Below are 57,671 nucleotides of genomic sequence, written 5' to 3'. Positions count from 1 at the left end.
CGCCGCTTCGATCGGGCCGTTGCGGAGCCGCCGCCCGGCCAGGCTCCCGCGTCACCGGCTCCTACGGCAGCGGCACCGGAGCCTCAGGAAACCGGCCCTCTTCCAGTCGAGGTCCATGAACCCGAGCCCACGCCGATGCAGATGGCTCGAGACGTGCTGCTTCCAGTGCTGGAACCGCTCGCCACCATGGGCATCGTTTTCGTGGTTCTCGTCTTCATCCTCATGCAGCGGGAGGATCTGCGCGACCGGATGATCCGCCTGTTCGGGGCGAGTGATCTCCATCGCACGACCGTGGCCATGGACGATGCGGCCCGCCGGCTCAGCCGGTACTTTTTGACCCAGCTCGCCCTGAACACCTCCTTCGGCGTCGTTGCGGCCCTCGGCCTGTGGGCGATCGGCGTGCCGAGCCCGGTCCTGTGGGGCGTTTTCGCGGCACTGATGCGCTTCGTGCCCTATATCGGCTCGTTCCTCGCGGCCCTGCCTCCGATCCTCCTGGCCGCCGCGGTCGATCCCGGCTGGTCCATGGCGCTCATGGCCTTGGCCCTGTTCCTGATCGGGGAACCCCTCATGGGCCATGTGATCGAACCCATCGTCTACGGGCAGAGCACAGGCCTCTCGCCCTTCTCGGTCGTGATCTCGGCGATCTTCTGGACGTGGCTCTGGGGCCCCGTGGGCCTCCTCATCGCTACGCCCCTGACCCTCTGCCTCGTGGTGCTGGGCCGGCATGTGGAGCGTCTGGAGTTCCTCGACGTCCTTTTGGGCGACAGGCCAGCCTTGACACCCGCGGAGAACCTGTACCAGCGCATGCTGGCGGGCGATCCGGATGAGGCTTTGGACTCGGCGGAGCTTCTGCTGAAGGAGCGCTCACTGACGTCCTATTACGACGAGGTCGCGCTGCGAGGGCTACAACTCGCCGCCAACGATGCGACCCGTGGCGTCCTCACCCAGCGCCAGCTCGATCAGGTCAAGGACGTGATCCGGGCCCTCGTGCAGGATCTCGCTCCCCACGACGATGTGGATCCTCATCCGCACGAGACCAAGGACGATCCGGTCGCGGCGCCCGCCAGCGAGAAGCCTGCCAACAAGGAGCCGGCGGTTGTGCCTCCGATCCCGCCTGAGGGCAACATCCCCGATGCCTGGCGAGCCGATGGCGCCATCCTGTGCGTTGCCGGCCGCGGGCCGCTCGATGAAGCGGCCTCCGAGATGCTCTCGCAACTCCTGAACAAGCATGGGCTCGGCACCCGTGTCATCCCGCATTCGGCCGTGTCGCGCCGGGAGATCTTCAATCTCGACATGACAAACGTGCAGATGGTTTGCATCAGCTATCTGGAGATCAGCGGCACGCCGGCCCATCTGCGCTATCTTCTGCGGCGTCTGAAGCAGAAGGCGAAAGCCCCGACCCTGGTCGGTCTCTGGCCGGCAGAGGATGCCGTGCTGAAAAGCGAGACGATGCGCGCCACGCTCGGCGCAAACTACTACGTCTCGTCTCTGAGGGATGCGGTGGTGCAATGCCTGAAGGCGGCGAGTGGCGAGGAAAAGGTCCTGGAACCGGCCAACACACCCGCCGTCGAAGAGACAACGGCAGCCAGGCGGCTGCCGTTGCCGGCATGAGCGCTCTCAGGCGGCCCGCTTGCGTGCCAGCCGCGCTTTGATGCTCGCAGGATCCGCGCGCGGCGTGGCCGCGAAGAGCGTCCTGGTGTAGTCGTGCTTCGGATCGGAGAACACCTCGTCGCGCGTGCCGTATTCGACGGCCTCGCCGAAATACATCACCATCACCTCGTCGGCGATGTAGCGGACCACCGAAAGGTCGTGGCTGATGAAGACGTAGGTGAGGTTGAACTCGTCCTGGAGATCGGCCAGCAGGTTCAGTACCTGAGCCTGGACCGAAAGGTCGAGCGCCGAAACCGGCTCGTCGAGAACGAGCAGGCTCGGATTGAGCATCAGGGCTCGGGCAATCGCGATGCGCTGGCGCTGACCGCCGGAGAACATATGCGGGTAGCGGTTGTAATGCTCTTCGCCGAGGCCGACCTTCTTCAGCATGGCCATGGCGCGATCGCGGCGCTCGTCCGCCGGAACGTTGCCGTGGATCACCAGTGGCGCGCCCAGCACATCGCCAATCTTCTGGCGGGGGTTGAGCGAGCCATAGGGGTTCTGGAACACGATCTGCACTTCGCGCCGAAGGTCCTTCGTGAGATCTCCCTTCGCAATATCGACCTTTTTCCCCTGAATGAAGAGATCGCCGGAGGTTGCCGGGTCGATCAGGGTGAGAATGCGCGCGAGCGTGGATTTCCCGCACCCGCTCTCGCCAACGATGGCAAGGGTTTTGCCCTTGTCCACCGTGAAGCTCACGCCCTTGACGGCGTGAACGGTCCTTCCTTTGGAGAAGAGGCCGCCGGCGACATGATAGTCCCGGACAATATTTCGAGCTTCGAGAACAACACTCATGATACGGCCGCTCCGGCGATCTCGCTTCCGTCCTTGAAATAATCGGCAATGGTCGGCAGGCGGTCGCCCGTCGCATTGTCGGGCAGCGCGGCCAGGAGGGCCTTCGTGTAGTTGCTGCGCGGGTTCTCGAACAGCGACAGCACGTCCGCCTCTTCCATCTTGCGGCCCTTGTACTGGACCACGACACGGTCGGCCGTCTCCGCGACCACACCCATGTTATGGGTGATCATGATCATGCCCATGCCGTGCTCGGCCTGAAGCTTCACGAGAAGGTCGAGGATCTGCTTCTGAATCGTGACGTCGAGCGCCGTGGTCGGCTCGTCGGCGATCAGCAGCTTCGGATTGCACGCGATCGCCATCGCGATCATCACACGCTGGCACTGGCCACCCGACATCTGATGCGGGAACGAGTTCAGCCGCTCGGCAGGATTGGGAATACCGACCGCAGTCAGCAACTCGATGGCCCGCGCGCGCCGCTGCGACCGTCCGAGACCGAGGTGGAAACGCAGGACCTCCTCGATCTGGAAGCCGACCGTATAACATGGATTGAGACTTGCGACCGGCTCCTGGAAGATCATCGCAATGTCCTTGCCGACGATCTTGCGGCGCTCGGAATCCGACATCCGCAGAAGATCGCGGCCGTTGAACGTCATCTTGTCGGCGGTCACCTTGGCCGTCCACGGCAGGAGACCCATGACGGCGAGCATCGACACGGATTTGCCCGAGCCGGATTCTCCGACGATGGCCAGAACCTCGCGCTCGTCGACCTTGAGCGAGACGCCGTCGACCGCCCGGAACATGCCGGCTGAGGTCTGGAACTCAACGACGAGGTTCTCGATTTCGAGAAGTGCCATGGTCAGGACCTCTTCAGTTTCGGATCGAGGGCGTCGCGAAGGCCGTCGCCCAGAAGATTGAAGGCAAGCACCGTGATCAGGATGGCCAGGCCAGGGAAGGTCACGACCCACCAGGCTCGGAGCACGAATTCGCGGGCATCCGCCAGCATGGTGCCCCATTCCGGAGACGGGGGCTGCGCGCCGAGGCCGAGGAACCCGAGCGCCGCTGCGTCCAGAATGGCGGTCGAGATTCCGAGCGACGCCTGCACGATCAGCGGAGCGGTGCAGTTCGGCAGCACCTCCTTGAACATCAGGCGCAACGTTCCCGCCCCGCTCACGCGGGCGGCCGTCACATAGTCCTTGGAGGTCTCGGTGATCACCGCTGCGCGGGCCAAGCGCACGTAATGCGGCAGGATCACAAGGGCTACCGCCAGCATGGCGTTCATCAGGCCCGGGCCCAGAACCGCCACGATCACGATGGCGAGCAGGAGGCTCGGCAGGGTAAGGACGATGTCCATCAGGCGCATGATGAAAATTTCGGTCAGGCCCCGGAAGAACCCGGCGACGAGGCCGAGCACGGTGCCCAACACGATGGAGATCGTCACCACCACGATGCCGATGAGAAGCGACAGCCGCGCGCCGTAGATCATGCGCGAGAGGATGTCCCGTCCGATCGGGTCCGTCCCGAGGGGATAGGCCAGCGAGCCACCCTCCTGCCAGAACGGAGGCTTCAGGGCGATGGAGGTGTCAGTGACATAGGGCGAGTGAGGCGCGAGCACGTCGGCGAGCAGCGCCACGAGCACGACCGCGACGATCACGACGAGGCCGGCAACGGCTCCATGATTGGCGCTGAAGTAGCTCCAGAACTCGCGGAGGGGGTGGGGAGGGGTGGCCGTGGGAGCGGCGACGGCCGGAGCTTCCATGGTTTCAGTGGTCATCGCGTATGCCTGATGCGAGGATTGATAAGCCCGTAGGCAAGATCGACGAGAAGATTCACGCTCATGACGACAACGCCCAGCAGAAGGGCACCGCCCTGCAGCACCGGATAATCGCGCCGGAAGATGGCATCGATGAGCCATTTGCCGACACCGGGCCAGGAAAAGATGGTTTCGGTCAGGATGGCGCCGGTGAACAGCACGCCTACCTGCAGGCCGATCACCGTCACGACCGGGATCAGGGCGTTGCGCAGGGCATGCAGAGCCACGATCCGGAGCCGCGGGAGGCCCTTGGCCTTGGCGGTGCGGATGTAGTCCTCACCGAGCACTTCCAGCATGGCCGAGCGGGTCATGCGGGCGATCACCGCCAGGGGCACGGTGCCGAGAACGATGGTGGGCAGGATCAGGTGGTTCACCGCCGACCAGAAGGCCTCCGGCTCATCGGACAGCAGCGTGTCGATCAGCAGGAAGCCCGTGATCGGCTCGATGTAATAGAGGACGTCGATCCGGCCCGAGACGGGTGTCAGATCGAACTGCACCGAGAACACGAGGATGAGGATGAGGCCCCACCAGAAGATTGGCATGGAGTAGCCGGTCAGCGATATGCCCATCACGCCGTGATCGAAGATAGAATTTCGTCGGATGGCCGCAATGATGCCTGCCGGAAGACCGAACACGAGAGCGAAGATGATGGCGCAGAGCGCCAGTTCGACCGTCGCCGGGAACAGCGACGAAAACTCGTTGATGACGGGCTCCTGCGTGATCATCGACTTGCCGAGATCGCCCTGCAGAACGCGCGTGAGGTAGATCCCATACTGAACGATGATCGGCTTGTCGAAGCCGTATTCCTTACGGAGCTGTTCGTGGCGGGCGGGGTCGATGCCGCGCTCGCCGGCGAGTGTTTCGATTGGATCGCCCGGCACCAGGCGGATCAGGAAGAAGGCCAGCAGCGTGATCCCGATGAAGGTCGGAATGATCAGGCTGACGCGGGTCAAAATGAATCTGAGCATCGTCTGAACATAAAAAGGCGGAGCGGCTCGAAAAGCCGCTCCGCCATAGGGTTGAAGGGATTAGCTTACTTGCCCTTGAGGTCCACGCCGTAGAAGGTGTGGCGGCCAAACGGCGAGAGCTTGAAATCCACGACTTCCTTGCGGACCGGCTTCAGCTGAACGGCGTGAGCGATCGTGAACCACGGAGCCTGCTCCTTGAAGACCTTCTGAGCTTCTTCATAGAGCTTGGTGCGCTCGGCCTGGTTCGTCACGACCTTCGCCTTCGTGACGAGATCGTCGAACGGCTTGTAGCACCACTTGGCGATGTTCGAACCCGAAGCGCTCTGCGCCGAGGCGCAGCCGAGCAGGGTGTGCAGGAAGTTGTCCGGATCACCGTTGTCGCCGGTCCAGCCGAGCTGAGCCATCTGATGCTCGCCGGCCTGGGCCCGCTTGCGGTACTCGCCCCATTCGAAGCTCTTGATCTCAGCCTTCACGCCGATCTTGGCGAGGTCGGCCTGCATGAGCTCGGCGATGCGGCGCGCATTCGGATTGTAGGGGCGCTGAACCGGCATGGCCCAGAGGTCGGTCTCGAGACCGTTGGGGTATCCGGCCTCGGCCAGGAGCTTCTTGGCCGCTTCAGGGTTGTACTCGTCGTCCTTGATCGACTTGTTGTACGACCACATGGAGGGCGGGATCGGGTTCGTGGCGGGAACTCCCGAGCCGAGGAACACGGCGTCGACGATCGCCTTCTTGTTCATGGCCATATTGAAGGCCTTGCGGACACGAACGTCGTCGAAGGGCTTCTTCGTGGTCTGGTAAGCGAGGTAGCCGATGTTGAGGCCAGCCTGCTCCATGACCGTGACGTTCGGATCCTTCTTCATGGCCTCGAGGTCAGCCGGGTTCGGATACGGCATGACGTGGCATTCGCCCTTCTGGAGCTTCGCCCAGCGGACGGAGGCATCCGGGGTGATGGCGAACACGAGATCGTCGAGCTTCGCCTTGCCGCCCCAATATTCCGGGAAGGCCTTGAAGCGGACGATGGCGTCCTTCTGGTACTGAACCAGGTAGAACGGGCCCGAGCCGATCGGCTCTTGGTCGATCTTCTCCGGAGTGCCGGCCTTCATCATCGCATCGGCGTATTCCTTCGACTGGACGCCGGCCCACTGCATGGCCAGGTTCGACAGGAAGGGGGCCTCGGGCCGGTTGAGCGTGATGCGGACGGTGTAGTCGTCCATCTTCTCCACCGACTTCAGCAGCGACGGCATGCCCATGTCGGTGAAGTAGGAATGGTTCGGGCTCGTCACCTTGAAGTAAGGATTGTCTTCCTTCCACTGACGCTCGATCATGAACACGATGTCGTCGGCGTTCAGGTTGCGGGTCGGCTTGAAGTTCTTGTTGGAGTGGAACTTGGCGTTCTTGCGCAGGTGGAAGGTGTAGACCGTGCCGTCAGCCGAAATGTCCCACTTCTCGGCGAGGCCCGGGACCACCTGGGTGCCGCCGCGCTCGAAATCCACGATGTTGTCGTAGATGTGCTCGTTCACGTCGAAGGACGTACCGGTAGTGTTGATGCCGGGATAGAAGTTTTCCGGGCTGCCCTCGGAGCAGTAGACGAGGGTTTTGGCGGCCAGCGGAGCGGCGGCCAGGAAGGCCGGAACGCAGATGGCTGCGAAAAGGGCTGATTTTTTCATTACCTAGTCCTCTGAGACGGCTCTACTCGTGGCCGTTCTGTGACGGAGTTAAGGTGCGAAGCCCCGATAATGTCAATCTGTCCATGCAACAATGGATAACTTTTAAAGAAAATTAACCATTTTCGATCTCGAAGGCAGCCAAAATCGGGGGCGAAGCGTCAACTTTCCGCGATTTCGGGCCGTTTTCGGCCAAATTTGCTCAAGAGCGACTGTGCACAACCCGCCCCGGATGCCTCTCTCAGGCGGAGAGGCTTTGATCCTGCCCGCGGCGGGCCGCTTCGGTCACCTTGATTGCCAAGTCGGCGCGGCTGAAGGGCTTGTGGAGCATCAGATAGCTCTCCGGAAGCCGTTTGGGATCAGCATACCCGGTCACGAGCAGGATCCCCAGATTGGGCCGAATCTCGCGAGCCTGATCTGCCAAGTCGGTTCCCGTCATGCCGGGCATTGCAAAATCAGCGATGAGGAGGTCGAGGTGATTGTCCGCCTTCAGGATGTCGAGGGCCGATGATCCGTCCGCAGCTTCAACAACCCTATGTCCCATTTCGGTCAAATAGGCAGCGGTCACGGTTCTCACTTCCGCATCGTCATCGACGAGCAGGATGCGCACCCTAGGGGAGGCCGCCGCAACGGCTTCTTTGACTTGGCCCCCCTTCTCAGGCTCGACGACCGCCCGGGACAGGTATAGCTCGACCGTCGTCCCTTCTCCGACCTTGCTTCGGATCGTGACCGTGCCGCCGGATTGCTGGGCCAGCCCATAGACCATCGGGAGGCCGAGACCTGTTCCTTTGCCGACCTCCTTGGTGGTGAAGAACGGCTCGAGCACCCTGGTCAGCACCTCCGGCGGAATGCCGCTGCCGGTGTCCGTGACGGAGATCACCACGTACTCACCTCCGCTCAATTCGGGGATCCGGCCCTCGTCCATCGTCTCGTTGCGGGTCGAGAGCGTGAGAATCCCGTTCTCGGCCATGGCATCACGAGCATTGATGCACAGGTTGAGAATCGCGAGTTCGAGCTGATCCGGATCGACCGTGGCCGCCCAGAGACCATCGTGAAGACGCCGCTCGATCCGGATGACGCCGCCGAGCGTTCGCGTCAGAAGGTCATCCATGCCGGTGATGACCTGGTTCACGTCCACGGTCTGCAGCCGCAGGTCGCGCTGGCGGCTGAAGCTGAGCAGCCGCTGGGTCAGGGAGGCGCCGCGTTCCGCCGCATAGGTGGCGTTCTGCAGCAGCCGGGTCAACCGGGGGTCGTCGGGTGCACGGCGCGAGGCGAGATCCAGACTTCCGAGGACGGCCATCAGGAGGTTGTTGAAATCGTGTGCGACGCCGCCGGCAAGCGTGCCCAGGGCCTGCATCTTGTCCGCCTGCCGCAGACGCATCTCCATCAGCTTACGCTCGGTGACGTCGCGCTCGATGGTGGCGAGATTGGAAACACTTCCCGCCTCGTTGAGGATCGGGATGTGATTGATCAGGAACCATTGCGTCGTACCGTCGGGAGCAATCCGCTCCTCGAACACTTCATCGGGAGCTCGTGCCGCGATCGCTCGCCGCTCCGCCTCCTCGATCATCGTGGCTCGCTCCGGTGCCACGTAGTCCCGCTCCTTACGCCCCAGGCAATCCTCCGAATGGCAGCCGAGGCTTCGTGCCTTGCTGGCGTTGAGGCGGACAAAACGCCCGTCCAGATCTTTGAACGAGATGAGGTCGCCCGTGCTTTCCATCAGCCCGCGCAGGAGTGCGCGCTCCGTATCGAGCTTACGGGCCAGCACGCGCCGCTGGTAGGCCGCAGCGACCATGTTCGAGAGGGCGGCTGGATCCCAGGGCTTTGGAACATAGGCCATGATCCGGCCTTTGTTCACCGCACCGATGACCGCTTTGAGATCCGCATAGCCGGTGAGAAGGATCGCATCGGCATCGGTCTCATGGCGGGCCTTGGCAAGGAACTCGTCACCCTGCATCTCGGGCATGCGCTGATCCGAGATGATGATGGCGATGTCGGGCTCGTGACGGATGATGTCGAGCGCTTGGACCGGCGATGAGGCCGTCAGAACCCGATAGTCGTTCTCGAATAGATCTTCGAGCGCGATCAGGATGTCCGGCTCGTCGTCGACGACCAGGATCGTACCATTGGTTGCAGTCATCTCGCTCGACAAGGTCATCAAACAGTATGCCTCGGGATCGTGATCGTGAAGCGGGCGCCTCCCGGAGAGCCTGAATCCACGGCAATCGACCCTTTGTGGGCCTGAACGACGCTATAAGCGATAGCCAGGCCGAGTCCAGTTCCAGACCCAACGGGCTTAGTGGTGAAGAACGGTTCGAAGATGCGCTCCCGCAATTCCCCCGGAATGCCCGGCCCCGAATCGCTGATCTTGATGGTATAGGTTGTCTCGTTGCTCTCAGTTTCAATGTCTATGCCGCCGGTTCCCTTGATCGCATCGGCGGCATTGCCGACGATGTTCATGACGACCTGGTTCAGAAGAGCTGGTGAGCAGTACAGGTCGGGGACGGCGTTGTAATGGCGGCGTACGTCGATCCGGGTGCCAAGCTTGTGGCCCAGGAGAGCCAGGACGGTCTCAATGGACTCCGGAACATTGACGATCTGGAAGTCACCCTCGTCCAGACGGGAAAATCGTCTTAAGTTGAGCACGAGTTCCTGGATGCGGGCAAGGCCGAGCTTCATTGCGGCGACCCGATCGCGCGACTTCTGCACCTGCCGCTCGAGTCCTGCCTCTGGAGGGAGTCTCGCGGCGATTTCGGCAAGTAGCCTCTCCACGGTTCCCTGATGCGCCTGAATGAAGGCAAGCGGATTGTTGATCTCATGGGCGATACCCGCCACCAGTTCCCCGAGGGAAGCCATCTTGGCCGCCTGAACCAGCTGTGCCTGGGTGCCTTTCAGGAGATCGTTGGCTTCAGCAAGCTCATTGTTGGCTTTGGCCAACGCTTCCGCCGAGGCGGCCTCCGCCCGCGCCTTTGCGAGAGCCAGTTCGCGCTCGCGCAGTTCCGCCTCGATCCGCCAATTCTCGTCCTGCATCAGTTTGCGCCGGACGAGGGCACGGATGCGCACGCGCATCACATCGGCTTCCACCGTAGAGGGAACAATGTCATCCACGCCAGCCGCAAAAGCACGCGCAAGCAGATCCCCGCCCTCTTCATTGCCCAAACCGACAACGGCAAAGCTTGGCGCATCCGTGCCCGGCAACGACCCGAGACCGCGATAGAGGTTGAGCTGGCGGCACAATTCGATTCCATCGAAGCCTGGGCTCAGCAGATCGACCAGAATACAGTCCCACGTGGCATCCGGCGCGCGAACCAGCCGGAGGGCATCGACCGGCTCCGCGGCCGGGGTCACGGCATAGCCTTCATGGGCCAGCATGTTCTGGAGGTAGGTCCGGTGTGTCAGGCTGTCGTCGATGATCAGGATGCAAGCCCGGCGGAAGGTGCCGAAGCTCGGCGATTCCCGCTCGTCCCTGGAGTCGCCCAAGGGAGACGAACGCCGGCGCAGCAAAGCCTTGATCCGCAGGATGATCAGTTCCTGCTCGGCGGATTTCGAGATGTATGCATCCGCCCCGCTTTCCAGGCCCTGGCGCTCGACGCCCCGTTCCCGCGCTTCGGTCAGCATGATCACAGGGATCGCACGCGTGCGCACGTTGAGGCGCATCTGGCGGGTCAACTCGTCTCCGTTCATGCCGGGCAGATGGTAATCGGCGATGACGAGGTCGGGCAGCTTCTCGTTCAGACTATCGAGGGCTGCTTCGGCCGTGGAACGCCAGGAGACGCTGAAGCCGTTCGTCTCGAGCATGTGACGCAACTGCAGGGCCTGAGTTTCGGAATCTTCCACCAGGAGGATGGAGGCGGCCTGCGCAAGGGATCCCGTGCTCATTCACCGTCTCCTCGCGCGAGCCTTAGGATCCGGGGGGCAATCAGGTCGAGAGGCAGGCTCACATTGACGCCGCCCATCCGGGCCGCAGCGGCCGGCATGCCATAGACTACGGCGGTGCTCTCATCCTCCGCCAGCCCAAAGCCCCCCGCCTGACGCAACTCGACGAGGCCCTGCGCGCCGTCTTCCCCCATACCGGTGAGAATGACCCCGAGCCCTCGTCGTCCTGCCGATCGCGCCATCGACTGGAACAGCATGGTGGCGGACGGCCGCTGATTGCTTAGAGGTGGCTCGCCGCTCACCCTCAGGGTGCCGGCAGGTGACAACAGCAGATGCCGGTCGCCGGGGGCCACATAAACATGGCCGGCCGTCGGGATCTCCTGGTCCTGCGCCAAGCGGACTTTCAAAGGCATCAGCCCGTTCAGCCACGAGGCGAAGCCCTCCATGAACGGAGCCCCCATATGCTGGACGAGGAGGATCGGCAGTGGAAAGTCTTCAGGGAAAGCACTCAGGACCTTGGCAAGAGCGGGCGGACCGCCTGTGGAGGCGGCGATCCCCATGATGCTCGGGCGCATCGCACTCCATTCGGGATCGCGTCCGGAAGCCGAAGCGGTGCTCCTCTCCCGCCAGGGTGCGAACGAGCGCTGCCGCACCACAGGCACCTGGCTCATGATATAGAGCTGAGTGCAGATGGTGCTGGCGATGCCTGCGTAGCCGTCACTCGAGAGGCCGACAGGCTTCTCCACCACCGTGAGTGCGCCGGCCCGGAGCGCATTCATGGAGATCTTGAGAGAGGAATCCTCGATGCTGTCGGCGATGACGACGATCGGCGTCGGGTGCTCCGACATAATCCGACGCGTCGCCTCCAACCCATCCATCCCCGGAAGGCGGATATCCATCGATACAACGTCAGGCTGCACGCGACCGATTTCCCGCAGCGCCTCCTCGGCGGAGCCGACGGCCGCGGCGACCACGAGGCGAGGATCGCTGGCGATGATATGGACGAGCAGCTGCCGGACGACGAGAGAATCCTCGACGACCATTACCCGGATCCGCGAAGGAGACGCCATACTCATCGCCTGACACTCACAATACCTGCCCGATCGTCGCCAAGAGCTCGCGCTGATCGAACTTCTGCTTGGTAATATAGGCGCTCGCGCCCAGATCGAGACCCCTGCGGACATCTTCGGGGTCCGCGCGCGACGTCATGAGGATCACGGGAAGGGTCGACAGCCGCGGGTCGTTCTTGATCGCCTGCAGCAGACTGAAGCCGTCCATGCGGGGCATCTCCACATCGGCGATCACGAGATCGACCATGGCCTCACCCGAGCGCAGCACGTGAAGGGCATCGATTCCGTCAACGCTGAGGAGAACCTCATAACCCTGGGCTTCCAGGATACTCTTCTCGAGGGTGCGCGTCGTGATGGAATCGTCGACCACGAGAATTGACCTTGCTCGGCGCTCCTCCTCGGGAGCCCGATGGGCGAGTCCCAAACCGCCCGCTGCAAGCCTGCTCTCGTTCCGTATCCAGTGCTCGACCAACTTGTCCGGACTCAGGACGAGAGCCGGCAGCTCATTGTCGAGAAACGTGGTGCCTGAGACCAGTTCGGTCAGCCCGATCGCTTGGACATCGCTAACCAGCATCGTACGGACATCATGGAATGCATTGACGGCGAGCGCGCAAGAGCGCGAACCATGGCGGACGAGCACGGCCTTCACGTGTCCTGCCTCGGAGGGGAGGGGGGCATTCGGAGATCCTGTCAGGGCTGCCAGGGTGACGACTGGAACGACAACGTCCTGCCCCCCGATCTCGATCCGCGCCGTGGGGCGGCCTTCCACGCTTTCTAGCGCATTGGCAGGCAGCCGCAGGAGGCGCTCCACCGCATGGGAGGGCAGGCCGAACATCCGCTCCTCGGCTTCCAACAGGAGAAGCGGCTGGCGCGCCGCCGTGAGGGGAACGTTCAGCAGAACCTCCGTTCCATGTGGGTAGCGCGGCCGGAGGAGAACGGAACCCTGCAGCTTTCGGACAGCCTCAGCGACGACGGAGAGGCCGATCCCCCGGCCCGACAGCCGATCGACTTCGTCCGCAGTCGAGAAGCCAGGCGTGAAGACAAGGGAGAGCAACTGGTCGATCATGGGCGGTGGATGGCCCAGATCGCGGCGCTGAAGCAGCCCTCGATCGACGGCGACCCGCTCGATCCGACGGAGATCCGGGCCGCGCCCGTCGTCACGAATGCTGATGGCAAGCCGTCCGCCACGGGAGGCGAGTTCAAGGGTCACCTCGGCCCGCTCGGGCTTGCCTTTGGCTCTTCGCTCATCCGGCGGCTCGGCCCCGTGGCTCACCGCATTGCGCAAGAGGTGCATCACGGGATCCTTGAGGGCCTGAAGCACCTGCCGGTCCACTTGGACGTCGAGGCCGATGCTGCGCACGTTCACATCCCGGCCGGCTTTGCGCGCGATCTCGCGCACCATGTGGCCGAATCCGCCGAAAACCGTTTCCGCCGAGACCAGGGAAACACGGTCGATATTGTCGCGGACCTGACGGGCGGCCTGCTCGACCGACCAGCTGGACTGCCGTCTGTCGCGTGACAGGGCAGACACCCTGCGAAACAATGCTTTCAGACCTTGATCGAAATCGCGCAAGCGCGGGAGGAAGGATGGTCCGCCGCGGCTCTGCTGCGTTGGAGATGCCAGGGCATTCACCTGTGCGTGTAGGTGATCCCAGCTCCTCCTCAGGCCGCGGATCTCCAACTCGATCTGCCGCAACGCGTCATCGATTCCCGCATCGGCTTGAAGCTCTGCCAAAAGCTGGTGCATGGAATCGGAGAGTTCCTCCATCTGTTCAGCAGAAACGCGAAGATAAGACCCTGAGCCGGCATCGGCGGCGTCTGTCGTGGGAGCTCTCGGTTCGGATGCGAGCGATGCCGGGTTTGGCGCCGGAGTCGACACCGCCTGTGTGGGTTCCGGCTTCAGGACGTTCGCAACGAGATCTTCGATGAGATCAAGGCTTTGCCGCACCGTCGCGACGGTCGGTTCGTCCAGGGATTGTTGCCCGTCGAGCACGTGGGAAAAGAGCGCTTCGAGTTGGTGTGCGACCTCCTCCACGGACGGCAGGTCGACGGCGCGGGCGGCGCCTTTGAGGCTGTGCGCCCGCCGGAAGACGTCCGTCAGGTCGATTTCCCCGCCGCCCATGTGGTCGAGGGCCGTTCGGATCGCCTGAAGATGCTCGCGGTGCTCCGCTTCGAAGGCTGCCAGCAGCTGCTTGCGGATATCCGTCACGATAGGGGGCTCTCCATCGCTCAGCCGCTTACAGACGATAGCGCTCGGCGAGGCCGAGCAGCTGCTGCGCAAGGCTGGACAAGTTGGCGGCTGCCGTATCGAGCTGGCGCGTGCCGGCGGCGGTCTGCTGGCTGGCTTGACGGATGTTCTGGAGAGCGCCCATCACCTGCTCGATGCCGAGTTGCTGCTGGTTCGTCGAGGCGATGATCTGCTGGAAGGTCTGGACGCTCTCCTGGATCTGGCCGGAGATCCCGGTGATGGTTTGCTGTGTGATGTCCGTCCGCTCCTTGCCGGCGGCAACGCGCTTGACCGCTTCCTCCGTGAGCATGACGGACGAATTGATGCCGCGCTGAATGTCACCCAGGATCGAGCGCACCTGCAGGGTCGCATCCTTGGCCTGATCGGCAAGAGTCTTCATCTCAGACGCGACCACTGCGAAGCTGCGCCCGTTCTCGCCCGCTGCAGCGGCTTCGATGGCTGCATTGAGGGCGAGAAGATGCGTACGCTCGGAAATGTCGTTGACCGACGCGATGATCTCGCCGACGGCCTGCGTCTTCTCGCTCAAGGCGACGATGTTTTCCGCAACCGCCTCCGCCTGCTCGCGGATGGCATCCATTGCACGTGCGGTTTCCTCCACGGCCTGCAATCCTGAGATGCTGGTCTGCGCAGCAGCCTGCGCGGATGCGATGACTTCCTGCGCACGCTTGCCGATCTGGGTACCCGAATGCGTGATCTCGTCTACGGTCGCAGCGGTTTCCTGAACGGCTGCCAACTGCTCTTCGACCGACGCAGCCTGCTCCTGGGTCGAGGCACGGATCTCCGCAGCTGCCGCGTTCAGGTTCTCTGTCGCCTCGCGGCTCTGCTGGGCAAGCTGACGTAGGCCCTCGACCATGGTATTGAGGGTTGCGCCGAGATGGCCGATCTCGTCCTTGCCCGTCACTGCCATCTGGCCCCCCAATTCGCCCCGCCCAACCCGCTCGACGAAGTTCATGAAGACGCCGAGCGGTCCCGTGATGGACGAGCGCAGTGCGTAGGTAATGAGGATGCTCAGAAGCGCAGCGCCCGCCACGGCCAGGATGATCGACATCCGGCTCTGCTCATAAACCTCAGCGATCCGCCTCTGTCCGATCGTGATCGCTTCGCCCAGGACGCTACGGGCTTGAACCAGGTTTCTGTTCCAGGACTCGCGGCTGGCGTTCAGAGCGTTCTGTGTCGCCGCCACCCCTGCCAGATCGTTGCTCTGCTCTGCTGCGAACTGCCTTTCCGTCGATGAGCGGAGCTGGCGCAGGTCTCCACTGGCACGGTTGAGGATCTCGGTGATGCGACGCCAGGCTTCCGCTCTCTGGGAGGTGATCGAACGCGCGGCGAAATCGTTCACGGTTGTAAGCGCCTGCGCCATCGAGGCTTCGGCTGCGGCGGCCTGCTGCTCCCAGGAGCGCGCCAGATCGTCCCCGGCTGCCTGCTGCTGCCCGAGGGAGCGCAGGTAGAAGCGGGAGAGGATTTCCTCCCGTAGTCCACGCATGTTGTTCTGCAGATCGCCAAGATCTTCAATCTGACGCATCAAGGCGAGATCGCGTGTCACGATCGTCTCAGTCGACTGTCGGACGTCGTCGAGCTGATTGATGGCATAGATGCCGAGGCCGATCATCAGCGCGACGATGACGGCGAAGCCGAGAAGAATGCGATTGGCGATCGAGATCGTCACGTTAGACTCCAGGAACAGAAGCTGCAGGCAGGAAGGGGCGCAAGAGGCCCTCGACATCGAGAAGGGAGAGTGTTTCCTCGCGATCCGCATCCTCGGACTGGACCTTGCCATACCCGGTGACGGCGTCGTTGTGGAAGCTTGCAGCCTCCTCTCCCATTAGCGGAAGAACGTCCGCGACGGCGTAGGCCCGCTCGACCCGGAGGGCGACTTGCGGGTGTTCACGACGCAGCAGGACGAAATGATGGTTCTCGTAATCCGGAGAGGTGGGTTCGAGGCCCAGGGCTAGGCCAAGATCGATCACGCTCACAAGCCTGCCGCTCCGCCCGAACAAGCCAACCAGAGCCGGCGGTCCATCGGGAACGGGCATGCAGCTTTGAGGCGGCAGAACCTCCGCGATGGCATCGATCGGAAGACCGAAACGCTCCCGGCTTGCGCCGCATATCAGGGCGCGGGGTAAAGCTTCCGCCGGACTGTCCGCTGCATCCCTTCGACCCGCGAGACGTTCCGTCCGCTCGTCGAAGATCTGCTGCGTGCGCTCTTCAACGGTTCGAATCCGGGCCCGTTCAATCTGCCTCAGCTTGCGACGCACCGATCTCGCCATGCTTATCTCCGGGACTTGGGCGGCTTTGCCGCTTCGAGATGGATGCGGACCAGATTGCCTAAGTCCCGAGCTGTGAGGCCATCCGCCTCCTCGAGCGGCCGGTCATCGGGCATCGCTGCCGCAATGCGGGCGGCATTGGTCAGAGCACGCCGGGCGGGATCGGATCGCCCCTCCGCAAGCAGCAGCAGTCCGAGATGGTAGTGAGCCATGGCAAAGCTTTTAGCGAGGTAGATGCATTTAAGGAAGCTCTTCTCGGCAGCATCGGGTCGCCTCAGCGCCTGCAGGACGAGACCCTGATAGAAGTGGAGGACAGCGTTCAGGGGCTGAGAGGCAATGGCTTGCCGGCACAGAGCATCGGCGGTTGCGAAAGCGCCGCCGTTCGCGCGGGCTCTGATCTCGTCCAGCAGGGCTTCCGGGGCTGGGCCCGTGGAGGTTGCAAGGTGTCTCGACGTCGTAGGGGTAGGGCGTGGCGGGGGCTGCCGTTTCGCGTGTTCGGCGGGCTTCGGAGCCGGGAGGAGCGGCACCCAATCCTTCAGAACTTGCCCGGACGGAGCAGGAGGTGGCGGAGGCGTGTCGCCTGAGCGGAGCCGGTAGGCCACTGTCCCTGGCAGATTCAGGGTCTGCATCATGGCCGAGAACGTCGGATTCGGCTCCGCGTGGCCCAGCAGCATCCAACCCTCCTCGGAGAGGCGGTCGCGTAGGGCTTCGACGATCCGGATCACGGTATCCGGATGAAAGTAGATTAGGACATTGCGGCAGAGGATCAGGTCGAAATCAGTCAGTTCCAGGGACGAGGTGCCGTCGAGCAGGCTCAGGAGATTATGCTTTTCGAACCGGACCAGGGAGCGGAATTCAGGCCGCACCTGCCACAGGTCCTTTCCGGCGTCCAGGAAGTAGCGTTTCCGCTCGGGAGCTGGCATCGACCGAAGCGCCCATTTTCCGAACTTCGCCTGCTTGGCAAGGTTGAGGAAGCTGTCATTGATGTCCGTGCCGATGATGCTGACACGCCAATTCACGAGGTTCTCGCCGAGAATCTCGTTGACCAGAATGGCTAGAGAATAGGGTTCCGCCCCGGTCGAGCAGCCTGCACTCCAGATCCTCAGCCGTCGCGTAGCGGCTTTCCTCCCGATGATCTCGGGCAGGATCGTCTCGCGCAGTGCCACAAACTGCTCCGCGTAGCGGAAGAAGAAGGTTTCACCGATGGTGATCTCGGTTTCCAGCTTGGCCCATTCGGCAGAGCCGGAGATGGCGTCGGCCAGGAGACTGAGATACTGACCTGAATTGCGAAGGCCCGTGGCGCGCAGGCGCTTGCGGACGCGCTCCCAGAGCAGTTCGTCCTTGTCTTGGTAATAGAAATGCCCCGTGCGCTCGATGATGCGGCTTTTCAATTCAGGAAAGCCGGCATCGATCGGCGGGACGGCGGAAGCGCGTACGGCCATCAGGCCGGAACCACCCATTGACCGAGCCGGTTCTGGGCCTGGCGTCCGAGCTCTGCCAGAACCTGCTGCTCCTCGGCGAGGAGGATGCGATCAACCGAGAGCAGATGGACGAGATGCCCATCCCACGTAACCTCTGCCTCCACGCAGCCGTTGAGGGACCCCTCTTCCCGGATGGGTGAGACCTGAGACGTATCCACGCTGGCCACATCGAGAACCCTGTCCACGAGGAGCGCAGCTCCCCCTGATGCGCCGAGCCGGTCGATCAGGACCAGATGGCGATAGAGATCCGCCTCGGGGCCATTTTCGCTGGGCTGAAGTCCGAACAGAACGTCAAGGCGGAGTACAGGAACCGCGTGACCGCCCAGGTTGAAGAATCCTGCTACGGGGCGCGGCAGGACCGGCGGGCGCCACAGGTGCGGCAGCGGCAGGAACTCGCGTGCAGCGGTCCGGTGCAGGGCACATGCGATGCCACATACGTCGAACAGGATGATCTGCAGGTTCGCCATGGATTCGGATCGATGAGGGAGGGCGGAGAGGGCAGGAGCCCATTCGACCGTTAGATAGGCGTAAACCTCGGCTAGACAACCGCCTGCGCCCGACCCGCTAATAGCGCATCTGGCCGGTCACTTCGGCGATGGCATTCAGTCCGGCGGCGGCTTCCTCGGAATAGCCGGTTTGCTGAACGGCACGGAAAACCTTTTCCGCGTCGACGTAGCGACCGAGCTTGAGGTAGGACCAGCCTCGAATGAGCAGAAGATCGTTCTGCTCCGGAACGATCCGGGCCCGCTCGCTCAGGGTGAGGAGAGTTTCCACATAACGTCCGTCGCGGTAGGCCGCTAACGCTCGCTGCGTCAGGATCGAGGCGCCCAGTTCCGCGCGGCGCTCCCGCGTCTGCGGTGCTTCGGCGGCAGCGATGGCCGCTTCGGACGTCAGGTTCTTGCGCAGGTATGCGAGGGACTTGCCGTAGGCAGCCTCCTGGCGGGTGCGGCTGCTGCCGGTGGTGAGGGCTTGATCGAAGGCAGCCACGGCTTCCATGGGTCGGTTGATCTCCATGAGGCACCAGCCGCGGGTGAGGGCAGTGTCGCCTGTCAGCCCGCCGGGATTGCGCGTCATGGCGCAGTTGCGCCCGAGGGCAGAGCGGGCCTGGGTCTGCCTGCGGCGGACATTGACTTCGGTGCGGGAGAAGGTCTGCTCGGTCTCGACCCGGTCGGCGGTCACCTGACGGGACTCCGGTCGAGGCTGAACCGGCGGCGCGGCAGTCTCGACCGGCTGTGCCATAGGAATCTGCGCAACAACGGCAGGCTGCTGTCCGGAGGGCGTGCTGACCCCGTTCGCAAGGTCCGCGATCCGCTGCGAGCGGCTCCGCCATTGAGCGACGACAGCGTTGAAGCCCGCCCGGTCGTTCACACGCTGGGTCGTGAGAGCCAATCCATAGGCGGAAGGCTCGTCGTCGGCCTTCCAGGACAGGGCTGTCCGGAACCAGTCGCGCGCCGTGCGGATCTGCTGGGTGTTGTAGGAGTACCAGCCCAGGGCCTGTGCCGCGTCGGGGAAGCGCTGAGCCGTGACAACCGGGACGATTCGTGCAAGCACTTGCGGTTCGAGGCGTGGCGGCGGGTCCTGGCTGAGGAGCGCCGTGGCCACGTCGAGATAGATCTTCATGTTCTCGGGTGCACGCTCCCGCCATTCATAGGCGAAGGCTTCCGCATCCGTGATCCGCTCAAGGGCCCGCAGCGTCATGGCGTAGCCTTCTGCTGCCTTGGTTCCCCCGTTCCGGTCAAGGGCCGTCTTGAACAGTTCGAGGGCACGGGCGGGATTGCCATGGTGGTAGTTGTACCATCCGAGGATCAGCACGGGGCCGGCATCGCTCGAGTTCTGGATCAGGCGCTCCATCACGCCGAGATCCTCGGCCGAGGCGGTTGCCTTGCTGTCGAGGGAAGCCCGCTCGACACGGCGACGGGCCAGTTCGTCGCGGATGGAGCTGAAATCGTCCGGTGACTCGCCCGTCTTGCGCTCGAACTGGAGCAGAGCGGCCACCTGTGTCTCGGAAAGCAGGGTCAAGGCCTTCTGCAGGGTTGCCAGGCGTTCGCCCGGATTGGCGCAATTCTGCAGGAGATAAGTGTAGACGTCCCTCGTCCTGTTCACTTGGTCGGTTCGTGCGAAAGCTTCAGCCACCCGCCAGAGCACGTCTACGTTGACGCAGGTGAGAAGACTGGGCGCTTCCGTGGCAACTTGCAGAACCGTGCGCCACTGGCCCGTGTCCGACGCATTGGTCAGGCGGCGCCGCGCCTCGACCGTCTCGAGGGCGGCGATCAGTTCCTCCGGGGGCTTCCAGTTCGAGTCAGTAGTCTGACGCTCTGCGATTGCAGCGCGGACCTCGGCGATTCGGTCTTCGCGATAGAGGTTCCACAGTCGCTCGATGAGCGGGTCGGGTGCCGCGGCGCCGGGATTCCCCGAGAGCTGCGACAGGTCACTCGGGGGTGACCAGTTGGGGTAGAGCGCGCGCAACCGTGCAATTTCCGCGTTCACGCGGCGGGTATCGCCCTGCGATGCGAAATAGCGCAAGGCGGACTCATCGACCTGCGGCTGAGACCCGTTTGCGGGAGGCGACGGCGGCGCTGCGGCGGGCGGCTGATTGCCGTCCGACCCCGTCTGCTGCGCGATTGCCGCGAAGCCCAGGATCGCGACCGCAATCGTTATGGCGCTGCCGACTAGACGCATTGCGGGTATTTTTCACCAAGCAGGGATTTGGCCAACAGATACAGGGTCGACGGATAATAGAGGCTCGGCTCGAAGGTCTTCAGCGAATCGGGAACAGGTGTTCCGTCCAGCGCACAGGCGAGGGCTGCAGGCAGAATGGCGTAACCCTGATCGGTCAGCCGCTCCCGGATCTGTCCGGTCACTACATTGACCACGGCAACCCCTTCGTTCTCCGCAGACCAGCGCTGCTTGAGAGCCCTCAGCCACTCCATGTCAGTCATCCCTGCTCTCAACAGGTAAAGCGGTATCCTTAACGAGTTGTAACCGAACTCGGGAGGAAAACCATCCGCCGGCTGGGGCTGAAGTCCGTTCTGGAGCGAAATCCAGTCGGTTGGGAGCCTGATGCGGCCCGAGGTCGCCTGCTGCAGCAGCATGACCCCGTCCCTCCAGACGCGGTTCCACTCGTATTCGGGTGCGAGGGCCGCAAGGACAGGAAAGGCTTCGAAAACCCAGTAGGAGAGGTTCACGACGGGGCCATCGGGACGGTCGCCAGGGCCGAAGCCTTGAACGCCCGGCAGGAGGACCAGGGATCGCCCGCTCCGGCTGAACGTGCTCTTGCCGATCGCCTTGGCGAGCTTCTGCGCGGCTGTCGTGTAGCGGGGCTCCTGCCAGGCGGATCCGGCCTTGGCCAACGCGTAGGCGATGAGCAGATCGCCGTCGGAGGCGTTGTTGCGATCGGTGACTCGCGGCTTGCCCGCAGGATCCCATTTCCATGCGGCCAGGTTGTCGTCCCGGATGAGAAGTTCGGTGAATGTGAAGTTCCAGATTTGCTCGAAGGAGCGTCGGTCGGCGGCCGCCAGGGCAAGCAGCAGCCCGTATCCCTGGCCCTCGCTGTGACTGATATTGCCGTTGGCCGTATCGATGACCCTTCCGGTATCGTCCACGAACCGCGAGCGATAAGCCTCCCAGTCCGCCGGGGAGATGCTCCCCATGACGTTCAATGGCTGAACTGCAACGCTCTGGGACGAAGCCATCGACACCATCAGAAAGGAAAGGGCGGTAACAAGGCAAGGCAGGAGCAGAGCGAGCGAAGGCAGCCTGTTCCTCATGAGCGGCGCCCCAGACGGTTCAGAAGCAGGGAGGTCGCGATGCCCAGGAACGTACAGCAAGCCAGCAAAAGAAGAGCGTAGGGGAGGATGTTGGCGGACATCCAGTTCGCCGCTACGAGACGCAGATTCGTCAGTGAGGGTGGCAGCGTCTGCACGAAACGGTAGTCCTTGATCGGCTCGACCTGCAGCTTCATCTCCCGAGGTTCGAGAGCCACGGCCCGGCCTGCGACCTGGGACCAGACCGTCGGATTGGCCAAGCGGGCCGTTTCGGCCGCAAGGCCCTTATCTGTCCGGGCCGTCACGAGGGTCCAGACCCCGGATGCTTCGGTGCGGCTTTGCGCAATGAGCAGAGACGCGCGCTGCGGCGGTTCATAGGGGGCCTCGCTGCGCTCATCCAGCGCCAAGGAGCCGAGGGAGAGGCTGAAGGTCCTCTCCAGCCAGTCCTGCACCGTACCGATTGTCTGCTGAATGACGCCGCGCCGTTGGAACGTTTCCGACCAGCGCTTTCGGACTTCGTCGGTTGAGGCCGCAGCGATACGGTCCGGAGAAGCCTGGGAGGCGGGAAGGCTGAAATCTGGACTGGCCGTCTGCTGACCGGCCTTCTCGCCGACCGCCGGCGTTGATGGCCAGATCATGCGCAGATGTTCCGACACCTTCACGCGGTTGAGCAGACCTGCCGGGATCTGATCGACGGCGCCGATGAAGAGCACGGATTCGTCGTCCGCCGATGCAGCGTTGGAGAACTGCGCGCGCACCGGCGCGCCGGCGCTGCGCGCCATGCGGGCAAGCAGGGTGCCGGCTGCGGAATAGTTCGGAGGGTCGAGCCGGGCTAAAACCACCGTCGTCGGAAGGTCGTCGTCCGGAAAGTGACCTGCGCTCATGACGGCGAGGTCCGGCAGCCGCCCAATCCGCCCATAGGTCGGAAACTCGAGCGTGGTCGTATCGAACAGGACGAAGCGGTTCGCCTCGGAGAGGGTTTCTCCCGGGGCGCAACGCTCGTCCGCGTCCGTCAGCAGGATAGCCTCGATGGTGATGTGGTTGAGCCCCGACTTGAAGTTCCTGAGAGGCACTCTGATCTTGTGCCGCCGGACGATGTCTCCTTGCGAGGTGATCGTCATCTGCGTGCTGATCATGCCGTTGACGAACACGTTGACATGGCTGCCCGGACGCACGGCTGACGTATACGCCGCATCGAGGTTCAGGATAGCCTCGCCATATTCCGTGGCGTAGAAATCGGATGGCAGGTTGATGGAAAAGCCGGTCTTCAACCGCCGTCCTGAGAATTCCTGCGTCGGCACACCCAGATCCGCGAAGCGGAAGGATTGCGCACCGAAGGCGGTCGGAACCTCCGGCCATTGCCACGAGGCGGTGTCGATCATGCCGCGTTCGGTCCGCGTGGCATTGATGCCTTTCGTGCCAACGATGCCGATGGCGGTGTCCAGATCCTGCCAAGTCGGCCCGGACACGACCAGGGTCGAGCCCAGGGAGCCTGTCTCCTGCATCATCATGGTCAGGGGCTGGATCATGGCGGCATCCGGCACGCCTGAAATCAGGCCGCGCAACTCGCTGGCCAAGCCCATGGCGACCTTGATCGTGCCGATGGGGGACGGACCGGGATCGGCTTCCACCACCTGGATCACAGGATGGGCATAACGTCCGCGCAGGGCGACGAGCTGTACGAGGCGCAGCAGCCGGTCGCGGACCTCCGGGCGGTAGATCTTGGGGGCGACCACGCGAATTGTCGTCACGCCTGTGTTGTCGACGCCGACGGCCGGCAGGTCGTCCAAGCCGCGCAGCGTCTTGGTCGCGCCGTCCGCGAAGACGAGCTTCGTGGAGGCCGAGTCCACGTCCGTCCAGAGCTCGTAGGTGGCCTCGATCGTGCAGTCCGTCCTGTGGCGCTGGAAGGCTTCCATCCGGATGATGTTCTGCCCGGCCCGCAGGAGACCGGGTCGGATCGAGGCCGTCATGTGCTTGACGTCGGTGGGCGACGAGATCGGCGTGTCGACGACCGATTCGCCGTTGATGGCGATTCTCAAGCGCGAGCCTTCGGGCATCGCCACGACGGCATTCTTGTAGCCGAGCGCGATGCTGGCGCCACTCGAGGCTTCATCCTGGGTGAGATGGAAGGTCCAGGATCGAGCATCCGTCTCACCCTCGAGGCGAATCGTCTCGAACGGAAGCACGGGACGTTCAATGCGGGCTGGATTGCGGACCGCTGCCGTTCCTGTTGCAGGTAGTGCGGCGGGTCTGGCGGGAGATGTTCCGGCCTGGGGCGGGGGAGACGCGGGAGCCGGACGTTGCGGGCTTACAGCGAACGGTGCTGCATTGCCGGATTGCGGCGCAGGCGCTGCTGTGGGAGGGGGCGAGGGCGACACGCCGGGCTGGCGCATCTCGAAGGGTGCCGCGGATGGGGCTTGCAGCCCGGGATCCTGCTGCGGCCCGGGCCGGATTGACGACGGTGCGCTCGGTCCACCGGGCGACATGCCGAAGGGGGCCTGGGCGACAACGTTCTGCGCGACCATGGCCTGAGCGGCCAGCAGAGGGAAGATCAAGACCCGACGCACGATAGACCTCTACTTGACGGCTGGAGCCACGGACGGCGCCGGAGGGTTGGAGGCGCCGATCCTCTGCAGGCCGAAGAAATAGGAGAGGCCTCGCCCTGTCTGATAGAACGCGACCATGAAGAACCAGAGCGTGCCGCGGAGGACACCGATATCATGGTGCCGGTTCTTCTGGAATTTGCTCCATTGATCGGCATTGGCGAAAACCAGATCGGCGATCATCCGACGATGTTCGGGCTTCTCGATCATGAAGCGGCAGCCGAGCAGCAGGCCCTTGTCGTCCATGCCGACCTTGCGGATTTCCATCGGCAGATGCTGGATCGGAAGGCTGGAGAAAGGCTGGAACTCGAGCGTGCCCGACGTGCCCTTCTTCAGCTTCGGCTCGGCGGAAGGCGGGACGTGAACCCTTGCGCCGCCGACGGAAACATCTTTCAGGACCGCATCGATGATCTCATCACCCATAATGAAGCGGCAGGGGCGTTCGACCCGGACCCGGTGGCTCTGGCGCCGTGTGGCCCGCTCCGACACCACGCCGAGGGCGCAGCCTGCGATGACGAGGTTGAGAACGTTCCAAGCGCCCGTCACCAGGGTGAGGTCGGCCTTGTAGGGCTCCGCCCAGACGCGGATGCCGGTGGCGATGACGCCCAGGATCAGGATGCCGAAAATGATGAAGTAGGGCGTTCCCAATTCCGAAACGCGGCTTTCCTCCATCGATTCGTTCTTCGCCGTGACCTTGAAGGTGGGTTTGCTGGGATTGGCGATCACCGACAGGACGGCCGGCAGAAGATAGATCGTCTGGATGTATTCATAAAGGTCCGAGATCCACGGCCAACGATAGCGACCGTAGAGATAGTTCTGCATCATGAAGTTCACCATCATGTAGGTGAAGGTGTAGGCGAGGAACTCGCCTCCGGATGCAGTGAAGATTTCGAGCGAAAAGAATAGATAGCAGAGCGGCGAGACGAGGAAGCAGAACCGCGAGAACGGAAACAGCCAGAACATGCTGCTCGACATGTAGCACAGGCGCTGCGAGATCTTCAGCCCGCGCTTGAAAGGCGGGAACTTGTAACGCAGGATCTGCATCATGCCCTGTGCCCAGCGCGAGCGTTGGCCGATGAAGCTGGCGAAACTGTCGGGCTGCAGACCCGCAATCAGCGGCTTGTCCACATAGACGCTCGTCCAGCCGCGGGAATGGAGCTCCAGGGCCGTCTCGCAATCCTCGGTGATGCTCACGCCGCTGAAGCCGTTGGTCTCCTGGAGAGCCTCGCGCCGAAGCACGGCGGCCGAGCCGCAGAAGAAGGCCGCATCCCACTTGTCGAGGCCGCGCTGGATCACCCCGTAGAACATCTCGTTCTCGGATGGCATCGTCTGGAAGGTGCCCAGGTTGCGCTCGAGCGGATCGGGATTGATGAAGAAGTGTGGGGTCTGAACCAGAAACAGGTTCTTGTCCGTGGTAAAATATCCGACCGTTTCCGTCAGGAAGCTGCGCGCGGGGGCATGATCGGCATCGAACACGGCCACCAGATCGCCGGTCGAGTGCTCCAGGCCATTATTGAGATTTCCGGCCTTGGCATGCAGGTTGCGTGCCCGCGTCAGGTATTTCACGTCCATGACGGCACAAAGAGCCTGCAATTCGGCCCGCCGCTCGCGAGCCTGCTGGGCCGCGGCGGCATTGCTCGAATTGCACTTTTCGTCCGTGCCGCCGTCATCCAGAAGCCAGACCGTAACCTTGTCCGAAGGGTACGTCATGGCTTTCGCGGCCGCCAGGGTCGTGGACAGGAGATCGGCGCCTTCATTGTAGCTCGGGACGAAGACGTCGACGGTCGGCAGGTTCTCCGGGTCGATCTGCGGCGCCTTGCGCGATTTAAGGGGGCTCGACACCACGAAAAGGCTCAGGAACAGCATCATGACGCTGTACATCTCGGCGAGATACAGCAGGAAGCCCGGGATGAAGCTCGCGACTTCCGTGATCGGCGGGATCGTGCTGGTGGTGCGCCAGAAAACGTAGCGCAGGACGATCGCCGTACCGAGAGCCAGTGCGATCAGGCGCCAGATGCCTTGGGCGCGGAAGAACTTGAGGATGATCATGCAAGCCACGACGGTGAGGCCCGCAACGAGATGTGCCTGGAGGCTGATGGGGAGAGCTACGATCGAGACGATCAATACCGCCGCCACAGCCCACAAGGCCACGATAAGACCTGCCCGCATCGTCTGGATTCTCAGCTAAGATGTTCGCGTGGGAGATTGCACGCTTAAGCCAAGACTAAAGTCGGGTCTATTAATATATCGCCAGTGTTCCTTAGGCCTAATGTCACAGCGGTAAATATAGTGTTATCCCACGCAATAACGTTATATGCATGCTCGTGTCACTGGGCGGGCGGTGGCGGGACGACCGGGAACCCGGCCGGCGGCGCCGCTTCCAAGGGAGCGGGGATTGGCGTGGCAGGCGCGACCGTATCCTTGTCGATAGCCCGCCTTGGCACGCCTGCAGGAGCGGACCGGCGGTTCTCTCCAGATTCGATCCGCCGGCGGACAACCGTCGTGCTTTCTCCGCCATCATTGAGGCCCAGGGGGTACATGGGTGCATCCCGTCCCCCGAAACTTGCCGGTGGCGAGGGCGGAGCTCCATATGGACTCCACGATTCCTGGCGGTAATAGGCTGCGATCGAGTAGCCGTAGAAGACCCGCAGTAGTTGATCGATGCTGGCATCTGCATCGCACAGACGCAACCGCACCGAGACAGCACCACCTGGCACGAAGATCGCCGGTTCGCCGGGCTCAATCCGCTGCCAAGCATAAAGGCACAGGTCGCCGGTGGCGGAACGTCCCGTGGCGAAGCCGAAGGGCCCAAACCTGTTCTGAACGTAGACCAGCGAGGTTTCCATCTCGACACCCGGGATCCGCTCTTCCATCTCTCTCTGAATGCGATCCGGCGTTAGGGTAGCGAGGGACAGGGTATCGGGAATTTCCATGCTACCGGAGGTATTGTTCAGCAGGCTGACATAGAAGGCGTTCTGCCCCGTCGTCCGTGAGGCTGTCGAGAGGGCGATCTCCTGCGAGAGACCATTCTGATATTGCTGCTGCAAGACAGCAACGACAGAAGGACCGCCAGGTGGCGGAACGACGACTGCGCGGGTTGCCGGAACCTCTGCCATGAGGCTTGCAAATCCCAGATCCGACCGGCCCGCGCAAGCGGCAACCATCATCAGAGCGGCACCAGCTGCAAGGAAATCTCTGAGCTTACGAAGCTTGACTGCGTTTCGACCGATGGAACCCGACCGTGATGCGGATCGCGAAACACTCAGATTCGTCTGATGCGAAGGGATCGAGGCGGTCATGAAGAACTTTGATAACTCTGGTGCCGGCCGCCCACAGGGACAGGTCGTTGCGGATCAGCTCATCCCACTGGATGGTTAATCAGCTATGACCATTCATGGTTAACGAACCGTAAGCATTATGGTCGAGCGGACTATAATCCGGCCGTCGATGACGACTGTCTTGAACCCACGCCTTGGAAGGCTTACAAGCTGCACGCCTCCGGTTCTCACGGCCCGAGGCGCTCTCGGGTCCCCTTTGCCCGCATTGCCTGACCCGTTCCTGCCGTGGGCGGGCCGTTTTCTCTATCCCGGCTCTCCGGTCGGGGCCTAGGAAAGCCGTTTTCCATGAAATCCGCCTTTTTGCGCAATGCGCTCGTCCTCGGCATGCTCTCGGCCGTCGGGCCCTTCGCTATCGACATGTACCTGCCGTCCTTTCCGGCCATCGCCCGAGAATTCCAGGTTGACGTCAGTGCCGTGCAGATGAGCCTGATGAGCTTCTTCCTGGCGGTCGCAGTCTGTCAGATCGCCTATGGGCCGCTCTCCGACCGGTTCGGCCGCAAGCCGCCGCTCTATTTCGGACTGGGGCTCTTCGTCCTGGCAGGTATCGGGTGCAGTTTCGCGCCGAATGTCGAGACGCTCATCGCGTTCCGATTCCTCCAGGGCGTCGGCTCCTGCGCCGCCATGGTGATCCCACGGGCGATCATTCGTGATCTGCATACCGGGCACGAGGCAGCCCGCCTGATGGCAACGACCATGCTCGTCTTCAGCGTCTCGCCCATTCTGGCGCCCCTCGCCGGCAGCACTCTGACGGCATTCTTCAGCTGGCGGGCCATCTTCTGGGCCATTGCGACCATCGGCCTCGCGGGTCTCGCCGTCGTCGTTTTCCTTCTGCCTGAAACTCACCGGTCGAATGCTGGGGGGAATGGCATCGCGCAGGCCTTCGCCACCTATAGAAGTCTTCTTAAGGACCGCCGTTTTCTGGGACTTGCCTTCATCGGCGGCTTCAGCCAAGCGAGCTTTTTTGCTTATCTTGCCGGATCATCGGTGATCTTCATCGAGCATTTCGGTCTGACGCCCTCGGCGTACAGCCTGGTCTTCGCCTCGAATGCCATCGCGTTCATCGGCAGTGCGCAATTCAACAGCTTCTTCATGAGGCGTTTCGGAGCCGAGCGGGTCGTGAGAACCGCCATCTCGGCCTTTGCTGCCTTGGTGATCCTGCTGTTCGTGCTCACGGTCCTCGGTGTCGACAACGCCTATATTCTATGGGGGCTGCTCTTCGTCTCCTTCGGCTGTCTCGGCTATGTCATTCCCTCGACCGCCGTGCTGGCGCTTGAGGAGCATGGCCCCGTAGCCGGCACCGCTTCGGCGCTCATGGGTACCCTGCAGCTCAGCACGGGTGCCGTGATCATCGTGCTGGTCAGCACCTTCTACAACGGCACGCCTCTCTCGATGGTCAGTGCCATCGTGGTCTGCGGAATAGTGGCTTTCACCTTGAGCTTCCGCACCATGAAGCCGAAGCGGGTCTATCCCTGACGGATCCTCTCCAGGATCCAGTCGCGGAAGGAGCGCAGGAGCGGCGTCTCTGCCTTATGCTCCGGATAGACGAGATAATACGCGCCGCCGCTGGCGAGAGTATGAGGAAACAGGATCTCGAGGCGTCCTGAGGCGAGTTCGTCCGCGATCAGGAAATGCGGAATGAGGGCGGCGCCTAAGCCCGCCGCCGCGGCCTGGGCCACCATGGCGAATTGCTCGAAGCGGGGGCCGCGCAGAGGATTACCGACCTTAGTGTCAACGCTGGCGAACCACTCCGCCCATGCGGTCGGGCGGGTGCTTTGCTGGAGCAAGGTGGCACGGGTGAGATCCTGAGGCGACAGCAGGCTTTCCCGCTGTCGGTAGGCCGGACTGCAGACGGGCACGACCTCCTCGGTCCTGAGAAGTTCGCAGACCGCGCCAGGCCAGTGCGGTTCGCCGAAGTGGATTGCCGCATCGAAGGGTTCGGCGGCGAAGTCGAAGGGAACGAGGCGCACGCCGAAATTGACCGTTGCGCCGGGGTGCCGGGCGAAGAAGTCGGGGATGCGCGGGATGAGCCAGCGCGTGCCGAAGGTCGGCAGGGTGGCCAGGTTCAAAACGCCGCTCGTCCCGGAAAGCGCAATCGCCTGATGGGTGGCATTGGAGAGTTCCGACAGGGTGCTGCGCACTTGGGAGGCATACATGCGCCCAACATCGGTGAGCACGACCCGCTGCCGGGAGCGGCTGAACAGCGAGACCCCAAGGGACTCCTCCAGCTGCTGGATCTGACGCGATACGGCGCTCTGGGTCAGGTTCAGCTCCTCGGCGGCTCTCGATACGCTGCCGTGGCGGGCCGTGGCCTCAAAGGCCAGGAGATTGCCCACATTGGGCAGAAAGCCGCGACGAAACAAACCTTCATTCCGTTTCAGAATAACCTGCTGCGAAGATGTCGATTTACATTTCCCCTGTCCAGCGCGATTTTGCCGCTCAAATTCACAGCCTTGACGGCTGACCGCAAACGCTCTGGGAAGGATGATCGTTATGGCCGGTGCTCAGGACTACGCGAAGCTCAAGTGGGACGACCCGCTCCTCCTCGACGATCTCTTGACGGATGACGAGCGCATGATCCGCGATACGGCTCGCGCCTATGCCCAGGAGAAGCTCCTGCCGCGGGTGATCGAGGCCTATCGTGAGGAGAAGACCGATCGCTCGATCTTCAACGAAATGGGCGCATTAGGGCTTCTCGGTGTGACCCTGCCCGAGGATTACGGCTGCGCAGGCGCCTCCTACGTGGCCTACGGCCTCGTCGCACGCGAGGTCGAGCGGGTTGATTCCGGCTATCGCTCGATGATGAGCGTGCAGTCCTCCCTCGTCATGTACCCGATCTATGCGTATGGCTCCGAGGAGCAGCGCCGGCGATACCTGCCGAAGCTCGCTTCCGGCGAGTTCGTGGGCTGCTTCGGCCTCACGGAACCGGATGCGGGATCCGATCCGGCCGGCATGAAGACCCGCGCGGTCAGAACCGATGGCGGCTACCGGCTGAGCGGTTCGAAGACGTGGATCTCCAACTCTCCGATCGCGGATGTCTTCGTGGTCTGGGCTAAGTCGGAGGCTCACGACAACCAGATCCGCGGCTTCGTTCTGGAGAAGGGCATGAAGGGCCTCTCCGCGCCGAAGATCGGCGGCAAGCTCTCCCTGCGTGCCTCCATCACCGGCGAGATCGTCATGGACGGCGTCGAGGTGGGCGAAGATGCGCTGCTGCCCAATGTGTCGGGTCTGAAAGGCCCGTTCGGCTGCCTCAACAGGGCCCGATACGGCATTTCCTGGGGTTCCCTGGGCGCTGCGGAGGATTGCTGGCACCGGGCGCGCCAATATACCCTCGACCGCAAGCAGTTCGACCGGCCGCTCGCCGCAACCCAGCTCGTGCAGAAGAAGCTGGCCGACATGATGACCGAGATCACGCTCGGCCTGCACGCCTCGCTTCGTGTCGGCCGCCTCTTCGACGAGGGCCGCGTCGCGCCGGAGATGATCTCGCTGGTCAAGCGCAACAATTGCGGCAAGGCTCTGGAGATCGCCCGTCAGGCCCGCGACATGCACGGCGGAAATGGTATCCAGGAGGAATATCATGTCATGCGCCATGCGCAGAACCTGGAGACCGTGAACACCTACGAGGGCACGCATGACGTGCACGCCCTGATTCTGGGCCGCGCGCAGACGGGCCTGCAGGCGTTCTTCTGAGAGAGGGCTGGTAGCGCATGTCAGTTCGGATCACCTTGGCGGGATCGACCGGCTGGGTCGGCAAGGCCCTCGTGGCGGCGATCGCCGCCTCCGACGATCTCGTGCTTGCGGGAGCGGTCAGCCGCAGCGCGGCAGGCCAGGATGCTGGCGAAGCTGTCGGGCTTGCCCGCCTCGGGGTGCCGGTCAGCGCCACGCTGGAGGAGGCCCTGGAGGCCCCGTCCGACGTGGTGATCGACTACACCAAGCCCGGCGCGGTCAAGGCCCATGCCCTGACGGCGCTTGCTCAGGGGCGGCATGTGGTCGTCGGCACGTCCGGGCTCTCCGCCGAGGATTACGCCGAGATCGACCGTCGGGCGCTCGAGGCCGAGCGCGGGGTGCTCGCCGCCGGCAACTTCTCGATCACGGCAACGCTGCTCCGCCGCTTCGCCCTGGAAGCGGCCCGCTACGTCCCGGACGTGGAGGTCATCGACTACGCCTCCGCCAAGAAGCCCGATACGCCCTCGGGGACCGCCCGGGAGCTGGCGGAGCTCCTGAGCGAGGTGCGCCTGCCGGCCACGTCGAAGCCGATCGAGGACCTGACCGGGGTTAAGGAAACCCGCGGGGGCTCCCTGGGCGGGAAGGAGCCGGTCCAGGTCCATTCGCTGCGCATGCCGTCCTTCGTGCTCTCCTGCGAGGCCGTGTTCGGGGCGGACAACGAGCGGCTGGTGATCCGCCACGATGCGGGCGCCTCGGCGGCTCCCTATGTGGCCGGCACCCTGCTGGCGGCCCGTCGCGTTCTGTCCTTCATCGGCTTGAAGCGCGGCCTCGACGCCGTGATGGACTGACTGTCATGAAACCGCTCGAAGGCCTCAAAGTCCTCGAACTCGCACGCATTCTCGCGGGCCCCTGGGTCGGCCAGCTTCTGGCCGATCTCGGCGCGGACGTGGTCAAGGTGGAGCGTCCGGGTGCCGGCGACGATACCCGCGGATGGGGCCCGCCCTTCGTCGAAGGGGCAGACGGGGGCGATCTCTCGGCGGCCTACTTCCATTCCTGCAACCGCGGCAAGCGCTCCATGGCGGTCGATTTCGAGACGCCCGAGGGGCAGGAGCTTGTCCGCAGGCTGGCAGCTCATGCGGACGTGGTGATCGAGAACTTCAAGGTCGGCGGGCTGAAGAAGTACGGCCTCGACTACGAGAGCCTGAGAAGCGTCAATCAGCGTCTCGTCTATTGCTCGATCACGGGATTCGGGCAGAACGGCCCCTATGCCGCCCGGGCCGGCTACGATTTCATGATCCAGGGCCTCGGCGGCATCATGGACCTGACGGGAGACCCTCAAGGGGAACCGCATAAGATCGGCGTCGCCTATGTGGACATCTTCACGGGCGTTTATTCGGTCGTGGGCATCCTGGCGGCGCTTCGCCGGCGGGACCAGACCGGGCAGGGGGGGCATCTCGACATGGCCCTCCTTGACGTGCAGACGAGCGTGCTCGCCAATCAGGCCATGAACTATCTGGCGTCGGGGAAGTCCCCGCGCCGCATGGGCAACGCCCATCCCAATATCGTGCCCTACCAGGTGTTTCCTGTCGCTGACGGCCATGTGATCGTAGCGGTGGGCAATGACGGGCAGTTCGCCCGCTTCGTGTCCGTGCTCGGAAAGCCCGACCTGGCGCGGGACGAGCGCTTCCGGACCAATGCGGGCCGCGTCGGCCACCGGGCCGCGCTCGTGCCCCTGCTCACGGAGCTGACCCTGGCCTTCACCCGCGAGGATCTGCTGTCGGCCCTGGAGGGGCAGGGGGTCCCGGCCGGTCCCATCAACACGGTGGCCGACGTCTTCGACGATCCGCAGGTCGTCGCCCGGGGCATGAGGATCGACCTGCCGTCCGCGGCGGCCAAGGGCGGGGCCATCCCGTCCGTCCGCTCGCCCATCGTCATGGATGGGCAGCCGATGGTGGCCGGCCGGCCTTCGCCGCGTCTCGGGGAGCACACGGACGACATCCTGAACGATCCGTCCTGGATGGCCTGAGGCCCGCCTGGGTTATTCGGCGATGCCTTTGCTGACGAGCCGGTCGATCGCCTTCACGATCCGCTCGCGGTCCTCTTCCGAGAACGGGCTGAGCTTGTGCATCTCGAGGCTGCTCAGCCCTTCGGTGGCAAGCCAGCCCAGGAGGGCGGAGTCCAGATCGTCCGAATTCGCCTTCAGCTGCTCCAGGGTGGTGCTGATCACCTGACGGACGGGGTCGAGAAGGCTCGGATTCTCGGCGGTCGCCGCCATCATGCCGGTGGCCATGTCCTGCATCTTTCCGCCGCAGCAGAAGTTCAGCAGGGTCTTCGTCACGACCCGTGCCTCGCGGTTGGGTCCCGGACCGGCCTGCTTGCGCAAAGCGTCCTTTTCGAACGCGACCTGGTCGATCATGCGCTGGATCATGGCCTGGAGAAGCGCATCCTTGGTTGGAAAATTATACAGGAGCCCGCCCTTGCTGAGCCCGGCGCGCTCGGCCACGGCGTCGAGCGTCAGCCGTCCGGCGCCGATCTCGCCGACGAGTTCTGCAGCCGCGTCCAGAATTTTTTCCCGGGAACTCTTGCGGCCTCTGGTACAGGAAAACAGCATCTACATCTCTTGTCTCGTGCGTCGCCGCACTTGCAACTAAACCGTCCAGACGGTATAGAAATTCACTCTCACGGCCTTGGCGTCAAGGTAAAGTTACGCTATTGCCGCACCCACCATAGTCGTACAGGGCTTGAGGATTGAGCCCTAACTCTCGGAAAAAGCCTATGAAACGGCGCATTGTAGTTGCTCTTGTCTTCATTCTTGCAATCGGACTTTGCGCCGGACTGGTCTGGTTCAACTTCTTCCGCGACAAGATGATCACCCAGTTCTTCGCCACCATGCAGCCGCCGCCGCAGACGATCTCGGCCGCCAAGGTCGAGGCGAAGACCTGGACCCCCAGCATCGGCGCCATCGGCACGGCCAAGGCGGCGAACGGCGTCGAGCTCGCCTTCGAGACAGCCGGCATCGTCAGCCAGATCAAGTTCAAGGCGAACCAGGAGGTCCGCCAGGGCGAGGTTCTCGTCCAGCTCGACGATACGGTCGAACGCTCCGACATTCAGGACGTTCAAGCCAACGTCAAGACGGCCGAGAGCAGCTTCGAGCGCGCCAAGGCCCTGTCGGCCCGCGGCTACGGCACGGAGGCCAATCTCGATCAGGCCAGCGCCCTGCTCGCGGCGGCCCGCTCCCGCCTCGCACGCCTGCAGGCGACGATCGAGCAGAAGGCCCTGAAGGCGCCCTTCTCGGGCGTGATCGGCATTCCGCGGATCGATGTCGGCCAGTACCTGCAGCCCGGGACCGTCATCGCGAGCTTCCAGGATCTGTCGTCGATGAAGGTCGATTTCACGGTTCCGGAGCAGCGCGCCAGCGAGGTCAAGCTCGGCCAGGAGATCCATCTCGGAACGACCGAGGGTAATCTTCCGTTCAAGGGCCGCGTTATCGGCAAGGATCCCCGCGTTGATCCCAAGACCCGGCTCGTCTCGGTCCAGGCGCTCGTCGAGAACAACAAGGACGGCGCCATCCTGCCGGGTCAGTTCCTCCACGTCGAGGTGATCCTGCCCGAGCAGCCGAATGTCATGACCGTGCCGCAGACTGCCGTCATCGCCAGCCTCTACGGCGACTACGTCTACACGATCGACGAGGAGCAGAAGGACGGCAAGCCGGTCCTCACCGCCAAGCAGGTCTTCGTGAAGACCGGCCGTCGCCGCGGCGGCGCTCTCGAGATCGTCTCCGGCGTGAATCCGGGCCAGCAGGTGGTCGCCTCGGGGCAGAACAAGCTGCAGTCCGGCGCGACCGTCAAGATCGACAACTCCATTGACGTCACGAAGCTCGACACATCCAAGCTCGCGAGCGGGCAATAGGCATCAGCCATGAGTTTCACTGAACTTTTCATCCGCCGCCCCGTCCTGTCGATGGTGGTGAGCCTCCTGATCCTGCTGCTCGGCGCGCAGGGTCTGATGAGCCTGCAGGTGCGTCAGTATCCTGAGGTCGAGGAAACCACGATCACGATCACGACGACCTATACAGGCGCTAGCGCCGACCTGATCCAGGGCTTCATCAGCACGCCTATTGCCAAGTCCGTGTCGAGCGCGGAAGGCGTGGACTACGTGACGACGCAGAGCCGTCTCGGCATCAGCACCGTGTCCGTGCGCATGCGTCTGAACACGGATCCGAACGCGGCGCTCACCGAGGTCACCGCAAAGGTGCAGCAGGTCCGCGCCCAGCTTCCCTCGGAGGCCGAGGATCCGGTGATCATGAAGGGCACGGGCCAGAGCTTCGCCCTCATGTACATCACCTTCGGCAGCACGGAGATGAATCCGGAGCAGGTCTCCGAGTTCCTGACCCGGGTGGTGCAGCCGCGCTTCGCGACGCTTGAGGGCGTCGGCAACGCCGAGATCCTCGGCGGGCGCGACTTCTCCATGCGAGTCTGGCTCGATCCCGTCCGTCTGGCCGCCCGCGGCGTGACGGCCGGCGACGTCGTTCAGGCGATCAACGCCAACAACTTCCTCGCGGCGCCCGGCAAGACCCAGAGCGAGTACGTGGCCTACCGTCTCGACATGCAGACCACCCTGCAGACGCCCGAGACCTTCAGCATGCTGCCGATCCGCTCCCAGGGGGATCAGGTCGTGCGCCTGCGCGACGTGGCGGACGTGGAACTCGGGCCCGAGAGCACCGACACGATCGTCAGCTTCAACGGCAGCCAGGGCACCTTCATCGGCATCACCCCGACCCCGTCGGCCAATCCGCTGACCGTCGCGGCCGCCGTCACGACGGCCATCGACTCGATCCGCCCGACCCTGCCGAAGGGCATGACCGTCGAGATCGTCTACGATGCGTCGAACTTCATCTCGGCTTCGATCGAGGAGGTGTTCAAGACCATCGGCGAAGCGGCGCTCATCGTCGTGGTGGTGATCCTGCTCTTCCTGGGATCCTTCCGGTCAGTGCTGATCCCGATCGTGACGATCCCGCTCTCGCTCATCGGGGTGTGCTTCTTCCTCTATGCGTTGGGCTATTCGATCAACCTCCTGACCCTGCTGGCCATGGTGCTGGCCATCGGTCTCGTGGTCGACGACGCCATCGTGGTGCTGGAGAACATCCACCGGCACATCGAGGAGGGCTTAAAACCCGTCGAGGCCGCCATCGTGGGAATGAAGGAGATCTTCATTCCGATCGTGTCAATGACGATCACCCTGGCGGCCGTGTATGCGCCGATCGGCTTCACGCAAGGCTTGACGGGCTCGCTGTTCCGGGAGTTCGCCTTCACGCTGGCGGGATCGGTGGTCATCTCGGGCATCGTCGCGGTGACGCTCTCGCCGATGATGTCCTCGAAGCTCCTGAAGCCGCACGGCGGGCAGGGCCGGTTCGCCGCCTTCGTGGACCGCACCTTCACGCGGCTCGAGAACTGGTATGGAAGGCGCCTGAGGGGGTCTCTGGATTATCGCGGCGTGACGCTGGTCATCGTGGCCGTCCTTCTCGGCACCACGGTGTTCCTGTTCACCAAGACCTCCTCCGAGCTTGCGCCGGAAGAGGATCAAGGCGCCTATCTCGGCATCGTCAACGTGCCGAAATACGCGACGGCCGATTACACTCAGGCCTTCTCGAAGCAGTTCACGAACGCAGGCGAGAAGATCCCCGAGATCGATGACAGCTTCCTCATCGTCGGCATCGACGGTGCCGGCGGCGGCTTCTTCGGCTTCAAGCTGAAGGAGTGGAGCGAGCGCGAGAAGAAGGGTGCGGTGACCAAGCAGGACATCCAGAACCTCCTGAACGAGAACGCGGGCGTGCAGGCCTTCGCCTTCGCGCCTCCGTCCCTGCCGGGCGGCGGCGACGGCCTGCCGATCCAGTATGTGCTGCGCACCATCGGCGACTCGTCGCAGGCCTTCGAGGTGGCCGAGCAGATCCGCCAGCGTGCGATGAAGTCAGGCAAGTTCATCGTCGTCCAGAACTCGCTCTCCTATGAGACCCCGCGTGCCCGCATCACCGTGGATCGTGATCGCGCCGCCGCGCTCGGCGTGCCGGTTTCCGAGATCGGCAACACGCTCGGGGCCCTCGTGGGCGGCGCGCCGATCTCCAAGTTCGACCGCGACAGCCGGAGCTACGACGTCGTCAGCCAGGTCCGGCAGGAGGACCGCCTGAACCCGGAACGCCTGGCCGAGTACTACGTCCGGGCCTCCGATGGATCCATGGTGCCGCTCTCCGCCCTGGTCAGCATTAAGACAGACGCCGCGCCAGCCGCCATCGAGCAGTTCAACCAGCTCAACTCGGCGACCGTCTCGGCGCTGCCTCTGCCTGGCGTGACCACGTCGGAAGGGCTGGCGACGCTGCGCTCCATCGGCAAGGAGGTCATGCCTCAGGGCTTCTACGAGGATTATGCCGGCCAGTCGCGCCTGGAGATCCAGGAGGGCAGCTCGATCTTCATGGCCTTCGGCCTTGCGGTCATCGTGATCTATCTGGTGCTGGCAGCGCAGTTCGAGAGCTTCCGCGATCCGTTCATCATCATGATGTCGGTGCCGCTCTCCATGTTCGGCGCCATGATCTTCCTGAACCTGGGTTTGGCGACACTGAACATCTACACGCAGGTCGGGCTGATCACCCTGGTGGGACTGATCACCAAGCACGGCATCCTGATGGTGGAGTTCGCTAACGAGCAGAAGGAGAAGCACGGCGTCAGCAAGCGTGAGGCCATCGAGGAGGCGGCGCGCGTGCGTCTTCGCCCGATCCTCATGACCACGGCCGCCATGGTGCTCGGCGTCGCCCCGCTCCTCTATGCCAGCGGCGCAGGCGCGGCGGCCCGCTTCTCCATGGGTCTCGTAATCGCGTCGGGCATGTCGATCGGCACGATCTTCACTCTCTTCGTGGTCCCGATGTTCTACACCTTCATCTCGAAGGAGACGGTGCGGGTCGCTCGGGCCGAGGAGGCGCATCCCCATCGCCAGGCTCTGGCGGCGGAATAAGGGGACGATCCCGAACGCGGGAGCCGCGTTCGGGATTCATCTCAAGCTCCAGAACGAAGAAAAGGCCGGGCAACGCCCGGCCTTTTGCGTTTCAGGCGGCGGAAGGCAGGGGCGGTTCTGCCTTTCGTCGTCCGAGCTCAGTGGGCAATCTCGCCCTCGACTTCCATGAACGGTGAAACGGACTTGAAGCCGGCCTGCTCGGCGGCCTTCCTCACGGCCTCCGCAACCTCGGTCGAATGAACCTCGATGGTCTCGCCCGTCTTGGAATCGACGAACATGATCTTCATGGCGTTCACGTCCGGCTGGCCGTGGGAGATGACGTAGGAGTTCTGGGTGGCCAGACGGTGGACGAGGCCGGCATCGCGCAGGAAGTCGAGGGCGCGATAGATCGTGACCGGGGCGAGGCGCTTCTTCTCGCTGCTGAGACGATCGACCAGGTCGTAGGCGCCGACCGGACCGCCGCTCTGGACCAGCTCGCGATAGACGCGCTCGCGGATCGGCGTGAGCCTGAGATTGTTCTGGCGGCACAGATCGTCTGCACGACGAAGGAGGTTTTCCTCTTCTTCTTTCCTGAGGGCCTTGGTGCTCATGAGCCACACTCCTGTTATTACGGAACCTATATATTCATATAGGTAAAATGCGAATCTGACAATGTGCTATCGTTACCGGCGGCACTTGCAGCTGTGCATATTCCGCAAAGGAATCTGGCGTTTGTACACAGACAGGGGGTGGAGATCTTTCAAAGGATATATAATAACGTATAAACAGGGCCTATGTTCCCGAGGGTAGGATCACTTCGCGCAGGTCTCGCACAGGCCGCGAATTTCGACCGTGACCTTCTTGGTGCAGAAGGCGTGATCGTCACCCCAATGGGAGAGGCGCTCGCTGATGTGCGGGTCGGTGAATTCCCTGACCAGGCCACAGCCCTCGCAGATGGCGAAGGCCGCCATGTCGTGCTCCTGGTGCGGATGCTTGCAGGCCACATAAGCGTTGAGGCTCTCCAGCCGATGGGCCAGCCCCTTCTCGATCAGCTTGTCCAAAGACCGGTAGACGGTCGGGGGCGTCACGGCGCCCTTGGCCCGCATCTTGTCGAGCACCTCATAGGCCGAGAGCGGGTTCTGCGCGGAGCACAGGATCCGGTGCACCCGCTTCTGGGTGTCGTTCAGGTCCTCGAGGCCATGATGTTGATGCGTGGAAGCCATCTTGAAAATCGTCTCGTCCGCGTCTGGGCGTGATCACCCTATAGGTCATGATTGCGGGGACGATTTCAAGGGAGCCGCACGGGACCGGACGCCCCGGCCCCGTGCGGACCAGATCAGAGATCGACCCAGGCCGCCTTGCGCTGCGAGGAGCGCACCGCCGCCTCGATGAAGCGGACCCCGCGCACGCCGTGCTCGACCGTGGGTACCTGAAGCGAGAAGGGGCTGGGCTCGCGGCTCTCGAGCCGCGCCGCGATCTGCTCGGCCACATCCGTGTAGAGCTGGGCGAAGCCCTCGAGATACCCTTCCGGGTGCCCACCGGGAATGCGCGAGGCCGCACGGGAGACCTCGTCGGCCCCATAGCCGTTGCGGCGAATGGTGCGCGGCGGCTCGCCCAGGGGCGAGAAGGTGAGATAGTTCGGGTTCTCCTGATGCCATTCGAGCCCGGCCTTCTCGCCGTAGATGCGGATGCGCAGGCCGTTCTCGAGGCCGGCCGCCACCTGGCTGCACCAGAGCATGCCCCTGGCGCCGGACGCGAAGCGCAGCATCATGTGGGCGTTGTCGTCGAGCCTGCGACCTTCCACGAAGGTGTGCAGCTCCGCCGACAGAGACGCGACCTCGTCGCCGGCGATGAACTCGGCGAGGTTGAAGGCATGGGTGCCGATGTCGCCGACCGCGCCGGCCGGGCCCGAGCGGGCCGGATCCGTGCGCCACTCCGCCTGCTTGCTGCCGGTCTCTTCCATCCGGGTGGCGAGCCAGTCCTGCGCATATTCCACCTGCACCACCCGGACGGCTCCGAGCTCGCCCGCCTGCACCATGGCGCGGGCCTGGCGCACGAGCGGATAGCCCGTGTAGTTGTGCGTGACCGCGAAGATCAGACCTGACTCCTTCGCGAGCTTCGCCAGTTGATCGGCCTCGCGCCGCGTGGTGGTGAGCGGCTTGTCGCAGATCACGTGGATGCCCGCCTTCAGGAAGGCGCGCGCGGCCGCCGCGTGGGCGTGGTTGGGCGTGACGATTGCCACCGCGTCGATGCCGTCCTTCAGCCGCCGCTCGCGACGGGCCATCTCGTTGAAGTCGCCGTAGACCCGGTCGGGCTTCAGGAGCAGGTCCTCGCCCGAGGCCTTGGCCCGCTCGGGATCGGACGACAGCGCCCCTGCCACCAGCTCCCAGCGATCGTCGAGGCGGGCCGCGATTCGATGCACGGCGCCGATGAACGCGCCGCGCCCGCCGCCGACCATGCCCAGGCGCAGGCGGCGGTTGAGCTTCTGCTCCGGAGATCCAGCAATCGTCATGTTTCTGCCCCCTTATCCCTTACGCGGCGTCGATACCGAGCATCCGGCGATTGGCCGCCTCGTCCGTTCCGCCGGCGGCGAAGTCGTCGAAGGCCTTTTCCGTCACGCGGATGATGTGCGCCTTGATGAACTCCGCGCCTTCGCGCGCACCGTCCTCCGGGTGCTTCAGGGCGCATTCCCATTCCAGCACGGCCCAGGAATCGTAGTCGTACTCCGCGAGCTTGGAGAAGATGGCGCCGAAATCCACCTGTCCGTCGCCCAGCGAGCGGAACCGGCCGGCCCGGTTGATCCAGCTCTCGTAGCCGCCATAGACGCCGACGCGGCCCGACGGGTTGAACTCCGCGTCCTTGGCGTGGAACGCCTTGATGCGCTCGTGATAGAGGTCGATGAAGGCCACATAGTCGAGCTGCTGCAGCAGGAAATGGCTCGGATCGTAGTTGATGCAGGCGCGCCGGTGTCCGCCGACCGCATCGACGAAGCGTTCGAAGGTGGCGCCGTCGTGAATGTCCTCGCCCGGGTGGATCTCGTAGCAGACGTCGCAGCCGGCGTCCTCGTAGGCATCGAGGATCGGCTTCCAGCGGCGTCCCAGCTCCTCGAACGCGGTCTCGACGAGACCAGCGGGCCGCTGCGGCCAGGGATACATGAACGGCCAGGCGAGCGCGCCCGGGAAGGTGACGCTGGCGTTGAGGCCCAGGCGCTTGGAGGCTTTCGCCGCCATCAGCATCTGGTTGACCGCCCATTCCTGCCGGGCCTTGGGATTGCCGCGCACCTCGGGCGCCGCGAATCCGTCGAAGGCCTCGTCGTAGGCCGGATGAACCGCGACGAGCTGACCCTGCAGGTGCGTGGAGAGCTCGGTGATCTCCATGCCGTGGGAGCGCACGATGCCGGCGATCTCGTCGCAATAGGCGTCCGATTCCGCCGCTTTCTGGAGGTCGATCAGGCGCGGGTCGAAGGTGGGGATCTGAACGCCCTTGTAGCCGAGGGACGCGGCCCAGCCGCAGATCGCGTCGAGCGAGTTGAATGGAGCCTCGTCGCCTGCGAACTGCGCAAGGAAGAGGCCGGGGCCCTTCATGGTCTTCATGGGTGAACTCCCGATATGGCGTGAGTGAAGGCGGAAAACCGGCAAGGATCGGCAAGGGAAAGCCGCGCGGCGGTCGAGCGGCTTGCCGTTGCCTCGCCTCTCCCGGGCAGGAGAGGCGAGAGCCACGTCGCTTTGTTAGAACGGCGAGTTCGGGAAGTAGTGCTCCTTGGCGTTGTCCTTCGTGATCAGCTGGGCGTTGAGCACGTAGGTGCCGCGCATGGGAGCGTTGGTGTAGAAATGCGCCGCGGTGACGCCCATGGCGGTAGAGATCATGGACGGCGGATAGGACACGTCGGCCGGGATCATCTTGTCGCCGTCCATCACCTTCTTGATCATGTCCTTCATGCCGGCGCCTCCGAGGACGAACTTGATGTCCTCGCGCTTGGCCTGCCGGATCGCCTCCATGATGCCGAGAGCCATGTCGTCGTCAGACGCCCAGACCGCGTCGATCTTCGGGTGCTTAGACAGGAAGTCCTGCATCACCTTGAAGGCATCGTCCCGGTTCCAGTTGGCATATTGCTTGTCGATCACCTTCACGCCCGAGCCTTCGAGAGCCTTCTCGAAGTTCGTCACGCGCTCCTCGTCGATCACGGTCGGGATGCCGCGGAACACCACGACGTTGCCCTGCTTCAGGTTGTCCACGAAGTACTTGCCGGCGACGCGGCCGAATTCCGGGTTGTTGCCGGCCACGTAGATGTCCTGGATCGACGGGTCCTTGAGGCCGCGGTCGACCACGGTGATGAGGGTACCGCGCTTCTTGATCTCGCGGACGGGGTTCGTCAGCTCGTCCGAGTTGAAGGGCAGGACCACCAGGGCATCGACCTTCTGCGAGGTCAGGTCGTCGAGGGCGTTCGCCTGCGCGGCGCCGTCCGGCGAGGTCTTCACGATCACCTTGAGGCCCGGATAGCCCTTCTCGAGCTGCTTGGCCGTCTCCTGCGCGTGGTAGACGACGCCGCCGGTCCAGCCATGGGTGGCGGCCGGGATCGAGACGCCGATCGTCACGTTCTTCTGCTGGGCCATCGCCCCGGTGGCGACGCCGGCCATGAGGCCCGCCGCGACCGCGATCTTCAGTACCGTTGCTTTCATCTCATTCCTCCCTGAAGGGTTGATTAAGCCTTTTCTCCCTCGTCCGGTGGGCTTGGCACCGGTTTCATCGCCCTCGGTGGACTGACCTCTGCACGAGCATGGCGATAATGATGATGGCACCCTGAACCGCGCCCACGAGGAACTCGGAGACGAAATTCGACAGCACCATGATGTTGGCGACGAGCTCGAGGATCACGGCTCCCACCACCGTGCCCCAGATGCGGCCGATGCCGCCCTTCAGGGCGGTGCCGCCGATGACCACGGCCGTGATGGCCTGTAATTCCCACAGGAGGCCCGTGGTCGGCGTGGCCGAGCCGAGGCGCGGCACGTAGACCAGAACCGCGATGCCGACGCAGATGCCCTGGATGATGTAGGTCAGCGTGCGCACCCGCCAGATCGGCACGCCCGAGTAGCGTGCCACGTCCTCGTTGGACCCGAGCGCCACCACGTGGCGGCCGAAGGAGGTGCGATAAAGGATCAGCGCACCGATGGCGGCCACCACGAGGAACGCGATGATCGGGATCGGAATGCCGAGAATGCTGTCGAAATAGATCGGCCGGTAGAGCTCGCGCAGCTCGAAATTGCGCATGGTGATCGTGCCGCCGGCCGCAAGCCAGATCACGAGCGAACGATAGATGCCCATGGTGCCGAGCGTCACGATGAAGGGCTCGATGCGCCCGAAGGTGACGATGAGGCCGTTCGCCAGGCCACAGGCTGCGCTCAAGGCAATCGCCGCGAGCATGCCGAGCGCCAGGGTGCCCACGTCCCCGCCACCCAGATTGTTCAGGGTCAGGATCATGACACCGGCCGTCAGCGCCGCCATGGACCCGACGGAGAGGTCAAGCCCGCCGCCGGCGATCACGAAGGTCGCACCCACGGCGATGATGGCGATGAAGGCCGAGCGCGTCACCACGTTGAGCAGGTTCGACGCGGTCAGGAAATCCGGGTTGATCAGCGCGCCCGCGATGATGAGCACCACGAGCGCGATGAAGGGGGAGAGAGCCCGCATGTCGATGTTGAACCGGCGCTTTTCAGCGCTCGAGCGAAGCACGGTTTCGGTCATGCGTGGCCTGCGGCGATTTCCGCCGCCCTTTCCTCATGGACGCCTGTGGCGAGATAAACGATGGAATCTTCCGACAGATCGCCCTGGGCAACCTCGCCTGCGACGCGCCCGTTGCGCATCACCACGACGCGATGGCACAGGCCGATCAGTTCCTGCATTTCGGACGAGATGACGACGACCGCGCGGCCTTCGGCGGCGAGGGAAGCGATGAAGCGGTAGATCTGCTCCTTGGTGCCGATATCGACGCCACGGGTCGGCTCGTCGATGATGACGATGCGGGGCTCGACCAGCATCATCTTGGCGAGCAGCAGCTTCTGCTGATTGCCGCCAGACAGCTGCCCGGCGAGAAGATCGCGCCGCCGGGTGCGGATGTCGAAGTCCTTGATCGCCCTGTCGAGCGCCTTCTCCTCGCCGCCGCCATCAATGAAGGACCCATGGCTGAACTTTTCGAGGGCTGCCAGGGTCAGGTTGACCCGGAGGTTCTGCTGGAGCAGCAGGCCTTTGCCCTTCCGGTCCTCGGACAGGTAGACGATGCCCGCTGCCATCGCTTCGCGCGCATCGCGGAAATGAACCTGCTTGCCGTCGAGGGTGATCGTGCCATGGCCCGGACGAAGCCCCACGAGCGCTTCGAACAGTTCGGTACGGCCGGCGCCGATCAGGCCGCCGAAGCCGAGGATCTCGCCGCGATGCAGGGTGAAGGACGCGTTCTCCACATAGCCGGGCACCACCATGTCGCGAACGCCAAGAAGGGGCTGGTCGGAGGCGGTCGCCGGCTTGTCCGGATAGAGCTTGGACATGTCGCGGCCGACCATGAGACGAGCCATCTCGAGCGGCTCCAGGCCTTCGATGTCGCGGGTCGCGATGTGGCGCCCGTCGCGCAGCACGGTGACACGGTCGGCAACCGCCTTCACCTCATTCAGGCGGTGCGAGATGTAGAGGACGGAGACGCCCTGGGAGCGCAGCTTCCGGATGATCTCGAACAGACTCTCGGCCTCGACCGGCGTGAGAACCGCGGTCGGCTCGTCGAAGGCCACCACCTTGTGCGGCACCAGCAGCGCTCGGGCGATCTGCACCAGCTGCCGGTCGGCGATGGACAGGCGACTGACCTCACGGTCGGGATCAATGCCGGTGCCAAGTTCACGCAGGATCGCCCGTGTCCGATCGCGCATCGCCTTGTCGTCGACGAAGCCGAAGCGCCGGATCTCGCGGCCGAGGAAGAGGTTCTGCGCAACCGTCAGGTCGGGCGCAAGAAGGATTTCCTGGTGCACGAGAACGATGCCGTGGCTCTCCGCATCCACGGGCCCAGAGAAGGTGATCGGCTGGCCGTTCAGATGCAGGCTGCCTTTCGTGGGCGCGATGTGGCCTGACAGGATCCGCATCAGAGTCGATTTGCCGGCTCCGTTCTCGCCGATGACGGCATGGACCTCGCCGGGCTTCAGATCCAGTGAAATGCCGCTCAGGACCTCGATCGGTCCGAAGGATTTCGAGATGTTCTCTGCGCGAAGAACGGATTCCATGAACGGCTCCGGATGAGCGGCATCGCTCGCCTCCCCTCGGAAGACGGGCGTCAGGGGCTTGTGCGGGCGAGGATCAACTGGACGGCGCGTGAGCTGGCATTCGTTTCCTCCTGGTATGTCGGCCTGTCCTCTGCCGGGACATTGGGCGATGTAGAGCTGACATGGGGGTCGGCAACGCCCCTATGTAATCGTTTACATAAAACTTTACCGAAACCTCAGCTTCTGTCAAACAGAACCATGGTAGGGGGAGGTCGATGGACGACGTCGGGCAGAAGGACGAACCGGAGCAGTCAGGGTTTTCGGCCCGCGCTGCGCGAATTCAGGACGTCGCCAAACTCGCCGATGTCTCGACAGCCACGGTCAGCCGGGCTCTCGCCACGCCGGAACGGGTTTCTCCCGAGGCTCGGGCGCGGGTTCTGGAGGCCATCGCCAAGACCGGATACGTGCCCAACCCTGCCGCGCGCACCCTTCGGTCACAGAAAACCTACATGGTGCTGGTCGTTTTGCCGGACCTTGCAAACACCTTCTTCTCAAAGATCCTGCGGGGCATCGAGGAAACGCTCTTCGAAGCCGGATACGGTATGATCATCAGCGATCTCGACGGCTCGCCCGAGAAGGAGGCGCATTTCGCGGCCTTTACGGCGGCGGGACGGGTCGATGGCGCCATTCTCCTCAACGGCCACCTGTTCGGGCAGAGCCGCGACGGGGAGGGAAGTCCGGCTCGCCTGTCGATCCCGCTCGTTGCCCTCTGCGAAGCAATCCCGAACGCCGATATTCCTCAGATCGAGATCGACAATCGCGCGGCAGCCTCCCGCATGACGCAGCATCTGGCCGCGTTGGGCCACAAGCGCATCGCCTATGTGAGCGGTCCGGCCGGCAACATCCTCGAGCGTGAACGCTTTCAGGGATATATGGGCGGGTTGGAAAGTGCCGGCCTGCCGTTCGATCCCGCCCTCGTCATCCCAGGGGACTACACCATCGAGGCGGGCGTCAGGGCAGGGCAGTCCCTGGTGGGGCGGACCACCCGGCCGACAGCCGTGTTCTGCACCAGCGATGAAATGGCCATCGGTTTGATGCGCACCGTCTTCTCGGCTGGGCTGAAAGTCCCCGACGACATCTCGGTGGCCGGCTTCGACGACATCGAGTTTGCCGCCGTGGCCGAGCCGTCCCTGACCACGATCCATCAGCCGCGCCGGGAACTGGGACAGGCCGCGGCCTCGGCCCTGATCGATCTGCTGCAGGGGCGGCCTTCGCCCAAGCGGATCCGTCTGGAGACCGACCTGGTGATCCGGGACAGCGTCGTGCCGCTTCGATGATGATCAGAACATCGAGAAGGCGCCCACGAACAGGACGAGCACCAGGCCGATGAAGCCGACGAAGGCATAAAGAGCCTTGCGGGAATCCTGATGGGCGTAGCTGTCCTTCTCGGCGCCGTCTTTCCAGCGCACGGAGGATTCCTGGTGACGGGCCTGATCGACCTGCTCCGGCGTGGGCGGCGTGCCGCCAGCCTCGTCGTCGGTGCCGAGCGGGGAGAGGCCCGGATCGAACACCGCGTTCTTGTCACCTGTGCGGCCGCTGTTGATGTCACCCTTCAGCTGCGCCGTGGTCGAGCCCTCGGTCAGGGGCGGCGCGTCCATCGGCTTGACCGTGCGCGTCGGAGGAATGTCGGCGTTGCGTGGGGTATCTGGACGGGTGGACATCGGTGTCTCCGGGGCTCCGCTGAGGGAAAACCGTCGGGGTCACCCGATGTTCCGGGTTTCACGGCCGGTGCAGAATCCACCTGCTGCGCCCAAGAAAAAAGGCCGTTGTTGCCAACGGCCCGAAGTTTAGGGAGGAAACGCCCAAGAAGGGCAGCAACGCTGCGACGCCAATCGCCGTGTTGCATTGCAATAATTAAGCGCCCCGCCGCCCTGTTTCAAGACTAAAAGGTCAGCACCATTGCCCAATTTTTCGCCGCCGTGAAATGACGGACTTTCAGGGCGAACGGGCGGTGAAAAACGGCGCAGGAGGACAAAATACAGGCAGGCGAGGATCCTCAAGAGGCCAGAGATGCCCCAGCTGAATGCCATTCTCGAGACTGCGCTTTATGTGGACGACCTGTCGCGGGCCTTGGCCTTCTACGAGGACGACCTCGGCCTGAGGCTGCTGTTCAGCAACCGGCGCATGTGCGCCTTCGACGTGGGCGGCAGGAGCGTGCTGCTCCTGTTCCTGCGCGGCGGCTCCAACGAGCCGATGCCCACCCCGGGCGGGACGATCCCGGCCCATGATGGCGCGGGACCACTCCATATCGGCTTCGCCGTTTCCGTCGATGAACTGGGCGCATGGGAGGCGCGGCTGCAGGAGCGGGGGATACCGATCGAGAGCCGCACCACCTGGTCCCGTGGTGGGACCAGCGTGTATTTCCGCGATCCCGACGGGCACCTGCTCGAACTGGCGACGCCGGGGCTTTGGGAAACCTACTAGGCGGCGTCAGGTGACGACGCTGGGCTCGGTGCGGCCGGTGCGGCTCGCGATCTCGGCAATCTCGTTGGCTGCCTGGACGACGGGCGCCAGAACCTCGGCGGTCGTTAGGTCGTGCCGGTCGGCATGCGGCTCAAAGCGCTCGAGATAGACCCGCAGCGTCGCGCCCGACGTGCCCGTTCCCGACAGGCGGAACACCGCGCGGGCATCCTCGGCGAAGAGGATGCGGATGCCCTGCTTCGGCGTCACGGAACCGTCGACGGGATCCGTGTAGGCGAAATCGTCGGCCGCCTGGACCGTGAGACCGCCGAAGCGCTGCCCGGGCAGGGTGGAGAGCTTCGCCCGGAGAGCATCCATCAATGCGTTGGCCGGCGCGGTCTCGAGCTCCTCGTAATCGTGGCGCGTGTAGTAATCGCGCCCGAACGTGGCCCAATGCTCACGCACGATCTGATCGGCCGGCTTGCGGGTGACGGCCAGGATGTTGAGCCACAGCAGCACGGCCCACAAGCCATCCTTCTCGCGGATGTGGTTGGAGCCCGTGCCGGCGCTCTCCTCGCCGCAGAGTGTGATGAGGCCCGCATCCAGGAGGTTGGCGAAGAACTTCCAGCCTGTGGGCGTCTCGAAGCAGTTGATGCCGAGCTTCGCGGCCACCCGGTCGGCGGCCCGGCTCGTCGGCATGGAGCGCGCCACCCCGGCAAGGCCCTTCGCATAGCCGGGGGCGAGATGAGCATGGTTTGTCAGGATGGCGAGACTGTCGCTCGGCGTCACGAACAGCTTCGGCGCCACGATCATGTTGCGGTCGCCGTCGCCGTCGGAGGCGGCTCCGAAATCGGGCGCGTCGGGCCCGTACATCAGCTCCATGAGGTCATGGGCGTGGACGGGGTTCGGATCGGGATGGTGGCCGCCGAAATCCGGCTTCGGCTCGCCGTTGACGACCGTTCCCGCCGGCGCGCCGAGGCGGTCCTCGAGAATGGCCTTCGCATAGGGGCCCGTGATGGCGCTCAGGGCATCGAAACGCATGCGGAAGCCCGACCGGAACAGCTCGGCGATCTTCTCGAAATCGATGAGCTGCTCCATCAGCTCCGTATAGTCGGCCACGGGATCGATCACCTCGACGGCCATGTCGCCGACCCTGGTCGACCCGATGCGGCCGAGGTCGATGTCGGCCCCCTCGACGATTGCGTATTCCGTGATCGCGCTGGCGCGCTTGAACACGGCCTCCGTGAAGGATTCCGGCGCCGGCCCCCCGTGGGCCATGTTGAACTTGATCCCGAAGTCCCCGTCGGGGCCGCCCGGATTGTGGCTGGCCGAGAGCACGAGGCCGCCGATGGCCTTGTGCTTGCGGATCACGCAGGAGGCGGCCGGCGTGGACAGGAGGCCTTTCTGTCCGACCAGAACGCGCCCGAAGCCGTTCGCCGCCGCCATCCGGATCGCGGTCTCGACCACGGATTCATTGAAGAAGCGCCCGTCCCCGCCGATCACCAGGGTCGAGCCATCCTTGTTCTCGACGGTGTCGAAGATCGCCTGGATGAAGTTCTCCACGTACCGGGGCTGCTGGAAGACGGTGACCTTCTTGCGCAGACCGGACGTGCCGGGGCGTTGGTCGGAAAACGGGGTCGTCGGAATGCGGGTGGTCGCCATCGGTGCAGATCACTTCCTTGAGGCGGGCCCTGACAGGCCTCTTGTCGAATGCTTCGCCGATCCCGGGCGGGATCAAGGACCATTTTAGGGTCACCTCGTGCAGATGCCACTGCCAAGATGAAGGCCGCATGAAAGTGTGAGAATCGGCTGGTGGAATCCACCATGATCTCCGGCATGCGCCGTCACCAGGAGCATGCCGGAGACCTGTCGCATGCGCAGGTCAGGGATTGTTGCCGCCGGAGTGCTTCTTCGGCGCGGCGCCGGACTGGGCAGGATCCGTGCTCTCAGGGGCATCGCAGACCGGCTTCACCTCGTCCGGATCGGACACCGCCTTGGTGACGGGCTCCCGCGCCGGCTCCTTCTGCGGCGGAGGGCCGGCGACGGCCGAGCCGCCCATATAGGAGGGCGGATCGCTGGCCGGGAACGAGTATTCCGAGCCGGCATCGACCAGGTCGTCTTCTTCCTTTTTCACGCCCATGCGTCATCTCCTGTCATGGAGGGTTTTTCGTCGCTCAGGGGGAGAATGCAGGGAATGCCGCCATGTTCAGTCGGGACGGCAAAAAACTGAGCGGGACCGCCGGTCTGGCGAGCCAATCCTCAACCTAAGTCGACCTTGGTCACGGACATCGGGTCCGCTATCTGCAGCCCGAGGCCCGAACCCTATAACAGGACCCATGTCCGGGAGAACGCCATGAATCCGACCCGCCGCAGCATCCTCAGGACCCTGGCCGCCGCACCGGCGGCCGCGGCTCTGGCACCCTGGTCCGCCTCCGCACAATCGGCCTATCCCACCCGGCCGGTTCGGGTCATCGTCCCCTACGCGGCCGGCGGCGGAACGGACTTTTTCGCCCGTCTCGCCTTCGGGGCCATGGGCGAGCAGCTCGGCCAGCAATTCGTCATCGAGAACAAGCCCGGAGCCGGCACCAATATCGGGGCCGAGTCGGCCGCGCGAGCCGAGCCCGACGGCTACACGCTGCTCCTGGGCGATACGGCGACCTTCGCGACCAACCGCACCCTGTACCGGAAGCTGTCCTTCGATCCCACCAAGGATTTCACCCCCATCTCGCTGACCGGACGCTTCGCCCTCGTGCTCCTCGTCAACACCAACAAGCTGCCGGTGAAATCGATCCGCGAGCTCGTGGCCGAGGCGAAGAAGAATCCGGGCCGCATCAACTATGCGACGCCGGGCCTCGGCAGCCCGTTCCACCTCGCCACCGAGCTGCTCTCGCAGGCGGCCGGGATCAAGCTCACCCACGTGCCCTACCGGGGCGCCGCCCCGGCCGTGCAGGATTTGGTCGCCGGGCAGGTGGACATGATGTTCATCGACTTCGCAACGGCGCGTTCACAGCTCTCCGGTCCGATCCAGGCCATCGCGGTTGCCTCGCCTAAGGAGTTTTCCGGGCTTCCCGGCGTGCCGCCGGTGGCGGCCGATCACCCGGGCTTCGAGGCCTGGGCCTGGCAGGGCTTCGTCGCGCCGGCCAACACCCCGGCCGAGATCGTCTCCAAGCTCAACGACACCTATCGCCGTGTCGTGGCCAATGCGGAGATCCGCGACAAGCTGATCGGCGCCGGCATCGACGTGCTCCAGAGCTCTCCGGCTGAAATGGCCGCCTACATGCAGGATGAAGGCGCGAAGTGGGAGAAGGTCATCCGGACCGCCAATATCACGCTCGAGTAGGGCCTCTGCTGGGACGCAGATCCGTCAGTTCCGGTCCCAGCGATACATCCCGCGCTCGCCATCCAGGCAGTTGGCCGGCACCTCCGCCTGGATCGTCCGGATCAGGGAACGGTCGGGAAGAGCCGCGATCTCGCGGATGATCTTGGTGCGGATGGCGTCGGCGAATTGCTGGCGCTCGCGAACGGGGACAAGGAAAGCGCCTTCGCCTCCGATGACGCAGCCCTTGTAGTAGAGATCGAGGTTCTCCATGTCGCCGAACCCGCTCGGGCGTTTGAGCATGATGGGAAGCCCGTTGATGGTGATCCCTTTCGCGACGGCCTCGTCTCGGGCCGCAGCGACGCCTCGCCCGCTGCTGTTGGGACCATCGCCCGAAATGTCGATCACGCGCCGGACGGGCTCGACCCCGGTCTGCTCCAGCAGCTTCGCCCCGAAATCGATCGCGCCCGAGATCGATGTCCGCCGCAGTCGTCCGATCGGATTGTCGTGCAGACCGTCGGCGAATTTCAGGGCCGTCTCCGGGCTGTCGATGATCGTCCATGGGACGATGACGTTCTGGTAGTCGACGCCGGACCATTCGAAATAGGTGACGATGATCCGGCCGAGCATGCCATTGCGGATGGCGTCATGCACCTGGGGTGAGCGGAAGGCCTCGATGAAGCCTTGGCGCTGGAGCTCCTGCTCGTCGGGGTCCATGGAGCGCGAAACATCCACCGCCAAGACCAGAGCAACGTCCACCTCCGTCTCCGCCCGCGCGTCGGGGATCGGCAGCCAGAGCCATGCCGCCATGAGAGCCGCGACCATACCCAGACGCCTGACACCCATCCCGACCTCCATTCGTTTGAACAGAAGCTGACACGAATCCACCCCTCGGCAAGGTTAGATCGTCTCAGGAATCGGCGGGGAGACCTCACTTTAGCGTGAGGGCTCGGTAATCATGTTGCGGATGCTGCATTCTGTGACGAGGGGCGCCGCTGCGAGGCGGTGGCCGTCCCTCCCGTCCGCGTTATAACCCGGACGGCGAAACCCTGGCTCGCCTCGACGGGCCGATCACAAGCAGAAGGTTCTGATCCGCATGTCCGCTACTCTCGATCGTTGGTCGCCCTACGCACTCGCAATCCTGAGGATCGTCACGGCGCTGATCTTCATGGAGCACGGAACGCAGAAGCTCTTCGGCTTCCCGGCCCCTCCCGAGGGCGGGATGCCGCCGCTCCTCTCCGTCTTCGGGATCGGAGCCGTACTGGAATTGGTCGGAGGCTTTCTGATCCTGATCGGGTGGTTCACCCGGCCCGTCGCCTTCATCCTCGCTGGCGAAATGGCCGTGGCCTACTGGATGTTTCATGCGCCCCAGAGCCCATACCCGGCCCTGAACGGCGGCGATGCGGCCATCCTGTACTGCTTCGTGTTCCTGCTGTTCGTCTTTACCGGCCCGGGCGCTTGGAGCGTCGACGGGGCAAGGCAGCCGACAGGGCCGCGTCATTCGTGGGAGCGCTGACGGGCACGAGGGCCGCTATGGCGTCGGGCCCTTTCTGCGGTGCCGGCAACGGAGCGGCGCCGTTCAGACGCATCCGGCATGATGCGGGCTCAAAGATCGTAACCCGGAAGAGAAAGGTCACATTGCCGGCGCCTGCGATTATTCTTGGGAACGGTTTTCATGAACCGCCCGTTTTTCGGATAAGCCCCATGACCTCTGCATCAGAAGAGGATAAGGCGGGGCCCCGTGTATTGCGTGGAGTAGGAAATGGCCGAGATCATCGCGTTCAAGGATCTCAAGAAGATTGCCGATCGGTGTGAAGTGTTGACGCTGTTCGAGCCCAAGCGCCCATCACGATCCAAGCCCCGATCCGAGGCCAAGGCCTTCGATTTTCCGAGCGCCCGTCCCTTCATCTCCGGAAACCTGACCGATCTGTTCGAGCAGGCGAATGCCGTCGCCATGCGCCACTACCACGGCGACCCGAAGGTCTCTGCCATCGTGGCGGAGAAGTGCATGGAGCTCATCCAAGCCCTGGAAGATCACGCGCAGCCCGAGTGAGCTGAGCCCGGCGAGCCTTGAAGCCACGGCCTTCCGATGATCCTTCCGCCACCGGCATGATGGGGTCCGAAGCTCCGGGCGAGCCATACCACGCCGGGCCAGGTGCGAAATTTAACCATACAATCCAAGTCTTCTGGCGGCTTGCCCCCGTTCATGACATCGTAGGGTCGCCGTAGAAGACTACGATTGCCGGCATGATACCCGTGGCAGGTTGAGTCGCTGTCCGCACAGCGCGCGGCTCAAAGGCATGATGCCCTCCTGCCAGGTCGGTGAGAATCCGACGGTTTCCGTTCCTCAGAAATTCTTTCAACGCGATCCCGTCGCGACCTTTTGGTCGAGCAAGCGCCGGCGATCGCTCTGGTGCCGACGTGTTGAAGAGTATTCTTTCGATTCTTTCCGTTCATCGTGCGGGCCTGCCTTTCATCCGCAGCGTCATCCTGCCCGTTCTGCTCGTTGCCGCGGCGACCCTTTCCCTCGGAGCCGCTTCGATCCTCTGGGCGGTCAACAAGAGCAACGACGTCTCCGCCGAGCGCCAGCTTCGTGTGATGGACCGCAGCATCCGCGCCGTGGTCCATCAGCTCGCGCGAGAGCAGGAGATGGTTGCCATCTGGGACGATGCCATCATCGAGCTCGCCAAGAGCCCGATGGATCTGAAATGGATCGACGCCAATATCGGGGTCTGGCTCAGCCGCACGTTCGGGCAGGAGGAGGTCTACATCCTCGACGGCCGCAACGAGCCGGTCAATGCGGTCATCGATGGAACGCGTATTTCGAACCACGAATTCGAGCGCGTCCGGGACAGTCTCGGCAGCCTCGTCGCGGGAATTCGTGGGGCCTCGGACTCTCCGCACCGGGATCATGTCGCGGAGAACGCCGAGGCGCCGCACCTGATCACCGGAAAGGCCGTTTACGACGCCCATCTTCTCGAACTGCTCGGCCGGCCTGCGGCCGTTAGCATCATGAAGATCGTTCCCGAGTCGGATGCCGTGGCCTATCCTCAGGACAAGGAGTTCCTCCTGGTGGGAATCCGGTATCTCGACGGGAACTTCATCAAGCGGATCTCCGAGCAGAACCTGATCGAAGGGTTGCGTTTCTCCGTCGTCGATAATCCGGGACAGAGTGAGATATCGGTGCCGGTCCGATCGGACGTGGGCGATCTCATCGGCTACTTCGTCTGGAAGCCGGAACTTCCGGGGAACCGGCTCCTCAAAGCTGTCGAACCCGCCATGGCCATTGCGGCGACGATCATTCTCCTCCTGCTCGGCGCGCTCGTGCGACGTCTGAGACAATCGATGTCGGCGCTGGAAAGAACTGTTCTCGAACTGAAGGCCAGTGAGGCTCAGGCTCATCATCTGGCCTTCCATGACGTGCTGACCGGACTGCCCAACCGGGCGCTGTTCGAGGACCGGCTCAACCATGCCATCGCACGCCGGCAGGATGGCGAGAGGATCGCCGTGCTGATGCTGGATCTTGATCGCTTCAAGCATGTCAACGACACCCTTGGACACCCTGCGGGTGACAGCCTCATCCGGGAGTTTTCGATCCGCCTGTCCAGACTGGTCGGAAGGAACGACACCATTACCCGCCTGGGAGGCGACGAGTTTGCCATCGTGCAGGTCTGTGCGCCGGGAATGGAGGGACCGGAAACCCTGTGCGAGCGGATCCTTGCGCTGGCTCATGAGCACTATGACATCATGGGCAACCAGATCTTCGTCGGGACGAGCATCGGTCTCGTGCTCGCTCCCGACGCTGGAACGGACCGCAGTGAACTTCTGCGAAAGGCGGATATCGCGCTCTACCGCGCCAAGGCCGAAGGGCGAAACTGTTATCGGGTCTTCACGCCTGAGATGGATGAGACCGTCACTCTGCGCCGGATCGTCGAAGAGGAGCTTCGCGTTGCACTTGCAACCGGTGAAGGGCTTGAGGTTGCTTATCAGCCGCAGATCGCCCTCAGCGGAGATACGATTGTCGGCGTGGAGGCTCTTGCCCGCTGGCGGCACCCGACACGTGGATACATCCAGCCGAGCCAGTTCATCCCGGTCGCGGAGCAAACAGGCTTGATTGTCCAACTGGGGGATTGGATCCTGCGTGAGGCCTGCCTCGCCTCGAGGCGCTGGCCCGATGTCTTCGTGTCGGTCAATCTTTCGCCGGTTCAATTCCGATCCTGCGGCTTTGCCAATCACGTGATCTCGATCGTCCGCGAATGTGGAGCGGATCCAGGACGGATCGAGCTTGAAGTCACCGAGAGCGTTCTGCTGGACGAGGAATGTGGGTCGACCGACACGCTCCGCGCGCTGAGAGATGCCGGGTTCCGCATCGCTCTCGACGATTTCGGCACGGGCTACTCGAGCCTGGGTTATCTTCACCGCTTCGAGGTGGACAAGATCAAGATCGATCGCTCCTTCATCCAGAGCCTGGGACAGGGAACCAGGGCCGCAGCCGTCATCAAGGCGATCGTATCGCTCGGGCATGCGATGTCCCTGACCGTCACGGCCGAAGGTGTGGAAACGGAGATCCAAAAGAAGTTCCTGCACACGGCAGGCTGCAACGAGATGCAAGGACATCTGTTCTCCAGGGCGCTCTCGCAGGAACAGATAACGCGATTGCTGAACCGTCCTGACGCGAAGGCGCTGCAATGTTACTTCGACTCTTCGGCCTTCACGGCCGGCTGAACAGCGGATCGCCGGGAGAATGCAGCAACCTCGTTCGATGGACAGAAGGCAGCACGCCTCCGCCGCCATGCTTCGACATGCGGAGAGTTACCCCTTTGGGGACGATCGCCTCAAGGAACTAATGCCTCTACCGAATGTTGTCGCCACGCTTGATCCGATCACGGATCGGCTACCTGGATCCGACACCTTTCGACCAAGGCTCACTCGCCCCACGTCACATGTGAACGGCGAAACGATCCGACATGGTACATCGCAGAACGTTACTCGGGGGCATAGCAAGTATGAGACACGATGTTGTCTACAAGGAGCAGATTCTTCCCATTGCTCAGGACCCTTTCCAAAATGTCGCTACTGTCCTGATCTGTCAGAATCTCCTCCTGCGCACCGGCATCAGCCATATCCTTTCAGGGACGCGCTTTACCCTTTCGCGAGAGTCATTTGAGGATCTCTCGAACCTGCCAGCCTTCGCCGACGACGAGCCCGCGCTGTTCATCATCTGCGACAGCCGGTCGATAGCCGAGTATGCTTCCGCCGCGGAGGAACTGAAGGCACGCCACCCATCCGCCAAGGTGGTCGTTCTGGCGGACGCGATGGAACCTGAATCGGTCATGGAACTCTGCCGCGCCGGTCTGGATGGCTTCTGCCCGACGAGCATGGATCGGCACGCCCTGGTCAAGGCTCTTGAGATCGTGATCCTCGGCGAGACTTACATCCCGGCCTCGATCGGGCTCACGCTCCTCGAACAGGTCCGACAGGGTCGGGCCCGTTTCAGCCACAGCAGCAGCGCCCCCGCACCCGCCAATGATCCCGCAGCGCTCCAGAACAAGCTGTCGGATCGGGAGGCCCAGATCCTCCGCTGCCTCACTCAGGGGGCGTCGAACAAGATAATCGCGCGGGAACTCGGTGTCGCCGAGGCCACGGTGAAGGTCCACATCAAAGCCATCCTGAGGAAGGTCAAGGCCTCCAACCGCACTCAGGCGGCCATGTGGGCGACCGGAAATCTCGACTTCGCACAGGAAAATTCGCGCTCCCTGGTTCGGCGGGAGTAAAGATAATTCGCCGACCCCTGACTTCTTTCTGGCTGAATTCCGCGAATCGCCTCATGGACTTAGGTCGTCGCCGCGCACGCTACTCCCAAGGGGGTAGCCCATGTGGCGAGTTGCGGATCAGTCGAGCCCGGCTGTAAGCCTGATCTCGTCCTGACGGCGGACCACGCGGCCAACGATGTAAAAGCGTATTGGCGCCGCAGGATCAGACTGAAAACAAATCACCAGAACGGTGCAGTGGGGCATACATGGATTATCAGGTCGAGCTGGTCGCTCGTGCGTTTTACGATGCCGAGCATGAAGACTTCCTTTGGGATGGCGAAGCTGAAGTCATCAAAGACGAATTTCGCGAATACGCTCGCAACGCCATCAATCTTCTTCATGAAGACATCGGAGTTCTTTTGATGGCGCTTGAGCGCGCGGTGGCGGAAGAGCACCCGGATCGATCGCGCGCCGCGGCCTAACTCATTCCCCTATCGAAGTAGAAGACCTGAGGATCGCGCGTTGAACGCCCGGTCCTCTTTTCATTTGGGCCGGGTTCCCCCTGGCGGCCGGCGGAACCGGGACTCAATGGGCATCCGGGGGCAGATCGGCGATCCGCTTGATCTCGAAGACGACCAGCATCAGGACCACCGACATGACCACGAGGCCAAGCGCGTTCGTGAGCACGCTCGCGCTGACCCCTGAAGCCGAGGAGACGAGGGCCAGGAG

General features: G+C 63.6%; 47 protein-coding genes (2 of these 47 only partly in view). 15 read left to right on the top strand and 32 right to left on the bottom strand.

The features are described 5' to 3' along the window. Positions 1-1,611, top strand: partial view of an AI-2E family transporter gene (locus tag KBI52_RS30905; protein WP_173949444.1) — the 3' portion only. The gene continues 408 nt to the left of window position 1, outside the view; only the last 1,611 of its 2,019 coding nucleotides appear in the window; its start codon lies off the left edge, out of view; its stop codon occupies positions 1,609-1,611. 6 nt (positions 1,612-1,617) lie between these two features. Here the strand turns inward: KBI52_RS30905 and KBI52_RS30900 are convergent, their stop codons facing one another. From KBI52_RS30900 to bcsN, 18 genes are all read right to left on the bottom strand, one after another. Then, positions 1,618-2,445: an ABC transporter ATP-binding protein gene (locus KBI52_RS30900; protein WP_173949443.1), complete on the bottom strand. Its 828-nt coding sequence runs from the start codon at positions 2,443-2,445 to the stop codon at positions 1,618-1,620. After that, the gene (locus tag KBI52_RS30895; RefSeq protein ID WP_173949442.1) at positions 2,442-3,299 is read right to left on the bottom strand and encodes an ABC transporter ATP-binding protein; all 858 of its coding nucleotides are present in this window, start codon (positions 3,297-3,299) and stop codon (positions 2,442-2,444) included. The genes KBI52_RS30900 and KBI52_RS30895 overlap by 4 nt, the downstream gene beginning before the upstream one ends. A gap of 2 nt (positions 3,300-3,301) precedes the next feature. Then, positions 3,302-4,216 (bottom strand): ABC transporter permease subunit, encoded by a 915-nt coding sequence (locus tag KBI52_RS30890; RefSeq protein WP_173949441.1) that lies wholly within the window; start codon positions 4,214-4,216, stop codon positions 3,302-3,304. Then, on the bottom strand, positions 4,213-5,223 hold the full coding sequence (locus KBI52_RS30885; protein ID WP_173949440.1) for an ABC transporter permease subunit: 1,011 nt from the start codon (positions 5,221-5,223) through the stop codon (positions 4,213-4,215). The genes KBI52_RS30890 and KBI52_RS30885 overlap by 4 nt, the downstream gene beginning before the upstream one ends. A gap of 65 nt (positions 5,224-5,288) precedes the next feature. Continuing rightward, positions 5,289-6,890: an ABC transporter substrate-binding protein gene (locus KBI52_RS30880; RefSeq protein ID WP_210812709.1), complete on the bottom strand. Its 1,602-nt coding sequence runs from the start codon at positions 6,888-6,890 to the stop codon at positions 5,289-5,291. A 238-nt stretch (positions 6,891-7,128) separates the two neighbouring features. Then, on the bottom strand, positions 7,129-9,045 hold the full coding sequence (locus tag KBI52_RS30875; RefSeq protein WP_210812708.1) for a response regulator: 1,917 nt from the start codon (positions 9,043-9,045) through the stop codon (positions 7,129-7,131). Continuing rightward, positions 9,045-10,766: a response regulator gene (locus KBI52_RS30870; RefSeq protein ID WP_210812707.1), complete on the bottom strand. Its 1,722-nt coding sequence runs from the start codon at positions 10,764-10,766 to the stop codon at positions 9,045-9,047. Before KBI52_RS30870 ends, KBI52_RS30875 begins: the two co-directional genes overlap by 1 nt. Then, entirely contained in the window at positions 10,763-11,839 is a 1,077-nt protein-coding gene (gene cheB, locus KBI52_RS30865; RefSeq protein WP_371823230.1) for a chemotaxis-specific protein-glutamate methyltransferase CheB, read from the bottom strand. Before cheB ends, KBI52_RS30870 begins: the two co-directional genes overlap by 4 nt. Positions 11,840-11,849: 10 nt before the next feature. Next, positions 11,850-14,042: a response regulator gene (locus KBI52_RS30860; protein WP_210812706.1), complete on the bottom strand. Its 2,193-nt coding sequence runs from the start codon at positions 14,040-14,042 to the stop codon at positions 11,850-11,852. Positions 14,043-14,070: 28 nt separating this feature from the next. Next, the gene (locus KBI52_RS30855) at positions 14,071-15,747 is read right to left on the bottom strand and encodes a methyl-accepting chemotaxis protein (RefSeq protein WP_210812705.1); all 1,677 of its coding nucleotides are present in this window, start codon (positions 15,745-15,747) and stop codon (positions 14,071-14,073) included. Between the two features lies 1 nt (position 15,748). Continuing rightward, positions 15,749-16,348 carry a chemotaxis protein CheW gene (locus KBI52_RS30850; RefSeq protein ID WP_210812704.1) on the bottom strand — a complete coding sequence of 200 codons (600 nt, stop codon included), beginning with the start codon at positions 16,346-16,348 and terminating at the stop codon, positions 15,749-15,751. A 2-nt stretch (positions 16,349-16,350) separates the two neighbouring features. Beyond that, a complete protein-coding gene (locus KBI52_RS30845) occupies positions 16,351-17,787 on the bottom strand; it encodes a protein-glutamate O-methyltransferase CheR (protein ID WP_210812703.1) in 1,437 nt (478 codons plus the stop codon). After that, positions 17,787-18,293 (bottom strand): chemotaxis protein CheW, encoded by a 507-nt coding sequence (locus tag KBI52_RS30840; protein WP_173949431.1) that lies wholly within the window; start codon positions 18,291-18,293, stop codon positions 17,787-17,789. Before KBI52_RS30840 ends, KBI52_RS30845 begins: the two co-directional genes overlap by 1 nt. A 97-nt stretch (positions 18,294-18,390) precedes the next feature. Further along, positions 18,391-20,505, bottom strand: coding sequence for a tetratricopeptide repeat protein (locus KBI52_RS30835; RefSeq protein WP_210812702.1), 2,115 nt, complete (start codon positions 20,503-20,505; stop codon positions 18,391-18,393). Next, positions 20,496-21,518: a glycosyl hydrolase family 8 gene (locus tag KBI52_RS30830; RefSeq protein ID WP_247654742.1), complete on the bottom strand. Its 1,023-nt coding sequence runs from the start codon at positions 21,516-21,518 to the stop codon at positions 20,496-20,498. The genes KBI52_RS30835 and KBI52_RS30830 overlap by 10 nt, the downstream gene beginning before the upstream one ends. 71 nt (positions 21,519-21,589) lie before the next feature. Further along, positions 21,590-24,157 (bottom strand): cellulose biosynthesis cyclic di-GMP-binding regulatory protein BcsB, encoded by a 2,568-nt coding sequence (locus KBI52_RS30825; RefSeq protein ID WP_210812701.1) that lies wholly within the window; start codon positions 24,155-24,157, stop codon positions 21,590-21,592. 9 nt (positions 24,158-24,166) lie between these two features. Next, complete coding sequence (bcsA, locus tag KBI52_RS30820) at positions 24,167-26,362, bottom strand: UDP-forming cellulose synthase catalytic subunit (RefSeq protein WP_173949428.1); 2,196 nt, start codon at positions 26,360-26,362, stop codon at positions 24,167-24,169. Positions 26,363-26,520: 158 nt separating this feature from the next. Next, positions 26,521-27,309: a cellulose biosynthesis protein BcsN gene (bcsN, locus tag KBI52_RS30815; protein WP_210812700.1), complete on the bottom strand. Its 789-nt coding sequence runs from the start codon at positions 27,307-27,309 to the stop codon at positions 26,521-26,523. 507 nt (positions 27,310-27,816) lie between these two features. Between bcsN and KBI52_RS30810 the strand changes: the two genes are divergently transcribed. Further along, complete coding sequence (locus KBI52_RS30810) at positions 27,817-29,004, top strand: multidrug effflux MFS transporter (RefSeq protein ID WP_210812699.1); 1,188 nt, start codon at positions 27,817-27,819, stop codon at positions 29,002-29,004. Here the strand turns inward: KBI52_RS30810 and KBI52_RS30805 are convergent. Beyond that, complete coding sequence (locus KBI52_RS30805) at positions 28,995-29,891, bottom strand: LysR family transcriptional regulator (RefSeq protein WP_173949425.1); 897 nt, start codon at positions 29,889-29,891, stop codon at positions 28,995-28,997. The genes KBI52_RS30810 and KBI52_RS30805 overlap by 10 nt on opposite strands. Before the next feature lie 130 nt (positions 29,892-30,021). Here KBI52_RS30805 and KBI52_RS30800 point away from each other — a divergent pair, with 130 nt between their 5' ends. The 3 genes from KBI52_RS30800 to KBI52_RS30790 are packed head-to-tail and all read left to right on the top strand — an operon-like array spanning position 30,022 to position 33,220. After that, on the top strand, positions 30,022-31,218 hold the full coding sequence (locus KBI52_RS30800) for an acyl-CoA dehydrogenase (RefSeq protein ID WP_173949424.1): 1,197 nt from the start codon (positions 30,022-30,024) through the stop codon (positions 31,216-31,218). Between the two features lie 17 nt (positions 31,219-31,235). Next, positions 31,236-32,042 carry a 4-hydroxy-tetrahydrodipicolinate reductase gene (dapB, locus tag KBI52_RS30795; protein ID WP_173949423.1) on the top strand — a complete coding sequence of 269 codons (807 nt, stop codon included), beginning with the start codon at positions 31,236-31,238 and terminating at the stop codon, positions 32,040-32,042. A 5-nt stretch (positions 32,043-32,047) separates the two neighbouring features. Further along, positions 32,048-33,220 (top strand): CaiB/BaiF CoA-transferase family protein, encoded by a 1,173-nt coding sequence (locus KBI52_RS30790; RefSeq protein WP_173949422.1) that lies wholly within the window; start codon positions 32,048-32,050, stop codon positions 33,218-33,220. 12 nt (positions 33,221-33,232) lie between these two features. Here the strand turns inward: KBI52_RS30790 and KBI52_RS30785 are convergent, their stop codons facing one another. Continuing rightward, the gene (locus KBI52_RS30785; protein ID WP_173949421.1) at positions 33,233-33,805 is read right to left on the bottom strand and encodes a TetR/AcrR family transcriptional regulator; all 573 of its coding nucleotides are present in this window, start codon (positions 33,803-33,805) and stop codon (positions 33,233-33,235) included. A 164-nt stretch (positions 33,806-33,969) separates the two neighbouring features. Here KBI52_RS30785 and KBI52_RS30780 point away from each other — a divergent pair, with 164 nt between their 5' ends. Both KBI52_RS30780 and KBI52_RS30775 read left to right on the top strand, forming a co-directional pair. After that, positions 33,970-35,103 carry an efflux RND transporter periplasmic adaptor subunit gene (locus tag KBI52_RS30780; protein ID WP_173949420.1) on the top strand — a complete coding sequence of 378 codons (1,134 nt, stop codon included), beginning with the start codon at positions 33,970-33,972 and terminating at the stop codon, positions 35,101-35,103. A gap of 9 nt (positions 35,104-35,112) precedes the next feature. Next, positions 35,113-38,196: an efflux RND transporter permease subunit gene (locus tag KBI52_RS30775; protein WP_173949419.1), complete on the top strand. Its 3,084-nt coding sequence runs from the start codon at positions 35,113-35,115 to the stop codon at positions 38,194-38,196. Between the two features lie 137 nt (positions 38,197-38,333). Here the strand turns inward: KBI52_RS30775 and KBI52_RS30770 are convergent, their stop codons facing one another. From KBI52_RS30770 to KBI52_RS30740, 7 genes are all read right to left on the bottom strand, one after another. Further along, a complete protein-coding gene (locus KBI52_RS30770) occupies positions 38,334-38,786 on the bottom strand; it encodes a Fur family transcriptional regulator (protein ID WP_173949418.1) in 453 nt (150 codons plus the stop codon). Positions 38,787-38,987: 201 nt separating this feature from the next. Continuing rightward, entirely contained in the window at positions 38,988-39,398 is a 411-nt protein-coding gene (locus tag KBI52_RS30765; protein ID WP_173949417.1) for a Fur family transcriptional regulator, read from the bottom strand. A gap of 113 nt (positions 39,399-39,511) precedes the next feature. After that, a complete protein-coding gene (locus KBI52_RS30760; protein WP_210812698.1) occupies positions 39,512-40,687 on the bottom strand; it encodes a Gfo/Idh/MocA family protein in 1,176 nt (391 codons plus the stop codon). Between the two features lie 19 nt (positions 40,688-40,706). After that, on the bottom strand, positions 40,707-41,768 hold the full coding sequence (locus KBI52_RS30755; RefSeq protein WP_173949415.1) for a sugar phosphate isomerase/epimerase: 1,062 nt from the start codon (positions 41,766-41,768) through the stop codon (positions 40,707-40,709). A gap of 135 nt (positions 41,769-41,903) precedes the next feature. After that, positions 41,904-42,854: a substrate-binding domain-containing protein gene (locus tag KBI52_RS30750; protein ID WP_173949414.1), complete on the bottom strand. Its 951-nt coding sequence runs from the start codon at positions 42,852-42,854 to the stop codon at positions 41,904-41,906. 64 nt (positions 42,855-42,918) lie between these two features. After that, complete coding sequence (locus KBI52_RS30745) at positions 42,919-43,917, bottom strand: ABC transporter permease (RefSeq protein ID WP_173949413.1); 999 nt, start codon at positions 43,915-43,917, stop codon at positions 42,919-42,921. After that, positions 43,914-45,434, bottom strand: coding sequence for a sugar ABC transporter ATP-binding protein (locus KBI52_RS30740; RefSeq protein WP_210812697.1), 1,521 nt, complete (start codon positions 45,432-45,434; stop codon positions 43,914-43,916). Before KBI52_RS30740 ends, KBI52_RS30745 begins: the two co-directional genes overlap by 4 nt. A 254-nt stretch (positions 45,435-45,688) precedes the next feature. On the opposite strand from KBI52_RS30740, the gene KBI52_RS30735 reads away from it, so the two are divergent. Further along, positions 45,689-46,750: a LacI family DNA-binding transcriptional regulator gene (locus KBI52_RS30735; RefSeq protein ID WP_173949411.1), complete on the top strand. Its 1,062-nt coding sequence runs from the start codon at positions 45,689-45,691 to the stop codon at positions 46,748-46,750. Between the two features lie 3 nt (positions 46,751-46,753). Here the strand turns inward: KBI52_RS30735 and KBI52_RS30730 are convergent, their stop codons facing one another. Next, positions 46,754-47,134, bottom strand: a complete 381-nt coding sequence (locus KBI52_RS30730) for a hypothetical protein (protein ID WP_173949410.1) — start codon at positions 47,132-47,134, stop codon at positions 46,754-46,756. 349 nt (positions 47,135-47,483) lie between these two features. Here KBI52_RS30730 and KBI52_RS30725 point away from each other — a divergent pair, with 349 nt between their 5' ends. Continuing rightward, positions 47,484-47,897, top strand: coding sequence for a VOC family protein (locus KBI52_RS30725; protein WP_173949409.1), 414 nt, complete (start codon positions 47,484-47,486; stop codon positions 47,895-47,897). Between the two features lie 6 nt (positions 47,898-47,903). Here KBI52_RS30725 and KBI52_RS30720 read toward each other — a convergent pair whose 3' ends face one another. Next, the gene (locus KBI52_RS30720) at positions 47,904-49,535 is read right to left on the bottom strand and encodes an alpha-D-glucose phosphate-specific phosphoglucomutase (RefSeq protein ID WP_210812696.1); all 1,632 of its coding nucleotides are present in this window, start codon (positions 49,533-49,535) and stop codon (positions 47,904-47,906) included. A 220-nt stretch (positions 49,536-49,755) separates the two neighbouring features. Then, positions 49,756-50,013 (bottom strand): hypothetical protein, encoded by a 258-nt coding sequence (locus tag KBI52_RS30715; RefSeq protein WP_210812695.1) that lies wholly within the window; start codon positions 50,011-50,013, stop codon positions 49,756-49,758. 213 nt (positions 50,014-50,226) lie between these two features. On the opposite strand from KBI52_RS30715, the gene KBI52_RS30710 reads away from it, so the two are divergent. Continuing rightward, positions 50,227-51,213, top strand: a complete 987-nt coding sequence (locus KBI52_RS30710; RefSeq protein ID WP_173949406.1) for a tripartite tricarboxylate transporter substrate binding protein — start codon at positions 50,227-50,229, stop codon at positions 51,211-51,213. Positions 51,214-51,237: 24 nt separating this feature from the next. Here KBI52_RS30710 and KBI52_RS30705 read toward each other — a convergent pair whose 3' ends face one another. Further along, entirely contained in the window at positions 51,238-52,035 is a 798-nt protein-coding gene (locus KBI52_RS30705; protein ID WP_173949405.1) for a DUF1194 domain-containing protein, read from the bottom strand. A 250-nt stretch (positions 52,036-52,285) separates the two neighbouring features. On the opposite strand from KBI52_RS30705, the gene KBI52_RS30700 reads away from it, so the two are divergent. The 5 genes from KBI52_RS30700 to KBI52_RS30680 all read left to right on the top strand — a co-directional run bounded on the left by KBI52_RS30700 (position 52,286) and on the right by KBI52_RS30680 (position 57,424). Continuing rightward, positions 52,286-52,705 carry a DoxX family protein gene (locus KBI52_RS30700; RefSeq protein WP_210812694.1) on the top strand — a complete coding sequence of 140 codons (420 nt, stop codon included), beginning with the start codon at positions 52,286-52,288 and terminating at the stop codon, positions 52,703-52,705. Between the two features lie 246 nt (positions 52,706-52,951). After that, positions 52,952-53,242, top strand: a complete 291-nt coding sequence (locus KBI52_RS30695) for a hypothetical protein (protein ID WP_210812693.1) — start codon at positions 52,952-52,954, stop codon at positions 53,240-53,242. A 371-nt stretch (positions 53,243-53,613) separates the two neighbouring features. Continuing rightward, positions 53,614-55,914 carry a bifunctional diguanylate cyclase/phosphodiesterase gene (locus KBI52_RS30690; protein WP_210812692.1) on the top strand — a complete coding sequence of 767 codons (2,301 nt, stop codon included), beginning with the start codon at positions 53,614-53,616 and terminating at the stop codon, positions 55,912-55,914. 281 nt (positions 55,915-56,195) lie between these two features. Continuing rightward, the gene (locus KBI52_RS33220; protein ID WP_247654741.1) at positions 56,196-56,963 is read left to right on the top strand and encodes a response regulator transcription factor; all 768 of its coding nucleotides are present in this window, start codon (positions 56,196-56,198) and stop codon (positions 56,961-56,963) included. Positions 56,964-57,208: 245 nt separating this feature from the next. Beyond that, positions 57,209-57,424: a hypothetical protein gene (locus KBI52_RS30680; protein WP_173949400.1), complete on the top strand. Its 216-nt coding sequence runs from the start codon at positions 57,209-57,211 to the stop codon at positions 57,422-57,424. A 103-nt stretch (positions 57,425-57,527) separates the two neighbouring features. Here the strand turns inward: KBI52_RS30680 and KBI52_RS30675 are convergent, their stop codons facing one another. After that, positions 57,528-57,671 carry the 3' portion of a hypothetical protein gene (locus KBI52_RS30675; RefSeq protein ID WP_173949399.1) on the bottom strand. It continues 57 nt past the right edge of the window, so 144 of the gene's 201 nt are visible here — the last part of the coding sequence; its start codon lies off the right edge, out of view; it ends in the stop codon at positions 57,528-57,530.

Source organism: Microvirga sp. HBU67558 (assembly GCF_018069605.1).
Classification (GTDB): domain Bacteria; phylum Pseudomonadota; class Alphaproteobacteria; order Rhizobiales; family Beijerinckiaceae; genus Microvirga; species Microvirga terrae.
The sequence above is the reverse complement of the archived record's forward strand: the minus strand, read 5'-3'. Positions and strand labels throughout refer to the sequence as shown.

Excerpts from the sequence above, each read along its gene's own strand:
- KBI52_RS30900 (WP_173949443.1), bottom strand. The coding sequence starts at position 2,445 with ATGAGTGTTGTTCTCGAAGCTCGAAATATTGTCCGGGACTATCATGTC.
- KBI52_RS30895 (WP_173949442.1), bottom strand. The coding sequence starts at position 3,299 with ATGGCACTTCTCGAAATCGAGAACCTCGTCGTTGAGTTCCAGACCTCA.
- KBI52_RS30890 (WP_173949441.1), bottom strand. The coding sequence starts at position 4,216 with ATGACCACTGAAACCATGGAAGCTCCGGCCGTCGCCGCTCCCACGGCC.
- KBI52_RS30885 (WP_173949440.1), bottom strand. The coding sequence starts at position 5,223 with ATGCTCAGATTCATTTTGACCCGCGTCAGCCTGATCATTCCGACCTTC.
- KBI52_RS30880 (WP_210812709.1), bottom strand. The coding sequence starts at position 6,890 with ATGAAAAAATCAGCCCTTTTCGCAGCCATCTGCGTTCCGGCCTTCCTG.
- KBI52_RS30875 (WP_210812708.1), bottom strand. The coding sequence starts at position 9,045 with ATGACCTTGTCGAGCGAGATGACTGCAACCAATGGTACGATCCTGGTC.
- KBI52_RS30870 (WP_210812707.1), bottom strand. The coding sequence starts at position 10,766 with ATGAGCACGGGATCCCTTGCGCAGGCCGCCTCCATCCTCCTGGTGGAA.
- cheB (WP_371823230.1), bottom strand. The coding sequence starts at position 11,839 with ATGAGTATGGCGTCTCCTTCGCGGATCCGGGTAATGGTCGTCGAGGAT.
- KBI52_RS30850 (WP_210812704.1), bottom strand. The coding sequence starts at position 16,348 with ATGGCGAGATCGGTGCGTCGCAAGCTGAGGCAGATTGAACGGGCCCGG.
- KBI52_RS30845 (WP_210812703.1), bottom strand. The coding sequence starts at position 17,787 with ATGGCCGTACGCGCTTCCGCCGTCCCGCCGATCGATGCCGGCTTTCCT.
- KBI52_RS30840 (WP_173949431.1), bottom strand. The coding sequence starts at position 18,293 with ATGGCGAACCTGCAGATCATCCTGTTCGACGTATGTGGCATCGCATGT.
- KBI52_RS30835 (WP_210812702.1), bottom strand. The coding sequence starts at position 20,505 with ATGCGTCTAGTCGGCAGCGCCATAACGATTGCGGTCGCGATCCTGGGC.
- KBI52_RS30830 (WP_247654742.1), bottom strand. The coding sequence starts at position 21,518 with ATGGCTTCGTCCCAGAGCGTTGCAGTTCAGCCATTGAACGTCATGGGG.
- bcsA (WP_173949428.1), bottom strand. The coding sequence starts at position 26,362 with ATGCGGGCAGGTCTTATCGTGGCCTTGTGGGCTGTGGCGGCGGTATTG.
- bcsN (WP_210812700.1), bottom strand. The coding sequence starts at position 27,309 with ATGGCAGAGGTTCCGGCAACCCGCGCAGTCGTCGTTCCGCCACCTGGC.
- KBI52_RS30810 (WP_210812699.1), top strand. The coding sequence starts at position 27,817 with ATGAAATCCGCCTTTTTGCGCAATGCGCTCGTCCTCGGCATGCTCTCG.
- KBI52_RS30800 (WP_173949424.1), top strand. The coding sequence starts at position 30,022 with ATGGCCGGTGCTCAGGACTACGCGAAGCTCAAGTGGGACGACCCGCTC.
- dapB (WP_173949423.1), top strand. The coding sequence starts at position 31,236 with ATGTCAGTTCGGATCACCTTGGCGGGATCGACCGGCTGGGTCGGCAAG.
- KBI52_RS30790 (WP_173949422.1), top strand. The coding sequence starts at position 32,048 with ATGAAACCGCTCGAAGGCCTCAAAGTCCTCGAACTCGCACGCATTCTC.
- KBI52_RS30785 (WP_173949421.1), bottom strand. The coding sequence starts at position 33,805 with ATGCTGTTTTCCTGTACCAGAGGCCGCAAGAGTTCCCGGGAAAAAATT.
- KBI52_RS30780 (WP_173949420.1), top strand. The coding sequence starts at position 33,970 with ATGAAACGGCGCATTGTAGTTGCTCTTGTCTTCATTCTTGCAATCGGA.
- KBI52_RS30775 (WP_173949419.1), top strand. The coding sequence starts at position 35,113 with ATGAGTTTCACTGAACTTTTCATCCGCCGCCCCGTCCTGTCGATGGTG.
- KBI52_RS30770 (WP_173949418.1), bottom strand. The coding sequence starts at position 38,786 with ATGAGCACCAAGGCCCTCAGGAAAGAAGAAGAGGAAAACCTCCTTCGT.
- KBI52_RS30765 (WP_173949417.1), bottom strand. The coding sequence starts at position 39,398 with ATGGCTTCCACGCATCAACATCATGGCCTCGAGGACCTGAACGACACC.
- KBI52_RS30760 (WP_210812698.1), bottom strand. The coding sequence starts at position 40,687 with ATGACGATTGCTGGATCTCCGGAGCAGAAGCTCAACCGCCGCCTGCGC.
- KBI52_RS30755 (WP_173949415.1), bottom strand. The coding sequence starts at position 41,768 with ATGAAGACCATGAAGGGCCCCGGCCTCTTCCTTGCGCAGTTCGCAGGC.
- KBI52_RS30750 (WP_173949414.1), bottom strand. The coding sequence starts at position 42,854 with ATGAAAGCAACGGTACTGAAGATCGCGGTCGCGGCGGGCCTCATGGCC.
- KBI52_RS30745 (WP_173949413.1), bottom strand. The coding sequence starts at position 43,917 with ATGACCGAAACCGTGCTTCGCTCGAGCGCTGAAAAGCGCCGGTTCAAC.
- KBI52_RS30740 (WP_210812697.1), bottom strand. The coding sequence starts at position 45,434 with ATGGAATCCGTTCTTCGCGCAGAGAACATCTCGAAATCCTTCGGACCG.
- KBI52_RS30735 (WP_173949411.1), top strand. The coding sequence starts at position 45,689 with ATGGACGACGTCGGGCAGAAGGACGAACCGGAGCAGTCAGGGTTTTCG.
- KBI52_RS30730 (WP_173949410.1), bottom strand. The coding sequence starts at position 47,134 with ATGTCCACCCGTCCAGATACCCCACGCAACGCCGACATTCCTCCGACG.
- KBI52_RS30725 (WP_173949409.1), top strand. The coding sequence starts at position 47,484 with ATGCCCCAGCTGAATGCCATTCTCGAGACTGCGCTTTATGTGGACGAC.
- KBI52_RS30720 (WP_210812696.1), bottom strand. The coding sequence starts at position 49,535 with ATGGCGACCACCCGCATTCCGACGACCCCGTTTTCCGACCAACGCCCC.
- KBI52_RS30715 (WP_210812695.1), bottom strand. The coding sequence starts at position 50,013 with ATGGGCGTGAAAAAGGAAGAAGACGACCTGGTCGATGCCGGCTCGGAA.
- KBI52_RS30710 (WP_173949406.1), top strand. The coding sequence starts at position 50,227 with ATGAATCCGACCCGCCGCAGCATCCTCAGGACCCTGGCCGCCGCACCG.
- KBI52_RS30705 (WP_173949405.1), bottom strand. The coding sequence starts at position 52,035 with ATGGGTGTCAGGCGTCTGGGTATGGTCGCGGCTCTCATGGCGGCATGG.
- KBI52_RS30700 (WP_210812694.1), top strand. The coding sequence starts at position 52,286 with ATGTCCGCTACTCTCGATCGTTGGTCGCCCTACGCACTCGCAATCCTG.
- KBI52_RS30695 (WP_210812693.1), top strand. The coding sequence starts at position 52,952 with ATGGCCGAGATCATCGCGTTCAAGGATCTCAAGAAGATTGCCGATCGG.
- KBI52_RS33220 (WP_247654741.1), top strand. The coding sequence starts at position 56,196 with ATGAGACACGATGTTGTCTACAAGGAGCAGATTCTTCCCATTGCTCAG.
- KBI52_RS30680 (WP_173949400.1), top strand. The coding sequence starts at position 57,209 with ATGGATTATCAGGTCGAGCTGGTCGCTCGTGCGTTTTACGATGCCGAG.